53 protein-coding genes, 1 tRNA gene and 1 pseudogene (1 of these 55 running past the window's edge) are annotated in these 57,671 nt (G+C 46.8%); 19 read left to right on the forward strand and 36 right to left on the reverse strand.

The features are described from left to right. Positions 1-126: 126 nt before the first annotated feature. Positions 127-1,713 (forward strand): ATP-binding protein, encoded by a 1,587-nt coding sequence (locus BACSA_RS12270; RefSeq protein WP_013618408.1) that lies wholly within the window; start codon positions 127-129, stop codon positions 1,711-1,713. Between the two features lie 250 nt (positions 1,714-1,963). Here BACSA_RS12270 and BACSA_RS12275 read toward each other — a convergent pair whose 3' ends face one another. From BACSA_RS12275 to xerD, 6 genes are all read right to left on the reverse strand, one after another. Then, a complete protein-coding gene (locus BACSA_RS12275; protein ID WP_013618409.1) occupies positions 1,964-4,924 on the reverse strand; it encodes a hypothetical protein in 2,961 nt (986 codons plus the stop codon). Positions 4,925-5,612: 688 nt separating this feature from the next. Then, positions 5,613-6,668 carry a hypothetical protein gene (locus BACSA_RS12280; RefSeq protein ID WP_013618410.1) on the reverse strand — a complete coding sequence of 352 codons (1,056 nt, stop codon included), beginning with the start codon at positions 6,666-6,668 and terminating at the stop codon, positions 5,613-5,615. Between the two features lie 88 nt (positions 6,669-6,756). Next, on the reverse strand, positions 6,757-8,295 hold the full coding sequence (locus BACSA_RS12285; protein ID WP_013618411.1) for a YifB family Mg chelatase-like AAA ATPase: 1,539 nt from the start codon (positions 8,293-8,295) through the stop codon (positions 6,757-6,759). A 20-nt stretch (positions 8,296-8,315) separates the two neighbouring features. Then, positions 8,316-9,323, reverse strand: coding sequence for a thioredoxin-like domain-containing protein (locus BACSA_RS12290; protein ID WP_013618412.1), 1,008 nt, complete (start codon positions 9,321-9,323; stop codon positions 8,316-8,318). Between the two features lie 128 nt (positions 9,324-9,451). Then, positions 9,452-11,128: a tetratricopeptide repeat protein gene (locus tag BACSA_RS12295; RefSeq protein WP_013618413.1), complete on the reverse strand. Its 1,677-nt coding sequence runs from the start codon at positions 11,126-11,128 to the stop codon at positions 9,452-9,454. Between the two features lie 147 nt (positions 11,129-11,275). Continuing rightward, positions 11,276-12,187, reverse strand: coding sequence for a site-specific tyrosine recombinase XerD (gene xerD, locus BACSA_RS12300; protein WP_041584026.1), 912 nt, complete (start codon positions 12,185-12,187; stop codon positions 11,276-11,278). Positions 12,188-12,256: 69 nt separating this feature from the next. On the opposite strand from xerD, the gene aroQ reads away from it, so the two are divergent. The 5 genes from aroQ (at position 12,257) to BACSA_RS12325 (ending at position 16,466) form a co-directional block, all read left to right on the forward strand. Then, on the forward strand, positions 12,257-12,679 hold the full coding sequence (gene aroQ / locus BACSA_RS12305; protein ID WP_013618415.1) for a type II 3-dehydroquinate dehydratase: 423 nt from the start codon (positions 12,257-12,259) through the stop codon (positions 12,677-12,679). Positions 12,680-12,693: 14 nt separating this feature from the next. Beyond that, on the forward strand, positions 12,694-14,154 hold the full coding sequence (gene pyk, locus BACSA_RS12310; protein WP_013618416.1) for a pyruvate kinase: 1,461 nt from the start codon (positions 12,694-12,696) through the stop codon (positions 14,152-14,154). Further along, complete coding sequence (locus BACSA_RS12315; RefSeq protein ID WP_013618417.1) at positions 14,154-14,792, forward strand: O-methyltransferase; 639 nt, start codon at positions 14,154-14,156, stop codon at positions 14,790-14,792. The genes pyk and BACSA_RS12315 overlap by 1 nt, the downstream gene beginning before the upstream one ends. Before the next feature lie 118 nt (positions 14,793-14,910). Next, positions 14,911-15,246, forward strand: a complete 336-nt coding sequence (rbfA, locus tag BACSA_RS12320; protein ID WP_013618418.1) for a 30S ribosome-binding factor RbfA — start codon at positions 14,911-14,913, stop codon at positions 15,244-15,246. Further along, positions 15,243-16,466 (forward strand): FtsX-like permease family protein, encoded by a 1,224-nt coding sequence (locus BACSA_RS12325; protein ID WP_013618419.1) that lies wholly within the window; start codon positions 15,243-15,245, stop codon positions 16,464-16,466. The genes rbfA and BACSA_RS12325 overlap by 4 nt, the downstream gene beginning before the upstream one ends. Here the strand turns inward: BACSA_RS12325 and BACSA_RS20860 are convergent. The 3 genes from BACSA_RS20860 to rnr all read right to left on the reverse strand — a co-directional run bounded on the left by BACSA_RS20860 (position 16,463) and on the right by rnr (position 19,378). After that, positions 16,463-16,774, reverse strand: coding sequence for a type II toxin-antitoxin system VapC family toxin (locus BACSA_RS20860; protein ID WP_052305995.1), 312 nt, complete (start codon positions 16,772-16,774; stop codon positions 16,463-16,465). The two genes, BACSA_RS12325 and BACSA_RS20860, sit on opposite strands and share 4 nt — an antisense overlap. A gap of 106 nt (positions 16,775-16,880) precedes the next feature. Next, entirely contained in the window at positions 16,881-17,126 is a 246-nt protein-coding gene (locus BACSA_RS12335) for a DUF6364 family protein (RefSeq protein ID WP_013618420.1), read from the reverse strand. A 104-nt stretch (positions 17,127-17,230) separates the two neighbouring features. Beyond that, a complete protein-coding gene (gene rnr, locus BACSA_RS12340) occupies positions 17,231-19,378 on the reverse strand; it encodes a ribonuclease R (protein WP_013618421.1) in 2,148 nt (715 codons plus the stop codon). Positions 19,379-20,378: 1,000 nt separating this feature from the next. Here rnr and BACSA_RS12345 point away from each other — a divergent pair. From BACSA_RS12345 to BACSA_RS12370, 6 genes and pseudogenes are all read left to right on the forward strand, one after another. Next, positions 20,379-21,281: a cation diffusion facilitator family transporter gene (locus BACSA_RS12345; protein ID WP_013618422.1), complete on the forward strand. Its 903-nt coding sequence runs from the start codon at positions 20,379-20,381 to the stop codon at positions 21,279-21,281. A gap of 204 nt (positions 21,282-21,485) precedes the next feature. Next, on the forward strand, positions 21,486-22,499 hold the full coding sequence (locus BACSA_RS12350) for an NAD-dependent epimerase/dehydratase family protein (RefSeq protein ID WP_013618423.1): 1,014 nt from the start codon (positions 21,486-21,488) through the stop codon (positions 22,497-22,499). Further along, positions 22,490-23,464, forward strand: a complete 975-nt coding sequence (locus BACSA_RS12355) for a phosphatase PAP2 family protein (protein ID WP_013618424.1) — start codon at positions 22,490-22,492, stop codon at positions 23,462-23,464. The genes BACSA_RS12350 and BACSA_RS12355 overlap by 10 nt, the downstream gene beginning before the upstream one ends. A gap of 201 nt (positions 23,465-23,665) precedes the next feature. Then, the gene (locus BACSA_RS12360) at positions 23,666-24,580 is read left to right on the forward strand and encodes a GIN domain-containing protein (protein WP_013618425.1); all 915 of its coding nucleotides are present in this window, start codon (positions 23,666-23,668) and stop codon (positions 24,578-24,580) included. A 307-nt stretch (positions 24,581-24,887) separates the two neighbouring features. Then, positions 24,888-26,111, forward strand: coding sequence for a site-specific integrase (locus tag BACSA_RS12365; protein WP_013618427.1), 1,224 nt, complete (start codon positions 24,888-24,890; stop codon positions 26,109-26,111). A 25-nt stretch (positions 26,112-26,136) separates the two neighbouring features. After that, positions 26,137-27,260: pseudogene (locus BACSA_RS12370) on the forward strand (PDDEXK nuclease domain-containing protein). A 263-nt stretch (positions 27,261-27,523) separates the two neighbouring features. Here BACSA_RS12370 and BACSA_RS12375 read toward each other — a convergent pair. The 21 genes from BACSA_RS12375 to BACSA_RS12485 all read right to left on the reverse strand — a co-directional run bounded on the left by BACSA_RS12375 (position 27,524) and on the right by BACSA_RS12485 (position 44,162). Continuing rightward, positions 27,524-27,886, reverse strand: a complete 363-nt coding sequence (locus BACSA_RS12375; protein ID WP_085929108.1) for a hypothetical protein — start codon at positions 27,884-27,886, stop codon at positions 27,524-27,526. A 558-nt stretch (positions 27,887-28,444) separates the two neighbouring features. After that, positions 28,445-28,903, reverse strand: a complete 459-nt coding sequence (locus BACSA_RS12385) for a hypothetical protein (protein ID WP_013618430.1) — start codon at positions 28,901-28,903, stop codon at positions 28,445-28,447. A gap of 259 nt (positions 28,904-29,162) precedes the next feature. Then, entirely contained in the window at positions 29,163-29,354 is a 192-nt protein-coding gene (locus tag BACSA_RS20865; RefSeq protein ID WP_013618432.1) for a hypothetical protein, read from the reverse strand. Further along, positions 29,347-30,285 (reverse strand): LysM peptidoglycan-binding domain-containing protein, encoded by a 939-nt coding sequence (locus tag BACSA_RS12400; RefSeq protein WP_013618433.1) that lies wholly within the window; start codon positions 30,283-30,285, stop codon positions 29,347-29,349. The genes BACSA_RS20865 and BACSA_RS12400 overlap by 8 nt, the downstream gene beginning before the upstream one ends. A gap of 89 nt (positions 30,286-30,374) precedes the next feature. After that, a complete protein-coding gene (locus BACSA_RS12405) occupies positions 30,375-30,980 on the reverse strand; it encodes a hypothetical protein (RefSeq protein ID WP_245546548.1) in 606 nt (201 codons plus the stop codon). A gap of 195 nt (positions 30,981-31,175) precedes the next feature. Continuing rightward, positions 31,176-31,667 (reverse strand): hypothetical protein, encoded by a 492-nt coding sequence (locus BACSA_RS12410; RefSeq protein ID WP_013618435.1) that lies wholly within the window; start codon positions 31,665-31,667, stop codon positions 31,176-31,178. Positions 31,668-31,673: 6 nt separating this feature from the next. After that, a complete protein-coding gene (locus BACSA_RS12415; RefSeq protein WP_013618436.1) occupies positions 31,674-32,150 on the reverse strand; it encodes a hypothetical protein in 477 nt (158 codons plus the stop codon). 11 nt (positions 32,151-32,161) lie between these two features. Beyond that, the gene (locus tag BACSA_RS20470; RefSeq protein WP_013618437.1) at positions 32,162-33,037 is read right to left on the reverse strand and encodes a TIGR02594 family protein; all 876 of its coding nucleotides are present in this window, start codon (positions 33,035-33,037) and stop codon (positions 32,162-32,164) included. A 15-nt stretch (positions 33,038-33,052) separates the two neighbouring features. After that, positions 33,053-33,778 carry a type VI secretion system tube protein TssD gene (gene tssD / locus BACSA_RS12425; RefSeq protein WP_013618438.1) on the reverse strand — a complete coding sequence of 242 codons (726 nt, stop codon included), beginning with the start codon at positions 33,776-33,778 and terminating at the stop codon, positions 33,053-33,055. A gap of 133 nt (positions 33,779-33,911) precedes the next feature. Next, positions 33,912-34,631, reverse strand: coding sequence for a hypothetical protein (locus tag BACSA_RS12430; RefSeq protein ID WP_013618439.1), 720 nt, complete (start codon positions 34,629-34,631; stop codon positions 33,912-33,914). A 5-nt stretch (positions 34,632-34,636) separates the two neighbouring features. Then, entirely contained in the window at positions 34,637-35,557 is a 921-nt protein-coding gene (locus BACSA_RS12435) for a relaxase/mobilization nuclease domain-containing protein (RefSeq protein ID WP_013618440.1), read from the reverse strand. Beyond that, positions 35,523-35,906, reverse strand: a complete 384-nt coding sequence (locus tag BACSA_RS12440; RefSeq protein WP_013618441.1) for a MobC family plasmid mobilization relaxosome protein — start codon at positions 35,904-35,906, stop codon at positions 35,523-35,525. The genes BACSA_RS12435 and BACSA_RS12440 overlap by 35 nt, the downstream gene beginning before the upstream one ends. A gap of 155 nt (positions 35,907-36,061) precedes the next feature. Continuing rightward, entirely contained in the window at positions 36,062-36,991 is a 930-nt protein-coding gene (locus tag BACSA_RS12445) for a toprim domain-containing protein (protein WP_013618442.1), read from the reverse strand. A 162-nt stretch (positions 36,992-37,153) separates the two neighbouring features. Beyond that, positions 37,154-38,227 carry an AAA family ATPase gene (locus BACSA_RS12450; RefSeq protein WP_013618443.1) on the reverse strand — a complete coding sequence of 358 codons (1,074 nt, stop codon included), beginning with the start codon at positions 38,225-38,227 and terminating at the stop codon, positions 37,154-37,156. Between the two features lie 5 nt (positions 38,228-38,232). Beyond that, entirely contained in the window at positions 38,233-38,520 is a 288-nt protein-coding gene (locus BACSA_RS12455) for a helix-turn-helix domain-containing protein (RefSeq protein ID WP_013618444.1), read from the reverse strand. A 232-nt stretch (positions 38,521-38,752) separates the two neighbouring features. Continuing rightward, a complete protein-coding gene (locus tag BACSA_RS12460) occupies positions 38,753-39,661 on the reverse strand; it encodes a hypothetical protein (protein WP_013618445.1) in 909 nt (302 codons plus the stop codon). Between the two features lie 240 nt (positions 39,662-39,901). Then, positions 39,902-39,985 (reverse strand) — tRNA-Leu (locus tag BACSA_RS12465). 219 nt (positions 39,986-40,204) lie between these two features. Further along, complete coding sequence (locus BACSA_RS12470) at positions 40,205-41,407, reverse strand: multidrug effflux MFS transporter (protein ID WP_013618446.1); 1,203 nt, start codon at positions 41,405-41,407, stop codon at positions 40,205-40,207. 207 nt (positions 41,408-41,614) lie between these two features. After that, positions 41,615-42,979 carry an ammonium transporter gene (locus tag BACSA_RS12475; RefSeq protein ID WP_013618447.1) on the reverse strand — a complete coding sequence of 455 codons (1,365 nt, stop codon included), beginning with the start codon at positions 42,977-42,979 and terminating at the stop codon, positions 41,615-41,617. A 44-nt stretch (positions 42,980-43,023) separates the two neighbouring features. Continuing rightward, entirely contained in the window at positions 43,024-43,380 is a 357-nt protein-coding gene (locus BACSA_RS12480; RefSeq protein WP_013618448.1) for a P-II family nitrogen regulator, read from the reverse strand. A gap of 74 nt (positions 43,381-43,454) precedes the next feature. Then, complete coding sequence (locus BACSA_RS12485) at positions 43,455-44,162, reverse strand: hypothetical protein (RefSeq protein WP_013618449.1); 708 nt, start codon at positions 44,160-44,162, stop codon at positions 43,455-43,457. A 516-nt stretch (positions 44,163-44,678) separates the two neighbouring features. Between BACSA_RS12485 and BACSA_RS12490 the strand changes: the two genes are divergently transcribed. The 5 genes from BACSA_RS12490 (at position 44,679) to folE (ending at position 48,457) form a co-directional block, all read left to right on the forward strand. After that, positions 44,679-45,221 carry a DUF1599 domain-containing protein gene (locus BACSA_RS12490; protein ID WP_013618450.1) on the forward strand — a complete coding sequence of 181 codons (543 nt, stop codon included), beginning with the start codon at positions 44,679-44,681 and terminating at the stop codon, positions 45,219-45,221. Continuing rightward, entirely contained in the window at positions 45,211-46,515 is a 1,305-nt protein-coding gene (locus tag BACSA_RS12495) for a BT_3928 family protein (RefSeq protein WP_013618451.1), read from the forward strand. Before BACSA_RS12490 ends, BACSA_RS12495 begins: the two co-directional genes overlap by 11 nt. Before the next feature lie 20 nt (positions 46,516-46,535). Further along, on the forward strand, positions 46,536-47,291 hold the full coding sequence (gene tpiA, locus BACSA_RS12500; protein ID WP_013618452.1) for a triose-phosphate isomerase: 756 nt from the start codon (positions 46,536-46,538) through the stop codon (positions 47,289-47,291). A gap of 126 nt (positions 47,292-47,417) precedes the next feature. Continuing rightward, positions 47,418-47,870 carry an SPOR domain-containing protein gene (locus BACSA_RS12505; protein WP_013618453.1) on the forward strand — a complete coding sequence of 151 codons (453 nt, stop codon included), beginning with the start codon at positions 47,418-47,420 and terminating at the stop codon, positions 47,868-47,870. After that, complete coding sequence (gene folE, locus BACSA_RS12510; RefSeq protein WP_013618454.1) at positions 47,870-48,457, forward strand: GTP cyclohydrolase I FolE; 588 nt, start codon at positions 47,870-47,872, stop codon at positions 48,455-48,457. Before BACSA_RS12505 ends, folE begins: the two co-directional genes overlap by 1 nt. A 9-nt stretch (positions 48,458-48,466) precedes the next feature. Here folE and BACSA_RS12515 read toward each other — a convergent pair whose 3' ends face one another. Genes BACSA_RS12515 through dusB form a run of 3 tightly spaced genes read right to left on the reverse strand, consistent with a single transcriptional unit; the run spans position 48,467 to position 51,291 of the window. Then, positions 48,467-49,438 carry a DUF3089 domain-containing protein gene (locus BACSA_RS12515; RefSeq protein WP_013618455.1) on the reverse strand — a complete coding sequence of 324 codons (972 nt, stop codon included), beginning with the start codon at positions 49,436-49,438 and terminating at the stop codon, positions 48,467-48,469. Between the two features lie 10 nt (positions 49,439-49,448). Further along, positions 49,449-50,282, reverse strand: coding sequence for a virulence RhuM family protein (locus tag BACSA_RS12520; protein WP_013618456.1), 834 nt, complete (start codon positions 50,280-50,282; stop codon positions 49,449-49,451). Beyond that, positions 50,275-51,291: a tRNA dihydrouridine synthase DusB gene (gene dusB, locus BACSA_RS12525; protein WP_013618457.1), complete on the reverse strand. Its 1,017-nt coding sequence runs from the start codon at positions 51,289-51,291 to the stop codon at positions 50,275-50,277. Before dusB ends, BACSA_RS12520 begins: the two co-directional genes overlap by 8 nt. An 80-nt stretch (positions 51,292-51,371) precedes the next feature. On the opposite strand from dusB, the gene BACSA_RS12530 reads away from it, so the two are divergent. Continuing rightward, positions 51,372-52,634 carry a peptidase U32 family protein gene (locus tag BACSA_RS12530; protein ID WP_013618458.1) on the forward strand — a complete coding sequence of 421 codons (1,263 nt, stop codon included), beginning with the start codon at positions 51,372-51,374 and terminating at the stop codon, positions 52,632-52,634. Between the two features lie 423 nt (positions 52,635-53,057). Here the strand turns inward: BACSA_RS12530 and pckA are convergent, their stop codons facing one another. Next, complete coding sequence (gene pckA, locus BACSA_RS12535; RefSeq protein ID WP_013618459.1) at positions 53,058-54,665, reverse strand: phosphoenolpyruvate carboxykinase (ATP); 1,608 nt, start codon at positions 54,663-54,665, stop codon at positions 53,058-53,060. Between the two features lie 366 nt (positions 54,666-55,031). Between pckA and upp the strand changes: the two genes are divergently transcribed. Then, on the forward strand, positions 55,032-55,685 hold the full coding sequence (upp, locus tag BACSA_RS12540) for a uracil phosphoribosyltransferase (RefSeq protein WP_013618460.1): 654 nt from the start codon (positions 55,032-55,034) through the stop codon (positions 55,683-55,685). 94 nt (positions 55,686-55,779) lie between these two features. On the opposite strand, the gene BACSA_RS12545 is transcribed toward upp, so the two are convergent. Together BACSA_RS12545 and BACSA_RS12550 are read right to left on the reverse strand one after the other, a co-directional pair. Beyond that, the gene (locus tag BACSA_RS12545; protein WP_013618461.1) at positions 55,780-56,790 is read right to left on the reverse strand and encodes a 2-oxoacid:ferredoxin oxidoreductase subunit beta; all 1,011 of its coding nucleotides are present in this window, start codon (positions 56,788-56,790) and stop codon (positions 55,780-55,782) included. A gap of 18 nt (positions 56,791-56,808) precedes the next feature. Further along, a protein-coding gene (locus BACSA_RS12550; RefSeq protein ID WP_013618462.1) for a 2-oxoacid:acceptor oxidoreductase subunit alpha crosses the window boundary here: on the reverse strand, positions 56,809-57,671 show its end. It continues 991 nt past the right edge of the window; only the last 863 of its 1,854 coding nucleotides appear in the window; its start codon lies off the right edge, out of view; it ends in the stop codon at positions 56,809-56,811.

Raw genomic sequence — 57,671 nt, forward strand, 5'->3', positions numbered from 1 at the left:
CTTGAATCTGTTTTCAATGATTCCCAGAGTTTACATATTCCGAAACATGCTGCGACGGTCTTTTTTATTTGTCCGTTTCAGAATAATTTCGTTCCTTTGCATAAACCCTTAAAAACGTAATTCACAATGAAGTACCCGATAGGAATCCAAAGCTTTAATCAGATTATAGAAGACGGTTATGTCTATGTCGACAAGACTGGTTTGATTTACCGGTTGGTAAAAGAAGGGAAAATCTATTTTCTGAGCCGTCCGCGCCGGTTCGGCAAGAGCCTGCTGGTGTCTACCCTGAAATGCTATTTCCAGGGGCGGAAAGAACTGTTCAAGGGGCTTGCCATTGATAAGCTAGAGACCGAGTGGGCGGAATATCCCGTGTTCCATATCGACTTCAACGTGGGCGACTTTACCCTGTCGGGCAATTTGGAAGCGAGAATAGAAGAGACCTTGGCAGCCTGGGAGAAGCTGTATGGCAGGAGCGATACGGCGCAAACGACAGGCGCACGCTTCATCCACGTGCTGCATCAGGCGCGCAAACGGTACGGCAGGCGGTGCGTGGTATTGATAGACGAATACGACAAGCCTGTCCTTGACGTGCTGGATACGGGATATGGCACTACGATAGACGGTGAAAGGCGCCTGCTGGAAGACCGCAACCGGGAAATATTGAAGAACTTCTATTCGGTATTTAAAACCGCTGACGAAGACCTGCAGTTTGTCCTGCTGACGGGCGTGACCAAGTTCTCGCAGGTAAGCGTGTTCAGCGGATTCAACCAGCCAAGCGACATCAGCATGGACGACCAGTACGAGACGCTGTGCGGCATCACGCAGGAAGAACTGGAGCATTACTTCGCCGAACCGATCGGGGTATTGGCAAAGAAATACGGTACTACAGTGGAAGGGATGCTGAATATATTGAAACACCGGTACGACGGGTATCATTTCAGCAGCAACCTGACGGATGTGTACAATCCGTTCAGCCTGTTGAACGCGTTTGCTAAAAGAGAGCTGCGTGACTACTGGTTCTCCAGCGGCACGCCTACCTACCTGATCCGCCTGATGAACCATACGCAGGAGGACCTGAACGAAATGACCGGCAAGTATTACGCCCCCAAAGAGTTCGTAGATTATAAGGCAGACGTAGAGAAACCCCTCCCGATGATTTACCAGAGCGGTTGTCTGACCATCAAGGACTACGATAGGGATTTCGGCATGTTCCTGCTCGACTTCCCGAACAATGAGGTGAAAGGCGGTTTCGTGTCTCTGATCGCTTCCAGCTACTTGAAGCCTCAGGAGAATTTGGATAACTGGATAAGGAGTGTGGTTGTTTCCATGCGCAAAGGCGATGTGGAACAGCTCCGCAAGCTGTTCACATCCTTTCTCGCCAGTATCCCCTATTCAATGCGCAGCAAGAAAGACGAGGCGGAAAAGGAACGCTTCTTCCACTATACGCTTTGCCTCATCTTCCGCCTGATAAGCGTCTACACGGTCTATACCGAGAAGGAGCAAAGCCAGGGACGTGCCGACTGCATCGTAGAGACGGACAATTACATCTACATCTTCGAGTTCAAACGAGACGGCACGGCGGACGAAGCCCTGGCACAGATAGAGGCGAAAGGCTATGCCCAGCCCTACGAAGCCGACCCACGCATCTTATATAAAATAGGTGTGAACTTCTCTTCCGAAACGGGAACGGTGGAGGACTGGAAAACCGTCTGATTTACGATTTGACTATTTATGGTTTACTATTTGTGAATTTCGTAAACAGTCCATGTAGGGGCGTATCGCATACGCCCTAAAAACATCCGCATGGATAAGTAGACGTATTCGGGCGTATACGATACGCCCCTACAGTTCATTGAGTGAAATGCGGAATCCAGTGTGACAGGGAAGTCTAGTATCGCAGGTAGACACAAAAAAAGCGGCTCTTTCGAGTCGCTTTTTTTATTTATAGAGTAATCGGTTAAGATTATTTGTTCGCTTGAATAGTTACTGATACTTCTTCTTGCAATTCGTATCCCCAAACGTCTTTTACAGTTACAGGCATTTGAACTTCTGTCGTATTAGTAATATTTTCACCATATACAACAAATGCGCCATTATACTGCTTCTTAGCTTCAGAATCATAAGTTGCAGGAGCAAGTTCAATTCTCTTAATCAAGTTTTCTTTATCACGACCCGGAGTTACTTTGTCGATTTGTTCATTGTCCCATGCAATAACATATGAACCACTCTCGGTAACTACCTTGTCAGGAACAACATTGTAATCATTTCCGTTGTAATCTTCACCCTTGATCATTGCGTCTGTAATGCGTGCACCCTTAGACCAGTCATTAGCACTGATGTTGATTGTGCTTCCAGAAACAGGAGTTACAGTACCTTCATAAATCGGGCTCATCAGACGAATCTTGAATGTGTATTCCTTATCGCTGTTTTCTGCATAGTTCCAACCTGCAATAGCTGCTTCATCAGTATTGAAGTAACCCTTAGTAGCCTTGATAGTTACAACTTCGTTATAACCGTTAGCACCTTGGTTCTTGTCATTGATACCTGCTTTATCTGCATCGAAGTCAAGAGTTGTGTAAACTTCTTCGTCAGAGTCTTCTACAGAATTGTCTTTACCGAAGTAAACAATTGCATCCTCTGCACTGCTCTTAACTGTGTTAGTACCATTAGTCCACTGCAATTCAAACAATGTTTCGCCAGTTTCGCCAGTTTCACCTACCTTGTCATTAGTGAAGGTTACTTGAGCATTGCTTACAAAGTCGTTGAAGTATCTTGCCAAAGTTACAGCAGTCGGAGCTGTTTCGTTATTACCCTTATTAGTCTGATAGAAGTAAGCATTGATTACATCGTTGGTCTTATCCAAATATGCATCTTTCTTAGAGAACAATTCAGATAATGCAGGTGCATGGAATTCAACCGGAACTACGATGCTGTTCAATACATTGCCACCGTTTTCTTTCGTAGCCTTGAATGTTGCCTTGATGTAATAAGTCTTATCAAGTTCAAGACCAGCATCATCACTGTTAATCTTGCTATTATCAATATCAACTTGGATATAGTTAGCCTTGTTTCTATCGGTTACAGCTGCGTGGTCCTTACTATCTTTCTTCGACAGTTTTTCTACAACCATAGCCGTGATACCATCAGGCATAGCCTTAAAGTCTTTGTCTGCTTTTGTAGACCATTGGAATGTGATTGCATCCTTATTAATGTCCACATTTTGCATCCATTGGTTGAGGTTGTCACCCAAAGCAGTCTTCATTGTAGCCAAATCGATGCCGAAGTAGTTGTTGTTATAATCTTCGATATTAACATCATGTTCGTGTAAGCCATATTCAGCAGGAGTAGTGATTTCGCTATTCAATACGATAGTAACAACTGTTTTCTTAACTTCACCATTGTTAGCTACGCTGTAGATAATCAAGTCAAATTCAGCAGGAATAGAAGATACATCCGGATTCTTGCCAATCGTAAAGGTGTGTTTGTCTTGATTGAAGCTCAAACCATAAACTTCACGGTCTGAATCATCTGCAGTCAAGTACATATCATACAAGGCTGATGCTTGCACAGCATTTACAGTGTATTCTACATTTGTCTTGAAAGAAATATTTTGGTCACTACCTGTTTGGTCACCTAACAGATAATCAGATTTCAAAGGTGAATCTTGTCCATTGTATTCAACATAAGCTTCTTCTACCTTGAAGTTGAATGTTTTATTTTCTTGACCTTCTTCAGTTGGTATTCCTTCAATATAGAAACCTGTTAATTCTTCAGGATTGATTCGCTGTACTGTCAACTGATATTTGCTGCGGAATCCATGGTTTGCATTCAATGCATATACTACAGCAGCTTCTTTCGTATTTCCTTCAGATTTTTTGATAGCATCCCAAACATCTTCATTATCGTCTTTAGCAACCACCTGATTAGCCATTGACAATGCCCACAAACCATTACCGGTAGTAGCGGCACGACCGTTGATTTCGCTTCCAGTCATTGCACTGCCATCCGTTTGTGAAGGGCTTGCAGTGAATACAACCGGTTCTACATCTTTATTTAACGTATTTGTCAAGTAGAAGTTGATGTTTTCAGCCGGAACATCTACCGGATCCATACGCAAATCGATTTGGGTAGGAGATGCATAAATGAAATCACCATTATTCGGCAATTTCTTATTTCCTAACCATTTCGATGCAGATGTAATACCATCAGTCTTTACATCGTCACTCGGATTGAAGTTAAAGTCCTGATGAGAAATCAAAACGCCTCTTGGTTGAACCGAAACTGCACTACCTTCCGTCCCATCAGTCAAATAGTCATCGCTATAGTTGTATGTTTCCTTAGACTGAATTGTTTTAGTACCCAATGTCATTTCAGTAATAGAAGATACAGCAGAAGGCAATTTCACGGTTTGCGGGGTCCCGTCCGAAGCATAGATAGTGAAGGTATAACCGTCAGCTTCGCTACCCGATACAGTTACGCCCGATACAGGGATGCCGGTAGATTTATATGTACCATCCTCCTGCAGAACAGACCACATGTTGTTTTCAATGATAATCTGGTCTTTGTGTTCTTCGCCCGGAGTCGGATCAGCAGCAGCCTTAATGTCTGTCGGTTCGCCGTCGATGCACAAAACACCGTCAGCGTTTACAGTAACCACGCTACCCACTTCGTCTTCCAAAGTGATTTCTGTAGTCGTACCGTCCGTGTAAGTAAAGGTGATGGTGTTGCCATTGTTTGAAACGGCGCTTACGTATTTGCCGTTTTCCACAGCGTTCTGCAATGTAGTCACAGCACTCTGCAAGCTGGTAACATCTTCGCGCAGACCGTTGATGTCATCATCATAGTCTTTACAAGAGGTAAAAGTTCCTGCCGAAGCGAACAGAAGCGCTCCGAACAGCAGTGCACTTAAATACTTTTTTCTCATAACAAAATAAATTTAATTTATAAATTAAAAAACCCAAATCGTTCTAACTCAAGCCGTTACACGTACCGCCGAATCCGCCCGAAACCCCTGATTTTCAGCCCCGTCAGTAAACGCGCCGATAACAGACATAAGAATATGAAAGTGTTGATAATGAATGATATACATCCCACGAATTAAAGTTTTATAACAAAACGGCGCAAATCTGTGCCGGTTTCGTAATCTGAAATTGAGTAAAAAGCGTGAAATAAGTGACTGATATAGTAGGATTTACATGAAAGAATGCAATAAAAACGATGAAAACATATCTTCGGGAATAGATTGCAAAACCGGGATATTACCTGTTTTTTCTCTTAATGAAAGCCTGCATCTCCTCGAAATTGTTGTTTCCGCATTTGGGTTACATTGCCGTTGCAGCCAGCTTCCATTTATGGTTTCCATATGAAAACCGTACGGTTTCCATATCAAGAACGTACGGTTTCCAATGCAAAACCATACGGTTTTGATATCAAGAACGTAAAAGTATGCCTTTTGAAAAAACGATATGACTTATGCTTTGCGCAATATGAAATTGTGCATTTTTGTTGATGTTATCATAGAATACACACGGCACAGAATACAACAAATCTATGCCGTGTATAGTATGAAATATCTGCCTCTTTACCTGGCAAATTATATGGGAAGTAGATGTTTAGTTTGCGATTGTGTTTGGAACAAGTACAATGCACCACGACATCCAGTCGGACAAATCCTCTACATCGTATAATACTTGGCTGAACATTTCCATTTCCTGTTTTTCTTCTTCGGTCAAGCCTTCCATGCCTTTTCCTTGCATGAACATGTCCAGTGCGGTATATCGGTTGGGATTGGCGATGGTCCAAGCGAATCCATTGCTGGTATTCCAATAGGTAATGGGCAATTCATAATAATCTCCCCATTTCTGGAAGGGGGATTTGCCGTAAGGGTCTAACGGAGAGCCTAACCATTGGGCGCAGAATTGTTCGCATTGTTCGGGCGTGAAGAGCCACGACATGGAGTTTGTGTATTGCGGGTCTATCCAATAACGGGCGGTCATCCATAATTCGTAGTCTGTCTGGCCTGCTTGTTTCAGCCATGTCTCGAAGGTGAAGTCTTCATGGAGCACCAGTTTCATGTCGGTTATTTTTTCGGCAATGCGCAGACTGATTTTATCTAATACCTCTTGTACGAAATCCCATCGGCTTATTTCTTTTCCTTGCCATTCTATCGTACCAGCTTTAGCTGCAGTGCGGAATAGGCATTTTGAGAGAAAATGATATTCGTTTGAGCCTGTTCCCCAATAGGCAGAGAGGGTACAGTCCGCTTGTATTCGCCTGCTTGACCCGTCAGCTTTGTCTGTATCAGCATAATAGGTCCCTTTGATTTGCCTTTCGTATATGAAGCCACCGGGAACAGCCTCGAATGTCACTACTCCTTCGCCCGGAGTGGTTTTTATCAAGATTTTTACCGGTTGGGGGACATAGTTCATGATATACATCATCATTTGCGTAGAGTCCTCTTCCACCGGCTCGAAATATACAGAACAGTCTGTAACGGTCGTGCCGTTTATCTGCAAAGAGAGTGCATCGCCTCTGAAAGTAAGATCGGGTTCATACATTTCCGCAGGGTCGGTCAATGCCGGGGTATCATTTTCCGAACAGCTTGCAAGCAGGCATACGCTCATTATCAAGAATATGCCCCACATTTGTGTTAACACATTCGTTTTCATATTGACTTTGGTTTTTAGGTTTCAATAAAGATATGTCTTTTTATTTTAGGGCAGATTGTTTTCTTGTTTTCTTAACATTTTTAAGCGGTTATCCTGCCCAGTTTTCCCGGTCTAAGTTCCGGTAGCTGATGGCTTCGGCAAGGTGTTTGGGGAGGATGGCTTCGCTTCCGTCCAAATCGGCTATGGTGCGCGAGACCTTCAGGATGCGGTCGTAGGCACGGGCGGAGAGGTTGAAACGCTCCATGGCGGTGCGAAGAAGAACCATGCCGTGGGAGTCGGGCTGGGCGTACTGGTGCAGGAGGCGCGAAGTCATCTGGGCATTGCAATGGATGCCCGGAAGGCCGGCAAAGCGTTTGGCTTGTATCTGGCGGGCACGGATGACCCGTTCGCGGATGGCGGCGCTGGGCTCGCCTGCCTTGCGTTCGGCAAGCTTCTCGAAGGGTACCGGAACGATTTCCACTTGGATGTCAATCCGGTCGAGGAGGGGACCGGAGATACGGTTCAGGTACTTTTGCACTTGGCCGGGCGTACATACACAATGGCGGGTGGGGTGGTTGTAATATCCGCAGGGGCAGGGGTTCATCGAGGCTATCAGGGTGAAGCTGGCGGGATAATCCAAGGTATATTTGGCGCGCGAAATGGTGATGTGCCGGTCTTCGAGGGGCTGGCGGAGGACTTCGAGGACGCTTCGGTTGAACTCGGGAAGCTCGTCGAGGAAGAGGACGCCATTGTGTGCCAGGCTGATTTCACCCGGTTGGGGATTGGTGCCCCCGCCCACCATGGCGACTTGCGAAATGGTGTGGTGCGGGCTTCGGAACGGGCGGACGGCGATGAGGGACGAGTCTTTCCCCAGTTTTCCGGCTACGGAATGTATCTTGGTGGTTTCCAGGCTCTCGGCGAGCGAAAGGGGCGGAAGGATGCTGGGAAGGCATTTTGCCATCATCGACTTGCCGCTTCCCGGCGCGCCTATCATAATCAGGTTGTGTCCGCCTGCCGCTGCAACCTCCAAGGCACGTTTCACGCTTTCCTGACCCTTGACATCGGCAAAGTCGAAAGGGAAATTGGTCTGGCTCCGGTAAAATTCCTCGCGCGTATTGACGATAGTAGGTTCCAGTTCGCGCTTGCCGTTGAAGAAATCGATGACTTCGGTGATGTTTTCCACGCCGTACACGTTCAGGTTATTGACCACGGCGGCTTCACGCGCGTTTTGCTTGGGGAGGATGAATCCTTCGAATCCTTGCTGGCGGGCGCAGATGGCTATGGGCAAGGCGCCTTTGATGGGCTGTAGGCTTCCGTCCAGGCTCAATTCGCCTATGAGGAGGTAACGGTCGAGCTTTTCGGGAGATACGGCTCCCGATACCGCTAAGATGCCTATCGCCAGCGGAAGGTCGTACGAGGAACCTTCCTTGCGGATATCCGCGGGTGCCATGTTGATGACGATTTGGCAGGTGGGGAACTTGTATCCGTTGACCTGAAGGGCGGCTACGATGCGTTCGTGGCTCTCTTTTACGGCTGAATCGGGCAAGCCTACGAGGAAAAACTTAATGCCCCGCGAGCTGTTGACTTCGATTGTGACGATGGTTGCATCTATTCCTTGAACGGCTGCACCGAATAGTTTGATTAGCATTTAAGGTTGGGTTTACAGGTTTATTCTTTCAGTTGTTCTTTTACCTTTTCATATAACGCTTGTCCGTATAATTGGGTTGCTATGATTTTCCGGCTATTGTTTATCAGGATGTTGGCAGGGAGCGCATGGATTTGGTTCTGTTTTACCACCGGATTGTTCCAGCCCTTGAAATCGCATGTCTCTATCCATTTCCCGGTGTCTTTCTTGCATTTTTCCAGCCACTTGTCTTTTTCGTAATCGAGGGAGATGTTCAAGACCTTGAATTTCTTTTCGGGGAATTTCCCGACAAGTTTTTCCAGCGAGTCGCGCCGGACAAGGCTTTCCTTGTCCCAGCTTGCCCAGAAGTTGAGCAGGGTATAGCTTCCCTTTTCCCCTGTCCACGAAATGTATTTGCCTTCGCGGTCTTTGCACGAGAAATAATTGACGTATTCCTTGTTTTGCCGGGCATTGTCCTCTTGTGCGGGCAAAGCCTTGAGGATTACGCTCAGGATGCGGCTGTCTTTGATATTTCCTGTAAGGGGAGCGATTAGTTGCTCGATTTTCTTCGTATCGGGCGAAGGGGTTTGGATGAAGTATTTGTTAATCAGGTATGCCGATGCGAAAGAAGAAGGATGGGCTTGGATGAATTTTTCCGCGGCTTGTGCGGCGGATGCCGAGTCCTTCAACGCTTGGATTTCTTTCAATAGCGCGCCGTATTCCCCGTTCATCCCGTCTCCTGTGATGCCGGGGGCTTGGAACGTTCCGCTTAGTGTCATTTCCTGTCCCTTGTCGGCGAATACAGGAATCATCTCTCCCGTTTCGGGCAGAACCAGGCGGAAGAGCGTGATGGTATCGGGAACGAACGTATAATTGAATTTCCCTTCTTTCGGGAAAATCGTGTCGAGTTTCGAGATGGGGTCATCGTAGACCACCAGTATGGGCTTGTCCGCAAGCCCGTCCATTTCTGCCTGAAGCGTGAACGTCGAATCCCCCTTGCAGGAAAGGAGGAAAAGCATGCTAAGTGCGGTAAGCGTTGGAAGTAACTTCATGGCTCGTTGAATATATATGAATTGACCTGCGAATATACGTAATTTATTTGAAATAAAAAAGCCGGAATGCAATTTGCACTCCGGCTTTTCCTAAAAAAATATACAATTTATGAGTAAACCAGATTCAATTACTGAATCTCATTTGCATATTTAGCAAATTCACGGTCGTTTTGAGCGCTTGCTTTCAAGCTTGCGTCTTTCTGGCCTACCTTAGCCATGCTTGACTTAACCAGGTCGGCATTGTTGGTGCGTGCACCTACGATAGCCATCAGGTAATCAGTATAAGCGTCCGGATTCTTGACTGCTTCCAATGTGCTCTTTGCCTTGTTGTAGTCTTTAGCCAAGATTTGAGCCAAAGCGGCAGAGTTGGTCTTGGTGTCGCCGAAGGCTTGTACGGCACGGTCGTACTGGCCTTGTTTGATATACAGGTTACCCAGCGCTTCGTTAGCGGTGTTAGCGCCTGTAGACTTGCTCAGGTAAGTTTCAGCTTCTGCTACATTGCCTTTGCACAATTCGCACAAACCGAGGTTGGTGTTAACTTCAGCTGCGCTTGCGCTCTTGCTTGCGGCTTGCTTGAAGTAGTTTTCAGCTGCGTTCAGGTCGCCTGCTGCGTATGACATCATACCCAAGTTGTTGTATGCGCGGAAGTCGTTCGGATATTTTTCGATAGCTCTCTTGTAGATAGCTTCCTTGCGTGCATTGTCTTGAGTCAGGGTAGCTGCATACAGCAATTCGTCAACGCTGATAGAGTCTTCTTTCGCGTCGAATGCGGCGTTGATTTCTTCATCGCTACGTCCGATAACGTCGTAGTTAGCGGTCAGGCGTGCACGGCGCAATTGCGGAAGGATTTCATCTGCCAAGGTCTTGTAAACTGAAGAGATGTTCTTGATTTCAGTTTCACGTTGTTCCGGATCTTGGTACATAGACAAGACGCGCAAGATGAGGTCTTTGTCTTGGATGTTTGATTTAGAAACCAGTTCCTGGAAGCCTTCCCAGTCTTGTGCAGTATATTTAGCGTCAACCTGAGTTTCGATTTCGCCTTTCTTCAATTGCTTGTTCAGGTACTTTTCAGTGTTTTCCTGACGGTCTTCAGCCAAACCGGTGTTCAGTTTCACGCCACCATCCGGAGATGCGTAAGCAGAGATTTCGATGTTGTTCAACTTGAAGTTTTTCTTGTCGCCGTTTACAGCAACCACTTTCTTGTTGAAATCCTTGATGCCTTCTGACTTCAATTCGCTTGCGCGGATGTTAGCCTGTTGGATCAAGAACATGATTTGAGCTTCCTGAGCCTGCTTGATGATGCGTTGGAACGCGTCAGCTGCGTATGCGGCGTTAGCCGACTTAACGGTAGGCAATTCAGAAGTAGCGATAACACCGTCGGCAATCTTTACAGAAGGGATGGTGTATTCTTTCTTTCCTTTCTTGATTTTGAAATCAAGATACAGTTCAGACTTAGCCATTTCGGGTACATAGTCGAAAGAGGCTTTCATCGTATAGGTACCGCCCATCTTATAAGAGATAGTCTGGTCGTTACCTTGCACTTTTTCACCTTGGAACATAGCCGGCTGGCCTTTGGCTTCGCCTCCGTCCCATCTCAAAACCGGAGTAACTTCAACGGTTGCTGTTTTCTTGAAATACTTTTCAGGGAACTTACCTGTGATAGTAACAGGCACTTTGCCGCCGATAGCTTCCAATACTTCAGGATCAGTTGTGAAATAGCTCGGGTCCAATTCACCCATCTTGCTACATGAAGAGAAAGCAAGAACTAACAATGCCACTAAGGGCAAATACAACTTCTTAATCATGGTTTTTTATTATTTGGTTTGTTAAAAATATAATCTAGTCGGTTTTTAATATTTGGGGCAAAGATAAGAAAAACTCCAATAGCTGTTCGTTTTTTGCGCTCTTTTTTTAAAGAAATATTAAAAAAAAGATTAAAATCACCCGTACGGTTAGTTAAAACGCTTTTTTTTGTTCCGTGGATGATGTTCGATAATCTCTTGCCGGAGCATGCTTCGGTCGATGTGTGTATAGATTTCGGTCGTTCCGATGCTTTCGTGCCCCAGCATGGCTTGGATGGCACGCAGGTTGGCTCCGCCTTCCAGCAGGTGGGTGGCGAACGAGTGGCGGAAGGTGTGCGGGCTGATGGTCTTTTTCAATCCGATGCGCTCTGCCAGTTCCTTTATTATATGGAAAACCATGATGCGCGAGATGTTCTTCCCGAACCGGCTTATGAATACAAAGTCTTCGTATCCGGGTTTGATTTTGGCGTATCCGCGTTCCGTGAAATAATTTTTCAGCTCGTTGACGGCACGGGGGGAGATGGGCACCAGGCGTTGCTTGCTTCCCTTGCCTTCTACCTTGATGAAGCCTTCGTCCAGATAGAGGTCGGATAATTTGAGGTTGCAGAGCTCGGATACGCGCAAGCCGCAGCTATACAGGGTTTCCAGTATCGCCCGGTTGCGTTGCCCTTCGGGGGTGGTCTCGTCGATAGCGCCGATAAGGGCGTCTATCTCTTCTACGGTCAGCACATCGGGCAGGTGTTTGCCTATCTGGGGCGATTCGAGCAGTTCGCTCGGGTCTTGGCGGATGTAGTCGTCGAGGGTGAGGAAGCGGAAGAACGAGCGGATACCCGAAAGGATGCGGGCTTGCGAGCGGGGATGGATGCCGATGTCGTGAAGTCCGGCGGAGAAGTTTTCCAGGTCTTGCAGGGTCACGTCGGTAATGCCGATGCCTTCCAGGGTGAGGTATGCGAGCAGTTTGTCCAGGTCGGTCAGATAGGCGTCGATTGTGTTTCCCGATAAAGAACGTTCTAATTTCAGGTATTGGCGGTACTTTAACAGTATCTTCTCGTAGGTTTTCATTTCTTTTTCGTATCTTTGTGCCGAGTTTTTTCTCGGCAAAGTTATTAAAAAGTTTTATTCGGCATAAATATGAGGATACAAATAATCAATGGCCCTAACATCAATCTGCTGGGCAAACGCGAACCGGGCATTTACGGTTCGACTTCGTTCGAAGATTATCTGCAAATATTGAAAGAACGTTATCCGGAGGTGGAAATAGCGTATTTCCAGTCGAATGTGGAGGGAGAGATGATTGACAAGATTCACGAGACGGGTTTCACTTGTGACGGGATTATCCTGAATGCCGGAGCCTATACCCATACTTCCATTGCCTTGCAGGATGCCATCCGTGCGGTGTCCGCTCCTGTTATCGAGGTGCATATATCTAATGTACACGCACGCGAGGAGTTCCGCCACAAGTCGATGATAGCTTGCGCGTGCCGCGGGGTGATTTGCGGTTTCGGGCTTGATTCGTACCGGCTGGCAATGGAGGCTTTATTAGCGAAACACTAAAAACTTAAAACTATATGATGCTCAAACAAACAAAAATCGTGGCGTCTATATCTGACTTGCGTTGCGATGTTGATTTTATCAGAGACTTGTTTAATGCAGGAATGAACGTGGTGCGCATGAATACCGCTCATGCCAGCCGCGAGGGATTCGAGAAATTGATTAACAACGTGCGTCAGGTATCGAACCGGATTGGCATCTTGATGGATACCAAGGGACCGGAGGTGCGTACTACGGCGAGTGCCGAAGGGCATATAGACTTCAAGACGGGCGAAAAGGTGTGCATCGTGGGAAATCCCGACCGGGAGACTACGCATGAGTGCATTGCGGTCAGCTATCCGGGATTCGTACACGATCTTTCGGTTGGGGCGGATGTGCTGATTGATGACGGTGATTTGGAACTGAGGGTGGTGGATAAGAACGAAGATACCTTGTTCTGTGAAGTATGCAACGATGCCACGCTGGGCAACCGTAAGAGCGTGAACGTGCCGGGCGTACGCATCAATCTTCCTTCGCTTACCGAGAAAGACCGCAACAACATCCTGTATGCCATTGAGAAAGACATCGACTTCATTGCCCACTCGTTTGTGCGCAACAAGCAGGACGTGCTGGATATCCGCGAGATACTCGACGCGCACAATAGCGACATTCAGATTATCGCGAAGATTGAGAACCAGGAAGGCGTAGACAATATTGACGAAATCCTGGAGGTGGCAGACGGGGTTATGGTGGCTCGTGGAGACTTGGGAATCGAAGTGCCCCAAGAGCGCATCCCGGGCATTCAGCGCAAGCTCATCAAGAAATGTATCTTGGCGCGCAAGCCGGTGATTGTAGCTACCCAGATGCTTCATACGATGATTAACAACCCGCGCCCGACCCGTGCGGAGGTGACCGATATCGCGAATGCCATTTACTATCGTACGGATGCGTTGATGCTGAGCGGCGAGACGGCATACGGGAAATATCCGGTGGAAGCCGTGAAGACCATGACGAAAGTGGCTGCGCAAGCCGAGAAAGACAAGATGGAGGAAAACGACATTCCTATCCCCTTGACTCCCGAGAATACCGATGTGACCAGCTTCCTGGCAAAACAGGCGGTACGCGCTACGACCCTCATGCCTATCCGCGCCATCATCACCGACAGTTTCAGCGGGCGTACGGCACGCAGCCTGGCTGCATTCCGCGGGAAATATCCGGTACTGGCCATTTGCTATAAGGAGAAGACCATGCGCCATCTTGCCTTGTCGTACGGGGTGGAAGCCATCTATATGCCCGAAAAGGCAAACGGGCAGGAATATTATTTCACGGCATTGCGCAAATTGCTCAATGACGGTGTCCTGACCCGCAAGGAGATGGTGGCATACCTGAGCGGAGGAAAGAAAGGCACGCACACTTCGTTCCTCGAAATCAATCAGGTAGATGATGTGCTGGAAGCCGGCGACGATTATGTATTGCCTAACCGGAACAGGTATTTATAATGAAAGAAACCGACGCGCTGGATGCGTATATACTTGCGCACATTGATCCGGAAAGCGATTACCTGAAAGCGCTTTACCGGGCTACGCATGTCAAGCTTTTGCGCCCCCGCATGGCTTCGGGGCATTTGCAAGGGCGGATGCTGAAGATGTTTGTCGAGATGATCCGCCCCCGTCAGGTGCTGGAGATAGGCACGTATAGCGGGTATTCTGCCTTGTGCCTTGCCGAAGGGCTGGAAGAGGGCGCCATGCTTCATACGTTCGAAATCAATGACGAGCAGGAAGATTTCACCCGCCCGTGGCTGGAAGGCTCGCCCTACGCCGATAAAATCAGGTTCTACATTGGCGATGCCCTGCAGATGGTCCCTGCGATGGACATCACCTTCGACCTTGCTTTCGTCGACGGCAACAAGCGGGTGTATATGGATTATTATGAGATGATATTGCCCAAGCTCCGTGCCGGGGGCTATATCATTGCCGATAACACCTTATGGGACGGGCATGTGCTGGAAGAACCCCGCAGTGCAGATGCGCAGACCATCGGCATCAAGAAGTTCAATGATTATGTGGCATCCGACAAGCGTGTGGAAAAAGTAATCCTTCCTTTGCGGGACGGACTGACGATAATTCGAAAGAAATAGTTGGCAAGGATACAAGTTGACGGGTTGACAAGGTCCTGAATGGTATAAGGTATTTAAAACCTTGCCAGCTTGTCATCGGGTACCTTGTTGCCTGAAAACATAAAACCCAAAGAAATATATGGAAACAACCAGACAAAACAAAATTGCGCGGCTTCTTCAAAAAGAGTTGAGCGAGATGTTCCAGCAGCAGACGCGGGCGATGCATGGCGTACTGGTGTCGGTGAGCGTGGTGCGCATCAGCCCCGATATGAGCTATGCGCGCGGATATTTGAGCGTATTCCCCTCTGAACGTGCCGAGGAGATTGTGAAGAACATCAACGACAATGTGAAGTCCATCCGTTACGAGCTGGGCAAGCGCGTGCGCTTCCAGCTTCGCATCATTCCCGAGCTGAAGTTTTTTGTAGACGATTCGCTGGACTATGCGGCGCATATCGATGAGTTGCTGAAAAAATGAATTTTCCCTTCTACATAGCCCGCCGGTATCTGTTTTCGAAGAAGTCGCACAATGCGATTAATGTCATTTCGGCTATCTCCGTATGCGGGGTGGCGTTGGCTACGTTAGCGCTGGTGTGCACGCTTTCCGTCTTCAACGGGTTCCAGGACCTTGTGGCATCTTTCTTCACCGCCTTTGACCCCGAATTAAAGATTACGGCGGTGCGCGGAAAGGTGTTCGACGGGCAAGACCCGCGTGTGCTTGCCTTGAAGCAGATGCCCGAGGTGGCGGTCTATTCCGAGTCGCTCGAAGACAATGCCATGGTGCAATACCAGGGGAGGCAGGCGATGGCGGTCATCAAGGGAGTGGAAGACAATTTCGACCGCCTTACCCCGATAGACAGCATCCTGTTCGGGCGGGGCAGCCTGACGTTGCATGACGAGGTGGCGGATTATGCCATTCCCGGCATCCAGTTGCTTTCGGCTTTGGGGAGCGGCATCCGTTTCCTCGACCCGTTGGAAATATATGCGCCCAAGCGTGGGGCGAAAGTGAACGTGGCGAATCCTTCCGCGGCTTTTGTGAGCGGGAATCTGTTCTCGTCGGGCTTGGTCTTTGCGGTCAACCAGGAGAAATACGACGCTTCGTATATCCTGACGTCATTGGCTTTTGCGCGGCGGTTGTTCCAATACGATACCGAGGTCAGTTCGGTCAATCTGCGCCTGAAGCCGGATGCGGACATAGACGCGGTAAAGCGCAAGCTCCAAGACCGTCTGGGCGAAGAGTTCCGTGTGCAAGACCGCTACGAGCAGCAGGCGGATACATACCGCATCATGCGTGTCGAAAAGCTGATTTCTTATCTTTTCCTTACCTTTATTTTAGTGATAGCCTGTTTCAATGTCATCGGTTCGCTCTCGATGCTCATCATCGACAAGCGCGAAGACGTGGTGACTTTGCGTAATTTGGGTGCGGATGATAACCAGATTGTGCGCATATTCTTGTTCGAGGGGCGGATGATTTCGTTTTTCGGGGCTTTTATCGGGGTGGTGTCGGGCTTGTTGCTCTGCTGGCTCCAGCAGACGTTCGGGCTAATCCGTCTGGGCAGTTCCGGAAGCTTTGTGGTCGATGCCTATCCGGTCAGCGTAGAGGCTATGGATGTGATAATAGTCTTCGTCACGGTGCTTCTTGTGGGCTTCCTTTCGGTATGGTATCCCGTAAGGTATCTCAGCAAGCGGCTGCTTTAATTTCTTTTGTTCAAGAATTCATCCGGTGTGTATACAGGAATATCGGATTGCGTAAAATCTTTAACGTTCCGTGTAATGATAAAGTCACATCCGGATTGAGTCGCGGCATAATGTTGCATAGCGTCTTCTATATCATTGAACCGGGATGTCGTAGAAAGGCTTTTCCTTACTACTCGTTCATCTACAGAAGCGATTTCTACAATAGAAGCAAATTGACGTAAGATAGTGGATAATTCATCATACGTCAATTTACGCTCTAATAAATAGGCGGTTGTTGAAAAAGAAAGCGCAGCTATCACATGGTGCATTTATCTGTATCCGCTAAAGAAAATAAACGTTTAGCGGATTCGTAAAATGGCTCCCGATGTGCTAAAAGGTCAACCATTACATTTGTATCAACAAAAATTTTAGGCTTCATCTGTATTTCTCTTCTAAATGTTTGCGATATGCTTCCTTTTCGTCAAAATCGGCGGGTAGCTGGAGGTCAATTCCTAAGCTCTCAACAAAAGGTGTAACCTGCTCTTTCGGTTCTTTTTTATTCATTTGTTCTATATAGTGGCGAATGAAGGATTCCACCATGTGAGTTAGGTCTGTATGGTGGCGTTTTGCCAATTGTTCGGCTTCATGCCACAAGGCTGGGTTTATTTGTATGGTGTCCATAAGTAATCATTTAAATGCTTGAAGAATGAATGAAGAATGAAGAATTTCTTTGCCCGAATGGAAATCCTTCATTCTCAAACCTTTATTTTCAATTTCCACAACGTTCATTCCGCCAGCGTGAAGTCGAGCTGCTTCTTCTCCAGGTTGGCGCGTGCCACCTTGATTTTCACCGGGTCGCCCAGGCTGAACTTGCGGTGATGGCGGCGTCCGATGAGGCAGTAGTTTTTCTCGTCGAACTCGTAGTAATCATCGCCCAGGTCGCGCATCGGCACCATGCCCTCGCACTTGTTCTCGTTGATTTCCACGTAGATGCCCCATTCGGTGACGCCCGAGATGACACCGTCGTACACGTTGCCGATGCGTTCGCCCATAAACTCTACTTGCTTGTACTTCACGGAGGCGCGTTCGGCGCTTGCCGCGGTCTGCTCCATGGCAGAGCTGTGCTCGCACAATTCCTCGTACTTGTCGGCTTGGGCGGTGCGCCCTCCGGCTTCGTAGCGGGTGAGAAGGCGGTGCACCATCAGGTCGGGATAGCGGCGGATGGGCGAGGTGAAGTGGGTGTAATAGTCGAACGCCAGCCCGTAGTGCCCGATGTTATGGATGGAGTAGCGGGCTTTCTGCATGGCGCGGAGCGATACCGTCTCGATGAGGTTCTGCTCTTTCTTGCCCGACACGTCGCTGAGCAGGCGGTTGAGCGAGCGCGACACTTCGGTCTTGCTTCCCCCCGTGCGTATCTTGTAGCCGAAGCGGGCGATGAACTGGTTCAGGTTTTCCAGCTTCATCGGGTCGGGCAGGTCGTGGATACGGTAGGGGAATACTTTCGGCTTCTTGTTTTTGGGCACTTTGCCGATGTGTTCCGCCACGGTGCGGTTTGCCAGCAGCATGAATTCCTCTATCAGCTTGTTGGCTTCTTTCGATTGTTTGAAGTACACGCTCAGCGGCTTGCCTTTTTCGTCGATTTCGAATTTCACTTCCACGCGGTCGAAGTCGATGGAGCCTGCTGCCATGCGCCGTGCGCGGAGCTGCTGGGCGAGGCGGTTCAGTTCCAGTATTTCGTAGGTATAGTCGCCCGTTCCGGTCTCGATGATGGCTTGCGCCTCTTCGTAGGTGAAGCGGCGGTCCGACTTGATGACCGTGTGGCGGATGCGGTAATCCTTCACTTCGGCGTTGTCGTTGAGGGTGAAGATGACCGAGTAGGCGAGCTTTTCTTCATTGGGGCGGAGCGAGCAGATGAAGTTGCACAGGCGTTCGGGAAGCATCGGGATGGTGCGGTCGACCAGGTATACCGAGGTGGCGCGCTTCACGGCCTCCTTGTCGATGGCGCCGCCTTCCTTCACGTAGTGCGACACGTCGGCGATATGCACGCCCACTTCCCACAGCCCCGGCTTTAGCGGGCGGATGGAGAGGGCGTCGTCGAAGTCTTTCGCGTCCTTGGGGTCGATGGTGAAGGTAGTCACGGTGCGGAAGTCCTCACGCTCGGCATAGTCCTCGGGGGTGATTTCTGCCGAGAGCTTCTCCGCCGCGGCTTCCACCGATGCCGGATAGGTATAGGGCAGCCCGTATTCCGCCAGGATGGCATGCATCTCGGTATTGTTGTCGCCTGCCTTGCCCAGCACGTCCACTACTTCGCCGAAAGGATTCTTCGCCTCGTCGGGCCACTCGGTGATGCGCACCACCGCCTTGTCGCCGTCCTTTCCGCCTTTCAGCTTTTCCTTCGGGATGAAGATGTCGTTTGCCAGCGTGCTCGATTCGGTGAGCAGGAAAGCGTAGTTCTTGGTCACTTTCAGCGTGCCTACGAAGGTGGTCTTGGCGCGTTCCAATATTTCGATTACTTCCCCTTCCGGTTCTTTGCGCTTGCGCCGCGCGCAGAGTGCCACACGCACCCGGTCGCCGTTCATGGCGTGCGCCGCGTTGCGTTCGGCGATGAAGATAGGGGCGCCGCCTTCATCGGGCGTGAACGAGTTCTTTCCGTTGCTCTTGCGCTGGAATATGCCGGTCAGTATCTGCCCCTTTCCGTTCAGCTTGAATTCTCCTTTCTCAGGCTCGACGAGGAAGCCGTCTTCTATCATTTCGTTTAAAACGTCTACACAAAGCATTTTCAGCGGATGCGTGGTGAGCTTCAGTCCCCTGAAGAGTTGTTTCAGGCCGAATGTCTGTTCGGCGTGGAGCTGGAAGTGGCTGGCAATCAGCTCGGCAAGGTCGCGCTTTTTCATGCGCTTGATGCCTTTTTTTTCTTTTTTCTTCTTAGCCATAGTCGTATGTTTTAGTTTGTCGGAGGCAAAAGCGTTGCCCTTCGTCTTGTTTCCTCCTACAAAGTAAAGAAAATAAATGGAATCTTCTTCATCCTTGCCACAGGTTTTTCATTCCATGTCAAAGATACGGATTTTCCGCCGATTGGCAATGGATTTGGAACGGGGTAGGTGTAAAAATCTGTTAATAAAAGGGGCTTTTTGTGTTAAATCGAATTTGTATGTTGGTTATCAGTCGTTTACGGACATATCCCTGCCTCCCTTTATCCTTGCCGCAAGATGAAAGGCGTTTTGTGACAGTGTGACAATTGTGACAAATGACAATAACTGAAAATGGTTTTTCGTCCTCCGGAGAAGGTGTGTGTGACTATATTTATATTATATATTATATATATTTATATATATAATATATAATATAAATATCTATCTTTTCTTCTTGCTTCTTCCGTTTTTGGAAAAACATTATTGTCATTTGTCACAATTGTCACACTGTCACATGCTGCCATGCTGTTTTTGTTTCTTAAAATACTGTATGCCATATATTTACAACACCACGCACGCTTTATGTTGCGCACATATAGCACAAAAAACTTCCGTAACAACTGTAACGTAACGCTTCTTGTCTTTCGTGATGCAGCTATAATGAATACATCACGCATCTATATTCATAAACGGATGGATGTCGTTGCGCCGGGTATTGCATAATTCAACGATTTTTTATATCTTTGTAAGGTAATCCATTGCCACAGATTATATAGTAAAAAGAGCGGTTGCCTGTGCGGGGATGAGGTGGTTTCAAACCACCTCATGTCGGAGACGATGTGCTTGCAAGGCATCCCGTCGCAGGGGGGGTAAGCCCGATTTGCACCTCTTCGGGGGATAGCCTCGTTTCAAGCGAGGTCATCTTTTGCGGCGTATCTGCCATAAATTCTTCATTCCCCGTTCTTCATTCTTCATTTATTTGCGTATCTTTGCCCGCGTTTAGTAAAAACGATGATGCGTTATGGATAAGACAGATGTTGCCCTTCGCCAAAGGGAAATCTACAAGGTGACCTTGGCGGGCAGCGTAGTGAACATTGTGCTGACGCTGTGCAAGTTTGCCGCGGGCATACTGGGGCGCAGCGCGGCGATGGTGGCGGATGCGGTACATTCGTTGTCCGACCTTGCCACCGATGTGATAGTGCTGGTGTTCGTGCGTATTTCCGGCAAGCCGGAAGACAAGGGGCACGACTACGGGCACGGGAAGTATGAGACTTTTGCCACGTTGCTTATCGGGGTGGCGTTGCTCGTGGTGGGCATCGGCATCCTGTGGAGCGGAGGCGAGCGGATTTACGCGTTCTTCCGGGGCGAGACGCTGGACCAGCCGGGCTGGATTGCGCTGGCGGCGGCGTTGGTCTCGATAGTGTCGAAAGAAGTGCTGTTCCAGTACACGCGGCGGATAGGAAGGAAATACGACAGCCCTTCGGTCATCGCCAACGCCTGGCACCACCGGAGCGACGCGTTCTCTTCCATTGGTACCGCGGCGGGAATCGGCGGAGCTATCCTGCTGGGCGAAGACTGGCGGGTGCTCGACCCCTTGGCGGCGGTCATCGTGAGCTTCTTCATCATCCATGTGGCGGTGAAGCAATTGGGTCCGTGCCTGGATGAATTGTTAGAGCGTTCGCTCCCCGACGATGTGGAGCAGCGCATCACCGACCTGGTGCTCTCGGTAGACGGGGTGTCGCAGCCGCATCACCTGCGCACGCGGCGTGTGGGAAACCGTTATGCCATCGATTTGCATATCCGCATGGACGGGGACATGCCCTTGCGCGAGGCGCACGAGCGTGCCACCCGCATCGAGCAGAAGCTCCGGGACGAGTACGGGAGCGGCACGTACATCAATGTGCACGTGGAGCCGGTGAAATGAATTTATATGATATAGTAAAAACAAAATTGGTTTGCGAAAATAGAATAGAACACAGAGACACAAAGGCACAGAGTTTTTTAATTTCTCCGTGTCTTTAATTACGCCGGATTACAAATCCGGCGTGACAAGGGGCGTGACAAGGTTGGCTCTGATAAGGTAAATTTATTCTCTGTGCCTCTGTGTCTCTGTGTTCAAAAAAACGATATGGAAGGAAAAAAGATATTAGTGACGGGCGCGAGCGGCTTTATCGGGAGTTTTCTTGTGGAAGGCGGACTGGAGCGCGGGATGCAGGTATGGGCAGGCGTGCGGCGCAGCAGCAGCCGGAAGTACTTGCAGGACGGGCGCATCCGGTTTGCGGAGCTGGACTTTACCGATTCCGACCGCCTGGAGGCTCAGCTGAGGCGGCACAAGGAGGAACACGGCGGATGGGACTGCATCGTGCATTGCGCGGGCGTGACCAAATGCCTCGACAAGGCGGACTTCGAGATAGGGAACTATTGGGCTACGCGCCATTTCATCGAGGTGCTGTCGAGGCTCGGCATGGTGCCGCGCCAGTTCGTCTACCTCAGTTCGCTGAGCGTGTTCGGAGCCATACACGAGGCGGATTATGCGCCTATCCGTGAGGAAGACACGCCCTGTCCCAACACGGCATACGGAGTGAGCAAGCTCCATGCCGAGGAGTATATCCGTTCCTTGCAGGGTTTCCCTTACGTGATATTCCGCCCCACGGGCGTGTACGGTCCGCGTGAGAAGGATTATTACCTGATGGCGCAATCCATCGCGCGGCACGTGGACATCGCCGCGGGCTTCCGCAGGCAAGACCTTACGTTCGTGTATGTAAAGGACCTGGTGCAGGCCGTCTGTCTGGCGGTAGAGCGGGAGGTGACGGGACGCGCCTATTTCGTGAGCGACGGGCAGGTGTACAGCAGCCGTACGTTCTCGGACTTGATTTGGAACGAATTGGGCAAGCCCTGGCTGGTGCGCTTTACGTGTCCCCTGTGGCTTTTGAAAACGATATCGTATGTGGCGGGAAACGGGGCGAAGCTCGCGCGCAAGACCTCGACGCTCAATCCCGACAAGTACCGCATCATGAAGCAACGCAACTGGCGGTGCGACATCTCGCCGCTGGAGCGGGAACTGGGGTACCGTCCCCGTTATCTGCTGGAAGAAGGAGTAAAAGAAACAATCGAGTGGTATAAGAAAGAAGGATGGCTATAAAATTATTCGAACGGGTAGAGAGTGGGAAGGGGCTGTTTGCGGTAGAGACCATCAGCCTGATATATAATGCGCTGACCAGCTTTTTGATATTGTTGCTGTATGCGCGCATGGACCATCCGGGCACGATGCTGCTGGAACGGGCGGGCATCGTGGCGCTGACCTTTACGCTGATTTATCTTTATCAGGCGTTTCCGTGCCGCCTGACGGCGTTTATCCGTATGGTGGTGCAGATGAGCCTTTTGGCATACTGGTATCCCGACACGTTCGAGTTCAACCGCCTTTTCCCGAACCTCGACCATATCTTCGCCAGCAACGAGCAGGCGATGTTCGGGTGCCAGCCCTCGGTGGAGTTCAGCAAGCATTGCCCTTCGATATGGTTCAGCGAGCCTTTCAACATGGGGTACTTCTTCTATTATCCGATGATGCTCATCGTGGTGGTGTATTATTTCGTGAAGCGTTTCGAGTGGTTCGAGAAGATTTGCTTCGTATTGGTCACCTCGTTCTTCATCTATTACTTTATCTACATCATGCTGCCCGTGGCGGGCCCTCAGTTCTATTTCCCCGCTATCGGCATGGATAAGGTGAACGCGTGCGATTTCCCCGCCATCGGCGATTATTTCAATACGAACGACTATCTGATACCCGGCCCGGGTTTCGACCAGGGTTTCTTCTTCAATCTGGTTGAGGCTTCGCAAGAGGTGGGCGAGCGCCCTACGGCGGCCTTCCCCAGCTCGCACGTGGGCATATCCACCATTGTGATGATTATGGCGTGGCGCGTAAGCAAGCGGCTGGCGTACATCTTGTTGCCGTTTTACGTCCTGTTGTGTTGCGCTACGGTCTATATCCAGGCGCATTACCTCATCGATTCCCTCGTAGGCTTTTTCTCGGCGTTCTTCGTCTACCAGCTTGCCACGCTGATGTACAAGCGCTGGTTCATCACGCCGGCGTTCAAGCTGATGGGATAATTTGATTGAACACAGAGACTCAGAGACACGGAGAAATAATTATATAACCGGTGCTTTGCTTCGTGAACGCTGTTCTCTTAAATAAATAAAACTTTGTGCCTTTGTGTCTCTGTGTTCAATAAAAAAACAATTTATCTGTAACCTTTTCCATACATTTGCGTCTAAAGGGTAAAGAATAACATTAAAAACGAATCAGAACGTATGAAAACATTGAGTATGACATGGGCATCGTGCGCCGTGGCATTGATGCTTACCGTATCCGGATGCTATGCCGGAGGAAGAAACGCGGTGAAACCCAGCAAGAATTATGTGACCGAAAAGGTTTCGATATCCGATATCGAGGCTATCCGTTCCTCTTCATCGGTCGATGTAGTCTATACCCAGGCTTCGGGCACGCCGTATGCCGAGATTTACGCGCCCGACAATATCGTGCCGCTCGTCAAGGTGGAACAGGACGGGAAAAGCCTGAAGATAGGCTTCAAGGGCAACACGTCCATTCAGGGAAGGTATAAGTGCGAGGTGCGGGTATTTGCCCCCGAGGTGACTTCGTTCTCCACTTCCAGCGCTTCGGACATCACCTTGGCAAACGGCTTGAAGACCTCGAAACCCGTTACCCTGAAGGCTTCGAGCAGCGGGGACATCGACGCTTCGTCCGTCCAGTGCGGCGACCTGAGCATGACCACTTCGAGCAGCGGGGATATCAAGGTGGGCACCATCGCTTGCGGCATGCTTGCCCTGGATACACAGAGCAGCGGAGATATCAAAGTGACCTCGGCTACCTGTACGGGAGCCGATATCGAGTCCAGTTCAGCGGGAGATTGCATCGTGTCGGAAATGGTTTGCTCGGGCGATGTGAAGGCTTCTACCAGCTCTTCGAGCGACATCAAGCTGGCGGGCACGTGCCGCAACGCTTCGTTCATTGCCAGCTCGGCGGGAAGTATCTATGCCAAAGACCTGCTTGCCAAGGACGTAGAGGCGCGGGCTTCTTCGGCAGGCGATATCGAATGCAACGCGAGCGGTGTGCTCTCCACTTCGGTATCGAGCGCGGGAGGCGTGCGCTATAAAGGCGAGCCGGCACGTGTAGAAGGTAAGATTAAAGGTGTATCGAAGCTTTGATTGGAAAATAAAAAAGAGTTAAGCTTTTGAAGCTTAACTCTTTTTTTCGTACCCAGACCCGGTACAAGGCATAGAAATCATAGGAAAACAAAAGAATTTATCTTCCTTATTATCAGCAATTTGCATATTTCCTATTTTCTCTATTTTTGCCATATTTTGCCTGTTTTTCGTTATTCAGTACACTTTTAGTACACTTTGAAATTTCATTTTCTTTTGTACCTTTGCAATATCGGAAAACAAAAGAAAATCAACTATTTAGTAATTTTACCCGGTTACGGTACCTAAATCGGGATAAAACCTCTAAACAATGGCAAAGTTAGAAAATAAAACGAAAGAAAATCCGAAACTGGAACAAAATAAACTTTCGGATGGCAGAATCAGCCTTTACTTGGAGTATTATTTAGGTAGAGAGGAAAAGCCCGTATTGGATGAAAACGGCAATCAGGTATATTACGAAAGTGGCAAGATGCAAGGAAAGCCAAAGTTCGCTGTCAAACATCACAGGCGAAAAGAAAACCTTAGCCTGTATCTGATAGACAAGCCACGTACTCCTGTGGAACGGCAACAGAACAAGGAAACGTTGGAACTCGCTTCAAAAATACGTGCAGAGCGTGAGCAAGAGTTTAAGGAAAGTATGCTTGGCTACCGCTTGAAGAAAGACAGGACGGTTAATTTCTTGGATTATTATCAAGCATACATAAACAGCTACACGAAGAAAGACATTCGCATGGTACAAATTGCGCTTAATCGCTTCAAGGACTTTTTGAAAGAACAATACCCTGCGAATGAATTTAGCATCAAGCCCGAACTCATAACCAAAGAAATGATGGAACAATTTGTTGCTTACCTGCAATCACGAAGTGTGGGTGAGGGAGCAAAAAGCATTTTCCAACGATTCAAGAAAGTTGTTCGATATGCCATAGACCATGATGTCATGCTGAAAGACCCATGTAAGGGTGTTACATGCAAAGTAGATAGCCAAATACTCCGGAAAGATGTACTTTCCCCCGAAGAAATACAGAAACTGATAGCTTGCCATTACGACAATGAAAATCCGACAGTCAGACGGGCTTTCATCTTCTGTCTGTACTGCGGCTTACGCTTCTGTGATGTGAAAGACCTTACTTATAAAAATGTGGACTATGCCAACCGACTATTGAAATTCGAGCAAAGCAAGACAAAAGGACATTCAGCCAGCAGCGGTGTAGTTATTCCACTGAACGATGGTTTGCTGTCTATCATTGGCGAAGCTCCGGCAGACAAGAATTGTCTGATATTCGATTTGCCCTCATACGAAAGTTGCTGTAAATCAGTAAAGCGTTGGGTTAAAAGAGCCGGAATAGACAAGCACATAAGCTGGCATTGTGCAAGACACTCCTTTGCCGTGAATATTTTGAACAATGGTGCGAATATCAAGACAGTAGCCAGTCTTTTAGGGCATAGCGGATTGAAGCATACGGAGAAATACACTCGTGCGGTGGATAAATTGAAAGAGGAAGCAATAAACAGCTTACCCGAATTAAAGTTTTAACCATAAAAGACTTATCTTTGTAACTATGGACTTTGAATCATTAGTAGAACATATCAGTACGATACAGAACACGTTGCAGGCACAAGCCGCACACGCAGTAAACCTCGCCCTTACCGCCCGTAACTGGCTTATGGGGTGCTATATCGTGGAGTTTGAGCAGAACGGAGAAGACCGTGCCGCATACGGCGAGCAACTGTTGAAGAAACTGGAACAGCGGTTGAATGTCAAAGGACTGAACGAGCGCAGGTTTCGTGAGTTCCGGCGGTTGTACCTCGTTTATCCGCAACTGAAAGAGCCTATCGCACAATACATATTGGCAGGAAGCGAAATTCGGCACACACTGTCCGCCGAATTTGCAGACCCAATTCGGCGGTTGCCAACCGCCGAATCCTCTCAACGCATTCAATCCGCTCAAAACAAATGGATTACCCCACCCGAAAAGTTGTTTAGCCCCTATCTTCCACCCATTTGAATGTGATTTCTCCCATTGATAACCCCGTAAAACGTGCTTTCTACGAAATGGAAGCCATTCGGGGCTGTTGGTCAGTAAAGGAGTTGGAGCGGCAAATCAATTCCCTCTATTACGAGCGCAGCGGATTATCCCAAAATAAGGAAGCCTTGTCTGCCTTGGTGCAGCGGCAAGCCATGCAATTACAGCCCAAAGACATTATTAACACGCCCGTTACGTTGGAGTTTTTGGGATTGAACGACCGTACTTTGGTAACGGAAAACGACTTGGAGCAATCCATTCTCGACAACCTGCAGCACTTTCTGTTGGAAATGGGGCATGGATTCTGCTTTGAAGCCCGGCAAAAACGTATCCTGATTGATGAGGATTATTTCTTTGCTGACCTTGTATTCTATCACCGCATTTTGAAGTGCCATGTCATTGTGGAATTGAAGATAGACAAGTTTCGCCATGAGTATGCTTCACAACTCAATATGTACCTTAACCACTTTAAAGCGGAAGTGATGCAGCCGGACGATAATCCACCTATCGGAATCTTGCTTTGTACCGAAAAGGGAGATACATTAGTAAAATATGCCACTGCCGGATTAGACCCGAACATCTTCGTGCAGAAGTACATGATAGAACTTCCAAGTGAGGAAGAAATAAAGGAGTTTATCACTTCTGCAAACTGCCAATAATTCAACCAAACAAATACTGGCGAAAAGAAAAAGACTATTTCTCTTTTCGCCAGCATAAATATTTTGCTGCTAATAGAAATAGGTTTAGTTTGTTTTGGATATATACAAAGCCATAAACTAACCTTATTATAAAAAGCTAAAAGACATTCCGTATAGAAATTGACTTTAAGTAAATACATATTCACACTGAATAGTGTAAAGAAGAATATAATTCTTGCTGATTAGCCTATTGGTTTCAATTTATTTCACAGCATGAACATTATTTATGGTATTTCCAGATTCATTTTCTTCATATAGGCAGTATCAAGCTCCGCGCCTTTCCAGTTTATGTCAGGAGGAAACTGTTTCCATCCGTCTTTGGGTGGCGCAAGTACCCATTTGGGAACAATGGTACTTAAGACATTCGCATTGCCCGGAAATACCACAGAGAACATTATCAATGCGTATTTATGAGACACATCTGTATTATTAAATTTACTTGTTGTTGCGACATGTCTAATACTATCAACATAATAAATGAATCCTTTTTCTTGACTTGAACTTGAATTGATAACAAATCCATCTTTATAGTAAGTTCCAATTGTATAACGAATATTATTGTCATTAAAATAATAGAACTTATCCATAAAGTAGAATATAGGCAATTGCAATAAAACACAAATGCAAATAATCCTAAATATCCATTTCTTTTTTTGTGAGAGATTTATTTCCATAAATTTGATGAATAGCTTTGCCAAGTTAATGTTAATGAATTGTAAAAGAATGCCATTTAAGGATAGACCTCCCTTGCTAATAATGTTTTTTTACAAGATGCGAAATGACCATTGACAAAAACAAATAAATGAACACACAGCCTTGCATTAATATAAAGATGTCCAATGCTATGGGTTTGCTGTTTGTGTAATATATGTATCCGAAACTGAATAAACAGGTCGCTACCAACATAATTACAGCCATTATACGAATTGCGTTGCAGTGCAACCATAAATCAGTTATGATAAACAAAAAAGAAACAAACAATTGCAAAATAAAGACACCAAGGAACATGCCAGAGATATATTCCGATTTTGGTATTGACTTTAAATAAAAACATGATAAATATATGTTTACACTAAATGCTGTAAAGAACAATATAATTGTTACTAATTGTCCTATTTGTTTTAACTTATTTCGCAACATGAACATTATTTAGGTATTTCCAGATTCATTTTCTTCATATAGGCGGTATCAAGCTCCGCGCCTTTCCAGTTTATGTCGGGAGGGAACTGTTTCCATCCGTCTTTGGGTGGAGCCAGAACCCATTTAGGAACAACTGTTTTTACAACAACTCCTGCTCCATGCATCTTTGTTGAATATTTAATAAGTAGTCTGTCTTCCTCAAGATTGTAATTGCTAAGAGTTGCTCTTGTGTAAGTATTATAGCTATTTCCATTCACTTCATAAGAAAAATCATATTGTGTTTTTGGACTTTTTCCTACCAAAAAACTGGTATCCTTATACTTGGCTATGGTATAGCGTACATTTTCGGAATTATAAAAGTAATATTTATCAGAGAAATAGACGTAAATAATATTCATAGCCAGCAAGATACCAACAATTTCCCAACCGTTCTCTTTTATCCAATGTATGAATTTGCCTGTCATATCACTTGAAGCTTTTATTGATTACCTGATAGTTTGAGGATAGTACAATTTTTCTTCCTTATTTAATTGAAAAATAAGTAACTGCTATGACTAAAAAAATGGCAACTACAAGACATCCCAGTGCTATAAAGAGATAGTTGGGATAATAAAATTCAAGGTCAATGTAAGGTATATATCTTTTCTTTATATACTTATTCCAAAACCAAATGATGAATTTCCCTATTCGTTTTAATGTGATGATATTAGCCATTCTGTTTCCCTATTTAATTGAAAAATAGGTAATTGCTATTCCCAAGATAATAGCACAGACAAGACTCCCCAATGCTATAAAGAGATAGTTGGGATAATGAAACTCAAGGTCCATATAAGGTATATGTTTTCGTTTTACATATTTACTCCATAGCCAAATAATATATTTGCCTAAACATTTCAGTCCTACAATATCAATCATTATTTTCGTCTTTTAAATATTCATTCCATATACTGGCTCCATAGTTCATATCGTTCCAAAATTCTTGACTTTCGACATGCATTATGTAATGTTCTCTTGCCTGCTTGAATTTTTTACTTGCTTCTTTTTGCCAACCTTTGCCTGAAGGTTTATACATCTTATATTGTTTTGTTTTTAGAAATGGATTATATCCATTTATCAACCCTTTTTCAACTTTGCCACAAAAACCTATGGCTTTAACTCCTTCAAAAAGAGGAAGCGGTATTATATCCAAAAAAGCTTCAAACCGTTCTTCCGGTAATTGACTTGCTCCTGCTAAAGTACGCCCCGTAAAAAAAACTAATGGTGAGTTTATTTTACTATAAGCTGTATTGACAAGAATTTTACCTATGCCTTCAAGAAAAGTGTCGGATGGTGAATCCAACCAAAATTCAAGAGAAGTCAAAGCTCCAGCTTCTTTAATTTCTCCATTATCTACTGTGTGGGGTATATCTATAATCCTTCTTTCCGTTATGTCAATTATTAATAATCTTTGTCCTGTGGATATAGAATACTCACTTGATAGGTCATTCCATCTTTTTAATTCCTCAACAGTAACGTCAAACATTTCTGCAATATATGCTAAGGTATCTCCTTCACAAACGACATACCTTGCGCATCCGTTTTTGTCAAACAGTCCTCTAAGACTTTTTTTTATCATTTCCTTTGACGTATCAATGCATTGGATTTGAACAATGTTAGGTATGCATATTTGGTATGGCAGTATATTGTCATTCATATCTATGACTGTTCCATCTGTATCCTCGTAATAATCCTGATATTGAACAAAAGCATACCCTTCTCCTATAACAAATCCAGTATATGGGATTCCCTTTGTTCTATAATCCAAAAAATCTTCTCTGCTTATAAAAATATTATTGTATTGGCTCATAGATGGATATAATTAGAATTATGGTGTATTATTTCAAACGAATCTAATAAATTATTCGCAAATATCAAATAATTTTAGGTATTTTCTTACTATTTATTGTTATCAACCAAATGCAAGCTAAAACATTCCCCCCAGTCCATATATGACACTTCTAAGCACTTTCCCTTTGTATTGCAAAACTTATATAGAAAATTGTTATGTTTTTTTTCAAATTTCTCCGACTCTATTTTATTCAGAGAGCATCTTAATACATTAACACTTAATTCATCAAAAGTACCAAGATAAACAGCACAACTGTCTGTATAAAATTTCATCTGCAAATCACAGTTGTTTCTTTCTAACAAAAACAAACTGACAAATAAGAACTTATCTGTTTTATCATGGTGCTTTTTAAAATACAATAAATCACTTGTCCCATTAGTATAAACTAATCCATCTGAATAACTTGCAGATTCTTCGTTCGTTATAAAAGAATTGACAGGATATTTACTATTATTCAATTCTTCTAATATCGAATGCAAGAGCATTTCATTATCAACAAAATTATTTATCAAGTAGGTGCAGCAACTATCTACACCTACATTATATATCTTAATATTATTGGTCGTTTGGATATTTTTTTCAATGACAACAAATCCAATAAGCACAATTGCAATTATAATAAATAATCGTTTTCGCATTTTACCTTGTTTCATAATATACATTCTATACACAATTCAACTCAGTATCAAGTCATTATGGAATTATATATTTATTAAAAAACAATTGGTCTGAATCTCTACTGTGTTTATCAAACATTGGAACAGGAACAGATAGTGTACCATAAATAGGAGCTAAATAACCAAGAAAAAACAGCCTAAAATAAAGTATATTATAATGTTGTAGCCTCTCTATGGATTCATTATCATTTTGGAATAAAGCAATATAATCATATCTATTAGTTTTTTACTTGGATATATATAAATACTCTCAAGAACAGAATCTTTTCCTATTTCTAAAATAGACTGATAGCCTTTTCTTTCTATAAAAGGAGATAAAAAAGCTATTTTTGGAGCACGAGAAAAATCCTCCAATTTTTTATCTGAATTAAATTCCAATACATATACTGGATAATTTTTGTTATATGGTATTATACTATGAATTTCATCAGCATTAACTTGTCTAAATGAAAGCGGGATAATACGTGGTATTTGACATGTTCGATAATAGTTGTAAAGTTCATTTGCTGAATACAATAAAACTATCAAAACAACAATAATCCATAAGAAATGATATTTTCTTGTTTTAACTACATACCCAATAATACAAATAGAAGTAATACCAACAATCAAAAGACTAAATATAAGATATAAAATGCCCATATCCTTGACTAAATTTGCCAAAGCACATCACCTACTTTTACATTTTGATAATGCTTTGATTGAATGTAATGGACAATATTTATTTGGAAACACCTCATCAGCTACCTCTACATTAACCTTAGTGTACTCTTTATTAAATCTGAAAGAAAGAAAAATTTCTTCACTTTCATATAAATACTCTATAACAAGGTACATCTCACCATCTTCATTGAAATCCATTTCTGAGCCATAATCAGATGAGTATTTATTTTCAGCTACACCATTTACTCTCTTAATTTCATTTTTTAACTTATTATACGAGGTTAGTTCAAAATCAATTTTTATATCGTCTATTCGCTGAAAAACAAGAGTTTGACTTAATGTATCACAATTATAACAAAAAACTAATGTGTCTTTTGTTTTAGATTTTATATTCGTACTATCAATATTCAGGCAATTAGCATAAAATGGCATGAATATAAAGCCTAATATTGTCATGCTTATGTATAAAATAAATTTGCTCATAAAAATGATTATTATCGCGTTGATGAAACATCCAAACTTCTTCCTTTAAGATGATATTTAGGAAGATTATAATCAGGTGTAAACCCAATTGGATATCTATATGACTTCACTAATTTTGAAGAATTTGGAGATAAAGTAACAGCATCCCCTTGATTCCCTCCTAATAAGATAATTCGATGGTCGTCATTGATTCCTGCCACAAATCCAACATGAGAATAATTCATAATTGCTATTGCCCCATAAGCTGGTTTATTTAATTCTATTCCATAATGCAACCAAGAATATGCTAATGCGTTATTTGTCCCCACAATTCCAACTTGATATAAACACCAATTAACAAAACTGGAACACCAAGGTATCTCATCTTTATCAAAATTTGAATTAGTAACACTATGATATTCTATAATTCTTTCATTATGTTTCTTCCCTCTTACTTCTTGAACACCTAATTCTCCGATAGCAATATCCATCCAAGGAATTTTGTTGATTATTGGCATAGAAGCGATTATAGGAGTTTCTTGAAAATACCCAAATCCATTCGAAATGCCACAACATAGTTTTATTTCTTTTTGGGACAATAAACTCTTATAATCATAAGACTGTTTTAAACAAACTTCTAAATAATTTTGCATTTGGAAAAAATAAGCAGGAATTATATTTTTCAACATATCTAAGAATATTACCTCTTCAAAGTCCTCCTGTTTTAAAAATATCTTTAATAGGACATTGTAAGCCCAATATTCTTCAATATATAATCTTACCGTAGAGCCAAAATACCCTTTGTCTATTTTATTACCATCCTCATCTGCCCAATATGCTTTTAAATGAACTTTATTTAAAGTAGCACTTTTTTCTGAGTCTTTATAAAGACCAATAACCTTAACCATATAAAAATCCTCCAATTATAACAATTTTACATTTTTCACTTCTACTATACCTCTTGAATCAACGACACCTGAAAACCGTTTGAAAGTGCCATCATCAAATTCAAGTATAAAATTAACCTTATCACCTTCAGTTGCATGTTTTACTACAGCACATAAGGTAGCTATACCATTATGAGGAAATTCATTTATTCTTTGATGAGAATTTGCATCTTTCCAATAAACTTCAACAATTTCACCTACTGAACCCTCTTCTAAAACACGAGTAATTACTTTAAAGTTTTCTTCCTCCTTATATTCCTCCCACCAAAAGCCGTAAGTCGTGCTGACTCTCCTGTCCATTCTAACGGTTCTGTTTATATCCAACCGTGTAGGAGATATGAGGAAACGAGTAATCATAGGAGCATTTCCCTCCGCACTCATACTCTCCTCGTGAAAATAAAGGTACGCTTCATCAAAAGCGATTTCACGAAACATCATGTCATCCTTGGTATGAATTATCCGTCCGAACACAGGTATGGGTTCAGACCTTAAAAAGAAACTTTGAAGCGGTCTGTCCATATCGGCAAGCAGCATTTCCAATACAGCATTACTGCTATCAGATTCCATCTCTACATAGATGTCTCCACCCAATATCCCAGTAGTAGGTCTACCTTTCCAATCAATGTTACGATAAAAGCCATATTCATACCTTAATATATTATGCTTGTAACTATTTATTTCTAAGGTTATTTCAGAATTCATACTCTTTACTTTTATATGTTTAACATCATCAATCCCAAATATATAAAAAATCAGGAAGAATGATATTATCTGAGCGGATTATCTCTGTTTATCTGTTCAAGAACATAAATATCTTTCTTCCTGATTATCAGTATTAACGGTTCTTCATCTTGTCAGCTTCCTTTTTCAACTGCTCGGCTTGTTCGTTGAGCAGTCTTGCACGCTCCAACGCTTCCGCCTGTTTCCGCAAGCGGTATTCAAAATCAATCACCGAATCCGTCAGGCTTCGGATAAAACGCTCATTTCTCTGCCATTTGAAATTGTTCTCCAGCAAATCAAGGGTCGTTCCATCTGCCTGTCCCTGCATCAGTAAATAGCGATATTTTATATCGTTGTCCTGTAACTGTTGTATTCGTGTAACCAAACGAATGTTCAACCATATGGAAGCGGAACAGAGAACCAGCACTGCCGAAAAGATAAACAATCCCGGACGAATCCAAGAAGTAACCTTGTTGTAAATCCGTTGATAAAACGGTAAGGGAATTACACTTTCTTTCTCTGTCCTGTAAGCGTTCAATGTATCAACCATTGTTTTGAAACAACGATAGGTTTCCAATGATATTTTCTTGGTGTCCTCAATATGCTGCTGCTGACCTTGCATCCTGTTCCGTACATCGTCAAGCTGACTTTGAATAGTCTGCAACTTCTCCACAGGAACAGCCGGGTTATTGTGCAGCCTCGACAATGCCTGTTCAATCGCTCCAAACCGTTCGAGAGTTTCCTCCCGACTGGCTGGGGTTATTTGTGCTTCCTGCTTCTCTTTCAGTTCAGTAACCATTGAGAGAAGCCCCTCTAAAATCAGATTATCGTCCATTCCGTTTACAATTTAAGTTGTCTTTTCTTTTTCTTCTTCTTTTTTAAGTAAGGATTATAAGGGTCTTCATTTGTCGGATTCGGAGAAAACAAGCCCCCACAACCTGAAAACAAAGATGTACCGCCGTTCTCCCGGACTGGAGCCTGTTCCCGGACTAGTGCACCAACTTGTTGCCCATTATGTTCAGCGACGGTTACCAACCCCGTATCTCCGAAAAATCCGTCCAATTTGGAGAAACTGAAACTGCGGTCTATCTCTGAACCCTTGAACGTATATTCTCCTTTGGTAAAGGATATGCCCTGTATCTCATCACTCTTTCCCTTATGCTTGAATTGGATGGTGATGTCCTTTTCCGCCAACCGCTTTTGTAGCTGCTGCCAGTTCCGGGATTTTCCGATTTCATTCTTCACAGCCGTGTAAATCTCGTATTTCGACTTGTCCGGCTCTTTCAATCGGTGTTGCTTTACCTGCTCCTTGCCACCTGCGAAATAAAGCCCGTGCTTGGCTTTTAGCTTCTTGCATACCTGCTCATTGCGGTACATATCGTTTCTGTCCGATATGGTCTTGCCGTTGTTGTCTATGCGGTTAAACACGATATGCACATGAGGGTGTTCCCTGTCCTGATGGCGCACGATGATGTACTGCGTATCGGTGATTTTCATTTCACGCATATACTCCTGTGCAAGCTGTACCATTTTCTCATCCGTCAGATTGGGCGCATCCACTACCGAATAGCTTAGCGCAATATGTCCGACCGGCTTTTTCAGACCGGGATTCATCCCTGCCTGTGTGCAGAAACTGCGGATTATATCTCCCCGGCTTTCCGTCAGTACCCCGTCCGCATGAAGCAAAGCCGCCTGTTCCTTGCCCAGCACATAGTTTACACACCCCTTAAAACCGCTTCCCTTTTTTATTTTTCCAATCATCGGACAACTGGTTTATGATTTCGACAATCCCATTTTTGAGTTTTACCAACTCCACCGCTACAAGCGCAAACCCTCCTGCGTTTGCCCGATGTGCCAACTGGTTGAGGTTGTTGGCTTCTCCTGCCAGCTTGCGGATGGTGTCCGCATCCTGCCTGTTCAGACGTGGAACGACCTCTGCCGTAATAATAGCCTGCCGGACATATTCGCTGACCTTTACTCCGGCTTCTCCGGCTCGCCTTTTGACTGCGTAGTATTGCAGTTTTGTCAGCTTCGTACTGACTACCCTGTTCTGTCTTTCCAGTGTCTTTTTTACCGGGCGCCCCCCCGGCTTATCCTTTATCTCTGTCATACTTTTTCGTTTTAGATGATGTCTTAAAAATTGCGACCAACGGGAGAAATCTTCTTTGCGGTGAGCAAAGCAAGGTGGTTTCGGTCTACCGAAACATAACCTTGCTTCCCCTAAGAAACATCTGCCCGTTGGTCACGGTGTCTGTCTCCACAGGGTTAGATTCCCCTGCCTTTCTTCTGCCTTAGCACCGGATTCTGTCCGTTTTTCTGTTCCTGCTTCCTGCCGCACAGGTAATCGTTCAGGTCGGAATATTCCCGGTAATTGTGCGAGAAATCCCGTACCCGATAGGAGTATTCCGCTGTGATGGCTTGCGTCGCCCGGAAGCCTGCCTCGTCATTGTCGAGCAAGCAGTGGATGCGTTCATACTGCCCCAATGCGTCAATGGCTTTCGGAACATTGGCGGTGGAGTTGAGTATGACGTAATCCTGCCCGTTCAGATTGGGCAAGGCGGGACAGTTCTTTGTCCTTAGCGTGAGGAATGAAAGATAGTCCATAAAGCCCTCGAACACCAGGCATTTCTCCCTCGGTTCGCCCTGTTGCCGGATATGGATGATGTCTTTCGGTGCGATGCAGCCTTTGAAAAAGGAGTTGCGCACCTCGTAGCCGCCAGCCACATTCGGGAAACCGATGGCAAAGTAGGGCTTGCCGTCATGGGTGAAACGTAGTTCCCTACATTCTCTTTTTGCCAGTTCGGTATTGATGTACCGTTCTTGCAAGTAACGGAGCAATGCCGGATGGGTGAGGTCACGGACTTCCAAATGTTGAAAACTCGGTGCCGACCTTTGCTGCCGAAAAGAAAAACTGACCGGGCGGACATGCTGTGCCTGTTCTGCTATCCGGTTTAAGAGGTACGGCAGATGGTCGGAACAGTAAAGTTCCTGTGCCAGTGCGATGATGTTGCCGCCTTTGCCAGCCCCGAAGTCATACCATTGTTCCCGTTCTGTGTTTACTTTAAAGGATGCTTCATGTTCCTCCCTCAGTGGCGATTTGTACCATAGATTCGCTCCCTGCTGCTTGACGGGTGAATATCCCAGACTGTGCAGGTAATCGGTGATGGGTATTTTCTTTGCTTCTTCAATGTTCATAATGCAAACTTTTTAGTGGATGATGAATAATTGGGAAGTGTACCAGTCCGGTTTAGACCTTCATATATACGCCCGTACTGTACCGGACTTGATTGCCGGGAGTGACGGGAAACGGGAAGTCTGTTCCCCTTATATATATGTCCGAACTAAACCAAACCTGTTTTAGTAGTGAAAATCGGGATTGTAACGGTATCCCTTTCCTTCCTTTACAATCATACACTTGTTCACGAGGAACGTGTTCAATGCCACGAGGACATTGCGTCCCCGCTCGTAGCCGATGCTTGCATAGCCCTGCTTCAACGCCTGTATGACGTTGAAATAGCCCTGCACGGTGCGCTTGCCGAAACCGTTTTCCAACGCCGTGCGGTGCTGCTGTTCAGTCAGTTCCGTAAGCGGGAAACTTTTTTCCTGCTTGGGCTGCTGGAATACATAGCCGTCCACGACTTCGGGCAATGCGCTGTCGTTGATGCGGAAGGCGAAAGGTTCGAAGTCCCGGTCACGTATGTGCATCGCCTTTACCTCGCTGATGTTCCCGTCCTGCGTGCTCTTGGTTATTTGCAGGACGGTTTCCGCCTTGTTGTTCAGTTCCGTACCGATATGTCCCCTCGTATTGTCATCCCCCTTGTTCAGATGCAGCACGGTATGAATGTGCAGGTTGTATCCGCTTGACCAGCGCATGAGCAGGTTAATCAGGCCGGTCGATTCGCTGGGGCTGTTGATGTCATACATCAGGTCGCGGATGCCGTCAATGATGAGCAGCCCCACATCGGGCATGTTCTCCAGCATATACTCGATAATCCGCTTCCGCATGTCAGGGGTCTGTTCCCGAAGTACGATGAAAACAAAGTCGTCCCTGTCTTGGTCGGTCGGCAGCCCGGCAAGCCGCAGGATGCGTTCCATCACCTTGTGGCAATGGTATCTGCTCTGTTCGGTGTCCACATAAAGGATTTTCCGTTTGTCCGGAGGCAGGCACGCCGAATAGTGCAGCACCTCGTCATTGGTCAGTGCCGCTGCAACGATGGCGGAGATGTTGAACGTCTTCTTGCTTTTCGCCTTGCCTGTGGAGGCGCTGAAGTTGCCCAGCGTCCCGATGGTGGAGCCGTTCACCCAAAGGATTTCAGGCGGCACATCGTAAGTGTCCGTCACTTTCAGGCGGATGCTTTTCCAAAGGGCAGCAAAATCTTCCTTATTCATAATGGTGTCCCCTTTAGCCTCCGTGCTTTTCTTGTTTTCCATGGGCTTTACTTCTTTAAGGGATGGTTGAGAACATACTTCTGCGCTTCCTGCTCTATCTGCGTTTTGGTCTTTACCGGATTCTGGCGGAGCCATGCTTCCAGTTCGGACTTCTCAAAATAAAGCATCTTCCCCTGCGGCTTGTAATGGGGAATCAGATTGCCCGAAGTCAGCTTGTAAAGGTAACTTTTGGACAGGTTGAGGAATGTGCTCGCTTCATCAAAGCTAAGCACGTTCTTGGTTAGGAACAACATTCTTTCGAGTTCTTCCACTCGCATTTCCAAAGTTTTTTCCATATTGCTTGAAACTTTTTGGTGAAACAATATGAAGGTGCGCACCCTCGTTTTATTTTTGATGGAGCAAAAATCGGCATCCTCCAAAACATCAACACATAAGTTACGGGTAACTCACGTGAAATATTTTTGTTTTGACCTATGCCGACATGCCGCATCGTTTTGTTAACGGGGGCAAAGTTAAAGGCTTGGAAATGAAGTCTAATTGAGCTTTGTTTGACCGCTCAGACTATGCTCAACCTTTTTGCAGTTGCTTGATGTATTTGTCTATGATTTCGTATCCTTTCGGGTAGATGCACTTCACGTTGTCTGTCGCGCTCGACAAGTCGCTGCGTGTGAGGTATTTGTCTTTTATCTTGGCAAGTACCAGCTTGTTGTTGGCTATGACGGACTGCCACTCATAAGCGATATAGTTGTAGCAGCTAAGCTGCATCATCAGATAAGCCAGCAAGCGGTTGTTGTTGGACTTCAATACCCCGTTCAGTTTGCAGGCGAAGAAGTCCGAAAGGATTTTCGGGGTGATTGTCGTGGTGAATATGTGCGCTTCGTTGATACATTCGACCAACAGTTTGATTTGTTGCGAGGTAAGGACTGATTTGAATGGATTGGATTTCCCGACTATCTTGGTTGGCTCAGGCTGTGCCTTCTCTTCTTCTTTTGGCTGTTCTTCTGATTTCTCATCCAAAGGAACAGGGGCATGACTGGCGTTCTCCAGTTGTTGGAGGTATTCCAGATATTGGGTCTGCATGACAAGGCGCACAATGGAAGAAAAGAACGGAAGCTGCTCATCATAGCAAGTGGAAGATTGCAGGTATTTGTCCATATCAAAAGAAGAACATTGGAACGAAATATATTTTTTCCGCTCGTCAAGAGAGAGATTTTCGAAGAAACCGCTTTCCCAAAGGAAGTCCGGCATCAGTATGTCAAAACGTATATTGTGCAAGGCACGGTTCTTTTGGCATAGGGATACAAGGTTCTCGGTTACGTTGAAAATTTCTTCCCGGATGTAGTCTTTCATTTGTGCTTCCGTTAGGTATTCACGCTTTAAGGCAAGCGCATTAGTTTTCATCCCGTATTCATGGGCAACACATTTATCAAGTAACTGCTGTATCTTTTTGAAGTTGGTTTCTCTGAAATCTTCCATATACGTTGTGCATTAAAATCGGTTTGGGTTACAAAGATAAGTGATGGATACCGTTTTCAAAGCAAACAAAAGCAGGAGAAAGGAAGAAATATGCAGCATCTTCGTTAATAAAGCATAAATATAAGGTTGCTAAAATGGCGAAAGTACTCTTTCTTTTTCTTTTCGTCAGGAAGTACACTTTTAGTACGCCCGATAAAAAGAAAAACCCTTGATAATCAGTTGATTACCAAGGGTTTGAAGTACCCAGACCCGGGGTCGAACCGGGATGGATGTTACTCCACTGGTGTTTGAGACCAGCGCGTCTACCGATTCCGCCATCTGGGCATTCCGTTGAATTGCGGTGCAAAGGTAGAGGTTTTATGTCAAACTTCCAAATATTTAATGCGATTTTTTCATTTTCCCAGTGAAATTAACTCTGTTGGCAGGGTAGGGAAGGGCTTCTTGTTTGCGCGTATGGACATGTGCATCAACACGAATGCCCGTGTAAGCCGGCGCGGGAGGTCGCGGAGGCTTGCACGGGCAGCCGTGCTTTTAACTTTTGCTTTATGCTTGTTTACAGGCGATTACGGCTGTTTTCCGCTTCATCACTCTGCTCAGGGAGATGCGGGCGCATAGAAAGGCGCCCAATGAGCCGATGACGAACATGCCGCCCGTAGAAAGCATGATGTCGCCGATACCCACCAACGGAGAAACAATGCCGCCAAAAGCAAAGCCTAACGCACCCAATACCGCGGATGCCGTTCCGGCATGTTGGCGTTCGGCGTTCATGGCTAAGGTGTTGGACGATGTGAATGTCAGCCCCAGCATCACCAACAGGCAGAGCAACAATGTTTCGTAAATCCAAAAGCTGCACGAGGAACCCATCGCTGCCAGCAGGAGGATGGAAACGGCCAGCATGCCCTGGCTTCCGCGATAGAGTACCAGTTCCGGATGGCGGAACCTGACAGATAATGCCGCCGAGAAGACAATTGCCAGCGCATTGGCGCCGAAGCATACGCTGAACGTCATCGGCGAGAAGCCATAATGTTCTTGCATGATAAACGGGGCGGACGATATGTTGGCGAATAACACGCCCTGGGCAAACCCGAACTGCAGGATGTAGCATAAGTACTGGCGGTTACGCAAGACCGCACCGAAACCGCGGAACACATCTGCCCAGTCTGTTTTTCTCCGGTTAGCTGCCGGAAGTGACTCGGTCAGGTGGAAGCTGCCTGCCAGAAGCAGGATGCCTATGCAGAACAAGCACCAGAAAATGCCTTGCCAGCCGATGCTTTCCGCCAGCATCCCTCCTCCCATCGGAGCAGCTACCGGAGCCACTCCGTTGATGGTGCCTATGATGCCTAACATCTTTGCCAGTTCGCGTCCGGCATATTTGTCGGCGGCTATCGAGCGCGATATCACAATCCCGCTTGCCCCGGCTATCCCCTGCACCAGCCGCCAGCCTACAAACTGCAGGGCGGTCTGCGAATATACGCATCCCAGCGTAGAAACCAGGAACAGAAACATGCCGGCAATCAGCAACGGGCGTCTCCCGTACTTGTCGCTCAGCGGTCCGAAGAACAATTGCCCCGCCGCCAGGCCTATCATGCTGTCGGTCAAGCCCAGTTGGACCATCGAAGAAGATGTGTGAAAAAAATCTGCCATCTCGGGGAAAGTAGGCAGATACATATCGGTGACAAACGGCCCGAAGGCGGTAAGCATACCCAAAAAGATTAAAATAAATACACGTGAGTTTTGTCTAGCCATAAATTATCCTTTCTTTTACCGCTGCAAAAGTACCAAAAATGTCGCGTGTACCTCTCTTGTTTGTCACACCCTTTGGCATAAAAAAACATTCTATAACAATATGAGGGGAACGGGCTTTCCCAAGCATGCAGAGGACACAGAACTCCGAGGCCTGTGCAAAGCCTTGGAATTCTGTGTGCCCTTAAAACCAATTCTCCTTGTCAGCTATCAATGATTGTAAGCCGACTCGCCGTGTTCGTAGATGTCAAGCCCTTCTTCTTCTACGCGCTTGTCTACGCGGAGCCCGATGGTAGAGTCTACTATCTTGAACAGGATGAAGGTAATGACCGCGCTGAACACGATAGATACCACGGTTGCTACAATCTGAACCCAAAGCTGGTGCCAGTCGCCGTAGAGAGCGCCTTGAACGCCGTCTTCGCCCGAAATGAAGCGGGTAGCGAATACACCGGTCAGGATAGAACCGATGATACCGCCTATGCCGTGTACGCCGAACGCATCGAGTGCATCGTCATACTTGAATTTCGGCTTGACCGCAGCTACCATGAAGAAGCATACTATCGGCGTGATGATACCGATGCAGAACGCGCCCAGCAGGTCTACCGTGCCTGCCGCCGGAGTGATTGCCACCAGTCCGGCTACGGCTCCCGTACAGGCGCCGATGGTGGTGGGTTTCTTGTTGCAGAGCCAGTCGATGACCATCCACGTGATAGCCGCCATAGCCGTTGCCACATGGGTTACGAGGAAGGCGTTTGCGGCAAGCCCGTCGGCGGCAAGCCCGCTTCCGGCATTGAAGCCGAACCATCCCAGCCACAGGAACGAAGTGCCCATGAAGACGAAGGTCACGTTATGCGGCGTAATGGGATGCCCTACCTTATAGTCCATGCGCTTGCCCAGCATAATCGCCATGATTAATGCCGAAATCCCGGCATTGATGTGCACCACCGTACCTCCGGCAAAGTCGATGGCTCCCATTTGCTGCAGGAAGCCTCCGCCCCACACCCAGTGTGCCATCGGGAAGTAGGCAAGGATTACCCACAACGTGATGAACACGATATAGCCCGAAAACTTGATACGTTCGGCAAAGGCACCCAATATCAGCGCGGGGGTGATGATGGCAAACATGCATTGGAACATCACGAATACCAGTTCGGGAATGTTGCCCGCGGTCAGCGTATCCAGGGTGATGCCGTGGAGGAACGCCTTGTCGAATCCGCCTATCACACACGCCAGCGGGTTTCCTGACTCGGCAAAGCTGGTATCGAACGCCCAGCTATACCCGAAGGCTATCCATAAGATGCTGACCACGCCTACGATGAAGAGGGTTTGCATAATGACACTCAATACATTCTTCTGGCGCACCAAGCCGCCATAGAACAGGGCAATGCCCGGAATGCTCATCAATAACACTAAGATGGAAGAGGTCAGAATCCACGCTGTATTGCCCGAATCGAGCGCGGGCATATCCGCTCCGCTTGCCTCCTGTGCCAGCAGGGAAGGCGTGGAAATCAAAAGCATAAGAATCGCCGCGGCATACCTCATCCAGCATCTGCCGCCTTTTGTATATGTATCCATAATAAAATCTCGTTTAGATATTGTATTTGTATGACTTATGTGGCTTATTTCTCTTGTTCGGCGTTATAGAGCGCAATGTCCCCCCGTTCGCCGGTACGGATGCGGATGGCGTCCTCTACCGGGATGACGAAGATGCGCCCGTCGCCTATCTCGCCCGTCTGGGCGGCTTTCAGTATCGCCTGGATGGTTTTCTCTACATTCTTTTCGCGCACCACGATGGAGAGCAGGATGCGCTCTATCGAGCTTGTGTCGTACACCACGCCGCGGTAAATGCGGCCTTCGCGGGTCTTTCCTACGCCCCGCACGTCGTAATAGGAGAACCACTCGATGTCGGCATCCAGCAATGCTTGTTTCACATCGTCGAACCGTGTTCTCCGGATAATCGCTTCAATCTTTTTCATCTTGTATTTGTATTTTGTAGTTAGTACTTTGCCAGAAATGTTATCCCTCAATCTTTTACCTCTCGTTTATCCTATCAAAAACTTAAGCCTGCCACGAAATAGGCGCCTTCTGTTGCCGGGTTCCATATCGCCTGCGCAAAGACGGGCAGGGTCCACGAATCGGTGATTTTCAGTTCCTTGGTGGCTTTAATGCCTACCTCGCTCACGGCAAATCCGTTCTTGCCTCCGTTATAGAAATCGTTCTCCCAGGGCGTGGCGCCTACCGTGGCTTCCCAGTCAAGCCCGCCCAGACGGAAAGGAGCCGAAAGGGCGATGTATGAGGCATACGTGCGGTCGCCGTCCGAATTATACCCTACATTGCCGGCGAAATTGGTGTACCAGTTTACGGCAAGCACGCCGAAGTCATATCCCACTTGCGCCTCGAACGTGTGGTTCGTGTCGTGTGCTCCGTAATGGAAATACGCCGGTCCGTTGTTGAACCAATAGTCCGTTACAGATACGCTGAACCCGCCGATGCCATACCCCAGCGTAAGGTCGAACTCTTTCGTATCTGACTTCTCGAACCCTACCGACCCCCAAGCCGAGAGCGAGAACCCTTTGTAGGCGATGGAGAGCGAGGGTTGGATGCTGACATTCCCCAAATCTTGCCCGCGCCAGATATATCCGCTTACCAGGTCGGCTCCCACACTTGCTTCCACTTTGTCTTGTGCCGGAAGCATCGCCGGAGATGCTATCGCTATCGCCAATAGCATCCAGCTTTTTCCTTTAAACAATCTTTTCATTGCTCTTCTGTTTTTAATGCTACAATCTAATGAAAACTCTCTCATTCTATTTACCTTAAAACAATTTCTTTTCCCTTTTTCTGAGAGCAAAGGTAGAGCTTTTGGGCTTATCCTCGCACCGGGAATGCGCACTTCTTTATTGTTTTGTTAATAGAAGTTACGATTTGTAATGAGACGAGAATGTTTTGATTTCGATTTGAAACTAATATCTCTATATATGAAGACAAATGAAAGCGAATGATTTTGCGCATTATGCAAAAAGGAAGATGAATTGCGTGTGCGCTTTCTTTTTGATATGATAAAAGCCGTTTCTCCGTACGCTTTGCAATCCGTTTGAGCGGTTCGTTTCCGGTGTGCAGGCAGGTGCGTGTGCTTCTTCATATAGGTGCGGCGCCGGCGGCATATAGGTGCATGGGGCGTCGCATATACGTGTCCGGGCTTAACAAAGTTGGCATTTTATTGCGTGCTTTTAAAGGAAAATCGTAACTTTGCGACATGAATTCATGACACGAGTGTATGAAAGATACGAAACAGCAATTTGAACATGTCATTGCCATTTGCCGGGACTTGTTCGTCAAGAAGCTGCACGATTACGGCGCGGCGTGGCGCATCATGCGCCCCTCTTCGGTCACCGACCAGCTTCTTATCAAGGCGAACCGTATCCGGAGCCTGGAAGTGAAGGGAGTCAGCCTGGTGGGCGAGGGCATCCGTCCCGAGTTTATGGCAATCGTTAATTATGGGATTATCGGGCTTATCCAGCTCGAACTGGGCTATGCCGAGAAAGAAGACCTGGCGGAAGCCGATGCGCTTGCCCTCTACGATAAATATGCCAAGCAGACGCTGGAGCTGATGTTGAAGAAGAACCACGATTATGACGAGGCGTGGCGCAGCATGCGCATCACGTCGTACACCGACCTGATTCTGATGAAAATCTACCGCACGAAGCAGATAGAAGCCTTGAGCGGGAACACGCTGGTATCGGAAGGTGTGGACGCCAACTATATGGATATGATTAACTATTCGGTATTTGCATTAATTAAGCTGGAATTTGGAGAATAAGCGCCTACATACGATTCTTGCCGTGTGGATAAACCTCTGCCGCTTCCTGCTTGCCGCGGTGTTTATCTTTTCCGGATTCGTGAAGACGAACGACCCGTACGGCTTTGCCTACAAGATACAGGATTACCTGGAAGCATGGGGCTTGCTTCAAATCACGCCCGAGTTTGCTCCCTATATCGGTTCGATGGCGATGGGAATCCTCGAATTCACGTTGGGCGTTTACCTGCTCTTCGGCATTCACCGGAAGGCGGCATGCACGTTGATTCTGCTTCTTGTGGCGTTTATGACACCGCTCACGCTCTGGCTTGCCATCGCGAATCCGATATCCGATTGCGGGTGTTTCGGCGATGCCGTTATCTTGACCAATTGGGAGACGTTCGGCAAGAATGTGGTGCTGCTCATAGCCGCCATTACCGTGTTCCGCTGGAGGGATACCGGTATCAAGAAGCTGGTGACCGAGAAGGTGGACTGGCTCATCGCGCTTTATACGGTGGTTTTCGCCTTGCTTTTCTCCATTTATTGCGTGCGCGAACTGCCTCTCTTCGATTTCCGTCCGTATTATATAGGTATGAATATCAGGCAGGGCATGGAAATTCCCGAGGGAGAGAAGCCGACCGTGTACGAAACAACGTTCATTTATGAGAAGGACGGGCAGGAAAAGGAGTTTACCATCGACAATTTCCCTTCCGATTCTACGTGGACGTTCGTTGATGCCGTGACGCGGGTGAAAGAGAAAGGCTACGAGCCTCCGGTTCAGGATTTTTCCATCGTGTTGCAGGAAGACGGCACCGATGTGACGGAGGAAATCCTTGCCGATGATAACTATACGTTCCTGCTGGTGTCTCCCCAGTTGCGGAACGCGGACGAGAGCGGCATGGACCTTATCAATGAGGTGTACGATTACAGTATGGAATACGGGTACCGTTTCCTGTGTGTGACGGCTTCGCCCGACGAGGACATCGCCGTATGGCAGGACAATACGGGTGCCGAGTACCCCTTTGCCTTGGCGGATGAAATCACGTTGAAGACCATAATCCGTTCCAATCCGGGGCTGCTCTTGCTGAAGGACGGAGTCATCCTGAATAAATGGAGCGTGAACAACATCCCCGATGAATACCAGTTGCATGCGGCTTTGGCGGATTTGCCTATCGGCACGCTGGCGGTGCCCCGCACCTTGCATAAGGTGGCGAGTATCATCGGATGGTTCTTCGGGCCGCTTTTGTTCCTCACCCTGTGCGATTTGCTTTGGCTGGAATGGGGCAAGAAGAAAAGGAAGAAACAAATTATACATTAACCCTTTAAAACTTAAACAAAATGAGAAAGAACATTGTAGCAGGAAACTGGAAAATGAACAAGAACCTGCAAGAAGGTATTGCTTTGGCAAAAGAACTGAACGAAGTGTTGAGCGCAGACAAACCCAATTGTGATGTCATCATCTGTACTCCGTTCATCCACTTGGCTTCTGTAACTCCGATAGTTGACAAGAGCATCATCGGTGTAGGTGCCGAGAACTGTGCCGACAAGGCTTCGGGCGCGTATACAGGCGAAGTATCAGCCGAAATGGTCGCTTCTACCGGTGCTCAATACGTTATCTTGGGCCACTCGGAACGCCGCGCTTATTATCATGAAACCGTTGATATCCTGACCGAAAAGGTTAAATTGGCTTTGGCTAATAACCTGAAGCCTATCTTCTGCATCGGTGAAGTATTGGAAGAACGCGAAGCAAACAAGCAGAACGAAGTGGTAGAGGCTCAGCTGGCTTCTGTATTCTCGCTCTCTGCCGAAGACTTCGGCAAGGTTATCTTGGCTTACGAACCGGTTTGGGCTATCGGTACGGGCAAGACCGCTACTCCGGAACAAGCAGAAGAAATCCACGCGCACATCCGTTCGCTGGTAGCTGCTAAGTACGGTCAGGAAGTGGCAGAAAACACTTCTATCCTGTACGGAGGAAGCTGCAAGCCGTCGAATGCGAAAGAACTGTTCGCTAAACCCGATGTAGACGGTGGCTTGATTGGCGGTGCCGCATTGAAAGCCGCTGACTTCAAGGGCATTATTGATGCGTTCAAATAATCTTTTATAGGCAACGAGGTATCAGTTGACAAGTTAACAAGGTTTTTAGATACATCGCATAAGGAAATGTATTTAAAGCCTTGTCAGCTTGTCAACTCGTTAACTTGTCAACTAAATACACACATCATGAAATACGTAGTATCCTTTCTTTTACTCTTTTCGGTATCGGCAATGTATGCCCAGCGCACCATTGTAGAGAGCCTTGAGGCACGCCGGGCAGGCGAAGGCACGGTGTCGGTACACGAAGAGCCTTATATCGCCTCGCTCATCGGCTTGCGCTATACGGGCAACGCCTCGTCTCCCCAGACCTTGAAGGCAAGAGGTTTCCGGGTGCAGGTTTATGCGGGAAACAATTCGCGTGTAGCGCGGAACGAAGCCCAACGGGTGGCGGACAAAGTAAAAGAAACATTCCCCGAAATGCCGGTATATACCTATTTCCAGCCCCCCCGCTGGTTATGCCGCGTAGGTGATTTCAAGAGCATCGAGGAAGCCCATGTCGCCATGCGCAAGCTGAAGGGAAGCGGTGAATTTAAAGAAGTGGCGATTGTACGTGAACAAATTAACATACCTATTGAATAATGATTGATACAGACTTGTTGAAGTTCCCGGAAGAGAAAGTGCAGAAGCTGATGGCGCATTACAAAGAGATTCTTGCGCTTTTGGGCGAAGACACCGGACGGGAAGGATTGTTGAAGACTCCGGAGCGTGTGGCAAAAGCCATGCTCACGCTTACAAGGGGATATGATGTAGACCCGAAAGAGATTTTATTGGGTGCTAAATTCAAGGAAGAATATAGCCAGATGGTCGTAGTAAAGGATATCGATTTCTTCTCGATGTGCGAGCATCACATGTTGCCCTTTTATGGGAAAGCGCACGTGGCGTATATCCCGAACGGATACATCACGGGGCTGAGCAAGATAGCCCGTGTGGTGGATGTATTCTCGCACCGCCTTCAGGTGCAGGAGCGCATGACCTTGCAAATCAAAGAATGCATTCAGGAAACGCTGCACCCATTAGGCGTAATGGTCGTAGTAGAAGCCAAACACATGTGCATGCAGATGCGGGGCGTGGAGAAGCAGAACTCCATCACCACTACTTCCGACTTTACCGGAGCTTTCAATCAAGCCAAGACAAGAGAGGAATTCATGAACCTGATTCGGAAATAAGGCATCCTCTTAGTGTGACTTCCGGTATGCCCGTATGCGTTGCCATACGTTCTTCCGTAAGTCTTCCTTGTAAAGGTTGAATTCCTGCACGTGCAGGTTGCCTTTAGGAAGCAGGGCTTCTACGCTGGGAATAAAGTACAGGTCTTCGTCTATCCCCGTTACGATAAGTGTATGGATGGTAGTGTCGAGCGATACGGTAAAGCCTTGGTAAGAAGGGGCAGGTGTCGCATCGGTGCGCCAGTTGACGGGATTGATGCACACCACATTGTCCCGGAACAAAGGCGATACGGCATCGGGGCGTGTCACGCTGTTGAAGCCTACGAGCACACCGGTATCTATGGAGTCTTGCGCGGGGCGCAGGATGGGATAGCTTGCCAGCTCTTCCGGTGTCACGGTATAGCCGATGGCATAGGTGGCGATGAGCTTCCGGCTGATGTCAGGTGTGATTTCCCGTTTCAGAAGTTCGATAACCGCCTTGGCTCCTTGGCTGTGTCCGGCAAGGATGAACGGTTTTCCTTGGTTGTCGTGTTCCATATAATAATGAAAGGCATCCGCCACGTCCTGATAAGCCAACTTGAACCGTTCTTCGATGAGTGCCGTGTCCAAGGTCAGCCAACTGTCCATCGAAATCTGGCGGTAATAGGGAGAGAAGAAATTGCAACTGTCCGCCAATACGCTTTTAGCCAATTGGATGGAAGGATCTGTCAAGGCACGTTGTTCCGCATCGAAGATGTCCATGTGATGCCGGGTCTGCCCCAATGAGTCGGTATAGTCCCAAATGCAGGTCGGGACTACGTAAAACAAGTCTACGTCTTTCCCCGCAGCGTCTTGCTTATTCTCGAACCAGCACCAGTTGTCCGAATAGTCTATGGTATCGCTTGCGGGGGCGGATGCGTCTTTCTCGCAGGAAGCGAGAGGGAGGAGTATGCAAGCGAGGTATATCAGTTGCTTGATAAAGCGTAAGGGTGATTGGGTATTCATGGGTATATGGTTATAATAAGTTTGTAATCGTGGAGGCTGGAATATTCAGTTTAGAGAAAGCGAACATTTTCTTGCCTAAATCTTTTAATGAAGCTCCGATATGGTATACTTTCATACCATCTATAATCAAGAAACGGTCATGGCTTTCTTTATATACATGAATTTGTATAGGTGGATATTGATTGTTGTGCTTATCAAGGTCGAGTTGGAGTTGTGCGTTTATTTTTCTTGTATAGATTGTTGCTTTTACTCTTTCATTCCGTTTGCTTAACATTAACAATACCGATTTATCCACGTAATTGTCTATTAGTAAAAGCGATTCCTTGGCGGATCGGATTAAATCGGTGGCGAATTTATAAGCATCAAATAATTGTCCGTTATAGAAGATGCCTTCTACGGGAGGCAGGGAAGTGCGGACAAAGAAGTCAATCTTTTTGGAGTGCTCTGCCACTGTATGTTCTAAATCCAATAATCGCCGGTTGATGGAATAACCGTTTAGCAGATATTCTTTTAGTACTTTATTCGCCCATTGGCGGAATTGGGTTCCTCGTTTGCTTTTTACTCGATAACCGACTGAGATGATGACATCAAGATTGTAGTAATCTATTTGATATACTTTACCGTCAGAAGCAGTATAGGCAAATTTTGCCCAAACTGATTCTTTAATTAATTCTCCTTCTTTGAAGATATTACGTATATGTTTGCCTATTACACTTATATCACGGTCGAATAGTTGTGACATTTCATTTATTGAAAGCCATACCGTTTCGTCCTCTAACCGTACTTCCAACTTGATGGTTTCATCGGGTTGGTATAAGATGATTTCTCCTTGATTCTTATTCATGATGATTGAGTGGTTGAAGGTTCGCTTGTTCTTCCAATATCGTTCCGATGCGGTCCAGTATCGCGTAAAGCTCTTCTTGCGTTTCGGCACGGAGCATGGCGATGCGGGTGTCGCGGAAATTGGGGATGCCTTTGAATAAAGGAGAAGCCGCTAAGTGGCGCCTCACGTGAAGGATGCCCCGGCGCTCGTTGAGCAAGTTGATGCTGTCCTGTATCTCCCGGCGCAATACGTCCAGTTTCCACCGGAAAGAGAGGGGAGGAAGCTCTTCGCCCGTTTCCAGGTAATGTTTTACTTCCTTGAATATCCACGGCCGTCCGAAACTGGCGCGGCCTATCATGATGGAGTCTACTCCATAGCGGTCGAAACATTCCTTGGCGCGCTGGGGCGTGGTGATGTCTCCGTTTCCGATAATGGGGATGCGCATCCGCGGGTTGTTTTTCACTTCGCCTATCAAGGTCCAGTCGGCTTCACCGGTGTACATTTGCGAACGGGTGCGCCCGTGGATGGTCAGTGCCTCGATGCCGCAATCCTGCAATTGCTCGGCAAGTTCTACGATGACTTTATGGTTCTCGTCCCATCCCAGACGGGTTTTTACCGTGACCGGAATCTGTACCGCATTCACCACGGCACGGGTGATTTCCAGCATCTTGGGGATATTCTGAAGCATGCCTGCTCCTGCTCCCTTGCCTGCCACCCGCTTTACCGGGCATCCGAAGTTCAGGTCGAGAATGTCGGGGCGGGCCTGTTCTACGATACGCGCCGCTTCTACCATGGTTTCGGTATCTTTCCCGTAGATTTGGATGGCAACGGGACGTTCGGCGGCACTGATGTTGAGTTTCATCATCGTCTTGTCTACCGAGCGTATCAGGGCGTCGCTCGATACGAATTCGGTATAGACCATATCGGCTCCGAATTCCTTGCAAAGCAGGCGGAACGCAGGGTCGGTCACGTCTTCCATGGGGGCCAGCACCACGGGTCTTTCTCCTAAGTCGATTGTACGTATCTTCATGCTGAAATGTGAATGTGTGAATAATCAAAATGCAAAATTAGGGAAAATTCATTACCTTTGCAGCCTAAATCAGCAAAAGAATGGATTATTCGATAAAAGACTTCGAGATTATGGCGCCTGTAGGCTCGCGCGAGTCGCTGGCTGCCGCCATCCATGCCGGGGCGGACTCTGTCTATTTCGGCATTGAGAGCCTGAACATGCGGGCGCGTTCGGCAAGTACGTTTACCATTGATGACTTGCGCGAGATAGCCCGTCTGTGCGACGAGAATGGGGTAAAGAGTTACCTTACGGTGAATACCATCATTTACGATGAGGATTTGGAACTGATGCGCAAGATTATCGATGCGGCAAAGCAGGCAGGCATCAGTGCGGTGATTGCATGTGATGTGGCGGTGATGGCGTATTGCAATCAAATCGGGCAGGAGGTGCATCTTTCCACTCAGTTGAACATCAGTAACGTGGAGGCTTTGAAGTTTTACGCCCGTTTTGCCGATGTGGTGGTGTTGGCGCGCGAGCTGAACCTGAAGCAGGTGCGCAAGATATACGATGCCATCCGCGAAGAACATATCATGGGACCGATGGGGAATCCCGTCCGCATCGAGATGTTCTGCCACGGAGCGTTGTGCATGGCGGTATCGGGCAAGTGTTACCTTAGCCTGAACGAACTGAACGCTTCTGCCAACCGCGGTGCCTGCATGCAGGTGTGCCGCCGGGCTTATATTGTGAAAGACAAGGAGAGTGACATCGAGCTGGAAGTGGATAACCAGTACATCATGTCGCCCAAAGACCTGAAGACCATCCGCTTTATGGATGAGATGATAGAGGCGGGCGTACGGGTGTTCAAGATAGAAGGCCGTGCCCGCGGGGCGGAATATGTGAAGACGGTGGTAGAGTGTTACAAAGAAGCCATCCGCTCGTACCTGGACGGCACGTTCACCGAAGAAAAGAAAGACGCGTGGGACGAACGCCTGAAGACGGTGTTCAACCGTGGATTCTGGAACGGGTATTATTTGGGGCAACGCTTGGGAGAGTGGAGCCGCAACTATGGCTCGGAAGCTACGGAACGCAAAGTCTATGCCGGGCGCGGCATCAAGTATTTCTCGAACATCGGTGTGGCGGAGTTCCTGATAGAGGCTTCCGAAATCAAGGTAGGCGACAAGCTGCTGATTACCGGACCTACTACGGGGGCAATGTTCGTTACGCTTGAAGAAGCGCGTGTCGACCTCAAGCCGGTGGACGTAGTGCCCAAGGGCGTACACGTATCCTTTAAGGTGCCCGGACGCATCCGTCCCAGCGACAAGCTCTACCGCATGGTTCCGTCTGATGAGTTGAAGAAGAAATAAATGAATATCCGCATTTGTTTGTCGAGTTTGTTACGCCGGATTTGCAATCCGGCGTAATTTTTGGAATCGGATTTGCAATCCGAAACCGTTGCTGATGCGGATTACAAATCCGGCGTGACAGGCATTTTTTGTATATGTAGGCAAATGTAGAGACGACCCAAAAGAAGTAACCATGGGCAAAAGTACACATCTTAGTGGACAGCCGCTCTATAGTCGGGTGATAAAATTTCTGTGTAAGGACAGAATCTTTCAATTGAGTCGTGAGCGGTGAACGCTAAGTGAAACGTTTCGACAGTTGGACACATTTAGCGGTAATGCTTTATGCCGTAATCATGAACAGCATTTAAACAGACAATAAACTGGCATTAAAAAAGCGGTCCTCTACGAAAGAGGACCGCTTTGCCATATAGGTTGAGATTGAAATTACAATTTCGGACCTGCAGCAACCAAAGCCTTACCAGCTTCGTTTCCTTCGAACTTAGCGAAGTTCTTGATGAAGCGGCCAGCCAAGTCTTTAGCTTTTTCTTCCCACTGAGCAGCTTCAGCGTAAGTGTCGCGAGGATCGAGGATCTTCGGATCTACGCCCGGCAATTCTGTCGGAACTACGAAGTCGAAGTACGGGATAGTCTTCGTCGGAGCCTTGTCGATAGAACCGTCCAGGATAGCGTCGATGATACCACGAGTATCGCGGATAGAGATACGCTTGCCAGTACCGTTCCAACCAGTGTTTACCAAGTAAGCCTTAGCACCCACTTTTTCCATCTTCTTAACCAGCTCTTCTGCATATTTAGTCGGATGCAAGCTCAAGAAAGCGGCACCGAAGCAAGCTGAGAATGTCGGAGTCGGTTCAGTGATACCACGTTCTGTACCAGCCAATTTAGCGGTAAATCCAGACAAGAAGTAATATTTAGCTTGTTCTGCGCTCAGGATAGATACAGGAGGCAATACGCCGAATGCATCAGCAGACAAGAAGATTACTTGATGAGCGTGAGGACCTTTAGATACCGGTTTCACGATGTTGTTGATGTGGTAGATAGGATAAGAAACACGAGTGTTTTCTGTTACGCTCTTATCAGCGAAGTCAATCTTACCAGCTGCGTCAACTGTAACGTTTTCCAACAAAGCGTCACGTTTGATAGCGTTGTAGATATCCGGCTCTGATTCTTTGTCCAAGTTGATAACCTTAGCGTAGCAACCGCCTTCGTAGTTGAATACGCCTTCGTCATCCCATCCGTGTTCGTCGTCACCGATCAACAGACGTTTCGGGTCGGTAGACAAGGTAGTCTTACCTGTACCAGACAAACCGAAGAAGATAGCAGTGTCAGTACCTTCCATGTTGGTGTTAGCCGAGCAGTGCATAGAAGCGATGCCGCGCAACGGGTTCAGGTAGTTCATGATTGAGAAGATACCCTTCTTCATTTCACCGCCGTACCAAGTGTTCAGGATAACTTGTTCGTTGGTCTTCAAGTTGAATACAGTAGCTGTTTCTGAGTTCAGGCCCAGTTCTTTGTAGTTGTCAACTTTAGCCTTGGCAGCGTTGAATGATACGAAGTCAGGTTCACCGTAGTTAGCCAGTTCTTCTTCTGTCGGACGGATGAACATGTTCTTTACGAAGTGAGCCTGCCAAGCTACTTCCATGATGAAACGAACTTTCAGGCGAGTAGCAGGGTTAGCACCGCAGAAAGTATCCATAACGAACAGACGCTTGCCGCTCAACTGCTTAACGGCTTTAGCCTTCAGGTCTGCCCAAGCTTCTTCCGAGCAAGGTTTGTTATCGTTTTTATATTCATCAGAAGTCCACCATACAGTGTCTTTGCTGGCTTCATTGTATACGAAGAATTTGTCTTTAGGTGAACGACCTGTATAGATACCGGTCATTACGTTTACAGCACCCAGTTCAGTTACCTGACCTTTTTCATAACCTTCAAGACTGTCTTTAGTCTCTTCAGCGAACAATACTTCATAAGAAGGGTTGTGGAGAATTTCCTTCACGTCGGTAATACCGTACTTGCTTAAATCTAAATTTGCCATTGTTCCAATGATTTAATTTGGTTGTTATATCAAATGTTTAGTATTTGCTCTGTTATCCTTCACGGCATAAAAGATGTTCTTTAACATCTATACCTTGTTTTTCGCGATACAAAAATAGTGGTTTCTTTTTAAACTAAAGAAGTAATTAGCGAAAAAAATCCGTAATTGATGAAGATTTATACTTGTGTAACAAATATGCCATTTCGAGTTTGCAATTCACGCGGGCGGTCGTGATGTCCGACACGGGCAGCCGTAATGGCTGGCACAGGCGTTCATGCCGGGCGATGCGGGCGTTCACGTTTCGTTCCTTCGGAATTTATCTTTTTTCTTCTTATCTTTGTCAGAAATTATCAAACGAATCCATATATGAAAATAACAGACTTTAGCACCCAACACACCATCTTGAACCAGTTCCTTTCTGAACTGCGCGATGTAACCATACAGCAAGACAGCTTGCGATTCCGGCGGAACATCGAACGCATCGGGGAAATCATGGCATACGAAATCAGCCGCGACCTGCCTTATGTAGAGAAAGCAATCCGCACGCCGCTTGCCGAAGCCACGGAAAATGTACCTGCCGTGCGTCCGGTGATAGCTACTATCCTGCGTGCGGGCTTGCCGCTCCACAGGGGCTTCATCAACTATTTCGACCATGCCGAAAACGCTTTCGTATCGGCTTACCGGAAGTATTTCGATGAAGACCATTTTGATATCCATATCGAATACATCGCCTCGCCCAAGCTGGACGGGAAAACGCTGATTCTTACCGACACGATGCTCGCTACGGGCGCCTCGATGGAATATGCTTACGAAGCGCTGCTGACGAAAGGCACGCCTGCCCATATCCACATCGCTTCGGTCATAGCCAGCCGCCAGGCTGTAGAGCATATCCGGCAAGTATTCCCGCAAGAAAAAACCAGCCTATGGTGCGGGACGATTGACCCCGAACTGAATGCGCATTCGTATATCGTGCCCGGGCTGGGTGATGCCGGAGACTTGTGTTACGGAGAGAAAGAATGATTCATTTATAAACACAGAGGCACAAAGACACAGAGATTTTTTTATATATGTCTCTGTGCCTTTGTGCCTCTGTGTTCAAAAAAAGAGAACTGTATTACTTAATTTCCCACGTATCGTTGGTGTCAAGCAATTCGGCAAAGTTATGGTAACGTTTTTTGGCAGACACTTCTTCTATCTGCTCTGCTACCGCCTCGTCATACGTAGGAGCCTTTACATCACGGATTACGCCCAAGGCAATCGGGAAATCAGGGCCTTCCATCAAGGCTAACTTCAATTGCAAGGTATTGTCTTCGCAATGGGCATCGTGTACCAGAATATCTTTTTCGCTGATGCCATTCTCGCCCAGTTTCACTACTTTCAGCCCGAAACCTTCCTGCATCAGGCCAAATTCATGATTCGGTCCGAACAGCATCGGTTTTCCGTGTTCCAAGTAAATGGCATTCCGTTCGCGGTCTTCTTTCTTGGCTACGGAGTTGTGCGTGCCGTCGTTGAAAATGACGCAGTTCTGCAACACTTCGATTACGGAAGTGCCTTTATGGTGCGCCGCCGCTTTAAGCACTTCTACAGTCGGACCTCCATCTACCGCAACGCAGCGGGCAAAGAAACGTCCGCGCGCTCCGAAGCAGAGCTCTGCCGGGCGGAACGGGTCTTCCACTGTTCCGTAAGGCGATGATTTGCTGACAAATCCGCGTGCCGACGTGGGCGAATATTGCCCTTTGGTCAGACCGTAAATGCGGTTATTCAGCAAGATAATATTAATGTCTATGTTCCGCCGGATGGCATGGATGAAATGATTGCCGCCAATGGCAAGCCCGTCACCGTCACCCGAAACTTGCCAGATGGTGAGATTCGGGTTGGCTACCTTTGCACCTGTCGCGATAGCCGCTGCACGCCCGTGAATGGTATGCATGCCATACGTATTCATATAATAAGGCAAGCGCGATGAACATCCGATGCCGGAAATAACGGCTATTTCGTGAGGCGGAACGCCCAATTCGGCAAGCGCTTTGTGGAATGAACTCAAGAAAGCATGGTCGCCACATCCGGGGCACCAGCGCGGCTGTCCTGCTTTATAATCGGCTGCTGTATATTTTGTTTCGCTCATGATTATTCCTCCTATATATTATGCATTTAAAATGCGGTTAAAAGCTTCTGTCAGTTCTTTTACGACAAAAGGCTGGCCCTTTACCTGATTGAACTGGTAAAAGTGAACGCCTTCTACCTTCATGCGCAAATAGCCTGCAAGCTGTCCCATGTTTTGCTCGGCTACAACGACTTTCTTGTACCGGCGAAGCACTTCGGCTGTATTCTTGGGCAATGGATTCAAGTATTTGAGATGAGCCAATGCCACTTTCTTGCCTTGCCCGTTCAAAACGTCCATTGCAGAATGCAAATGGCCGTATGTACCGCCGAAACCGACAATCAACAAATCAGCGTCCTCACATCCTTCTACTTCCAAATCTGGAATGCATGAAGCGATACGCGCTACCTTTTCGGCACGTAAGGTTGTCATCAGATGATGGTTTTCAGGGTCTGTAGAAATCGCACCGCTCTCACTGCTCTTTTCCAGACCGCCGATACGGTGCATGAATCCTTTTGTTCCCGGTATTGCCCAATAACGCACCAAGGTATTCGGGTCGCGTTGGAAAGGAGTCCATGTGCCTGCCATCTCCGGTTTCACGTAGGGCGGACGGATTTCCGGATACTTGCTCAAGTCGGGCAAATGCCAAGCGGCAGATCCATTGGCAATGTAGGCATCGGTAAGCAAAACAACGGGTGTCATGTGCTCCAGCGCAATCTTACAAGCCATGTAAGCCGCATCAAAACAATCAGTAGGCGAGTTGGCGGCAATAACCGGCATCGGGCTTTCGCCATTCCTTCCGAACAAGACTTGAAGCAAGTCTGTCTGTTCGGATTTCGTAGGCAAACCGGTAGACGGGCCTCCACGTTGCACATCCACAATGACTAACGGAAGTTCGGTGATTA

Origin of the sequence: Phocaeicola salanitronis DSM 18170 (assembly GCF_000190575.1) — a bacterium.
GTDB lineage: Bacteria > Bacteroidota > Bacteroidia > Bacteroidales > Bacteroidaceae > Phocaeicola > Phocaeicola salanitronis.

Excerpts from the sequence above, each read along its gene's own strand:
- BACSA_RS12415 (WP_013618436.1), bottom strand. The coding sequence starts at position 32,150 with ATGAGCAAATTTATTTTATACATAAGCATGACAATATTAGGCTTTATA.
- BACSA_RS12480 (WP_013618448.1), bottom strand. The coding sequence starts at position 43,380 with ATGAAAAAGATTGAAGCGATTATCCGGAGAACACGGTTCGACGATGTG.
- BACSA_RS12295 (WP_013618413.1), bottom strand. The coding sequence starts at position 11,128 with ATGATTAAGAAGTTGTATTTGCCCTTAGTGGCATTGTTAGTTCTTGCT.
- BACSA_RS12505 (WP_013618453.1), top strand. The coding sequence starts at position 47,418 with ATGAAATACGTAGTATCCTTTCTTTTACTCTTTTCGGTATCGGCAATG.
- BACSA_RS12335 (WP_013618420.1), bottom strand. The coding sequence starts at position 17,126 with ATGGACACCATACAAATAAACCCAGCCTTGTGGCATGAAGCCGAACAA.
- BACSA_RS12315 (WP_013618417.1), top strand. The coding sequence starts at position 14,154 with ATGAAAGAAACCGACGCGCTGGATGCGTATATACTTGCGCACATTGAT.
- BACSA_RS20470 (WP_013618437.1), bottom strand. The coding sequence starts at position 33,037 with ATGGTTAAGGTTATTGGTCTTTATAAAGACTCAGAAAAAAGTGCTACT.
- BACSA_RS20860 (WP_052305995.1), bottom strand. The coding sequence starts at position 16,774 with ATGCACCATGTGATAGCTGCGCTTTCTTTTTCAACAACCGCCTATTTA.
- BACSA_RS12545 (WP_013618461.1), bottom strand. The coding sequence starts at position 56,790 with ATGAGCGAAACAAAATATACAGCAGCCGATTATAAAGCAGGACAGCCG.
- BACSA_RS12360 (WP_013618425.1), top strand. The coding sequence starts at position 23,666 with ATGAAAACATTGAGTATGACATGGGCATCGTGCGCCGTGGCATTGATG.
- BACSA_RS12470 (WP_013618446.1), bottom strand. The coding sequence starts at position 41,407 with ATGGCTAGACAAAACTCACGTGTATTTATTTTAATCTTTTTGGGTATG.
- BACSA_RS12275 (WP_013618409.1), bottom strand. The coding sequence starts at position 4,924 with ATGAGAAAAAAGTATTTAAGTGCACTGCTGTTCGGAGCGCTTCTGTTC.
- BACSA_RS12405 (WP_245546548.1), bottom strand. The coding sequence starts at position 30,980 with ATGAAACAAGGTAAAATGCGAAAACGATTATTTATTATAATTGCAATT.
- BACSA_RS12270 (WP_013618408.1), top strand. The coding sequence starts at position 127 with ATGAAGTACCCGATAGGAATCCAAAGCTTTAATCAGATTATAGAAGAC.
- BACSA_RS12460 (WP_013618445.1), bottom strand. The coding sequence starts at position 39,661 with ATGGAAGATTTCAGAGAAACCAACTTCAAAAAGATACAGCAGTTACTT.
- BACSA_RS12325 (WP_013618419.1), top strand. The coding sequence starts at position 15,243 with ATGAATTTTCCCTTCTACATAGCCCGCCGGTATCTGTTTTCGAAGAAG.
- rnr (WP_013618421.1), bottom strand. The coding sequence starts at position 19,378 with ATGGCTAAGAAGAAAAAAGAAAAAAAAGGCATCAAGCGCATGAAAAAG.
- rbfA (WP_013618418.1), top strand. The coding sequence starts at position 14,911 with ATGGAAACAACCAGACAAAACAAAATTGCGCGGCTTCTTCAAAAAGAG.
- aroQ (WP_013618415.1), top strand. The coding sequence starts at position 12,257 with ATGAGGATACAAATAATCAATGGCCCTAACATCAATCTGCTGGGCAAA.
- xerD (WP_041584026.1), bottom strand. The coding sequence starts at position 12,187 with ATGAAAACCTACGAGAAGATACTGTTAAAGTACCGCCAATACCTGAAA.
- BACSA_RS20865 (WP_013618432.1), bottom strand. The coding sequence starts at position 29,354 with ATGATTGATATTGTAGGACTGAAATGTTTAGGCAAATATATTATTTGG.
- pyk (WP_013618416.1), top strand. The coding sequence starts at position 12,694 with ATGATGCTCAAACAAACAAAAATCGTGGCGTCTATATCTGACTTGCGT.
- upp (WP_013618460.1), top strand. The coding sequence starts at position 55,032 with ATGAAAATAACAGACTTTAGCACCCAACACACCATCTTGAACCAGTTC.
- tpiA (WP_013618452.1), top strand. The coding sequence starts at position 46,536 with ATGAGAAAGAACATTGTAGCAGGAAACTGGAAAATGAACAAGAACCTG.
- BACSA_RS12285 (WP_013618411.1), bottom strand. The coding sequence starts at position 8,295 with ATGCTAATCAAACTATTCGGTGCAGCCGTTCAAGGAATAGATGCAACC.
- BACSA_RS12475 (WP_013618447.1), bottom strand. The coding sequence starts at position 42,979 with ATGGATACATATACAAAAGGCGGCAGATGCTGGATGAGGTATGCCGCG.
- BACSA_RS12290 (WP_013618412.1), bottom strand. The coding sequence starts at position 9,323 with ATGAAGTTACTTCCAACGCTTACCGCACTTAGCATGCTTTTCCTCCTT.
- BACSA_RS12430 (WP_013618439.1), bottom strand. The coding sequence starts at position 34,631 with ATGGACGATAATCTGATTTTAGAGGGGCTTCTCTCAATGGTTACTGAA.
- BACSA_RS12365 (WP_013618427.1), top strand. The coding sequence starts at position 24,888 with ATGGCAAAGTTAGAAAATAAAACGAAAGAAAATCCGAAACTGGAACAA.
- BACSA_RS12520 (WP_013618456.1), bottom strand. The coding sequence starts at position 50,282 with ATGAATAAGAATCAAGGAGAAATCATCTTATACCAACCCGATGAAACC.
- BACSA_RS12400 (WP_013618433.1), bottom strand. The coding sequence starts at position 30,285 with ATGAGCCAATACAATAATATTTTTATAAGCAGAGAAGATTTTTTGGAT.
- BACSA_RS12530 (WP_013618458.1), top strand. The coding sequence starts at position 51,372 with ATGGATTATTCGATAAAAGACTTCGAGATTATGGCGCCTGTAGGCTCG.
- BACSA_RS12485 (WP_013618449.1), bottom strand. The coding sequence starts at position 44,162 with ATGAAAAGATTGTTTAAAGGAAAAAGCTGGATGCTATTGGCGATAGCG.
- BACSA_RS12435 (WP_013618440.1), bottom strand. The coding sequence starts at position 35,557 with ATGATTGGAAAAATAAAAAAGGGAAGCGGTTTTAAGGGGTGTGTAAAC.
- dusB (WP_013618457.1), bottom strand. The coding sequence starts at position 51,291 with ATGAAGATACGTACAATCGACTTAGGAGAAAGACCCGTGGTGCTGGCC.
- tssD (WP_013618438.1), bottom strand. The coding sequence starts at position 33,778 with ATGAATTCTGAAATAACCTTAGAAATAAATAGTTACAAGCATAATATA.
- folE (WP_013618454.1), top strand. The coding sequence starts at position 47,870 with ATGATTGATACAGACTTGTTGAAGTTCCCGGAAGAGAAAGTGCAGAAG.
- BACSA_RS12455 (WP_013618444.1), bottom strand. The coding sequence starts at position 38,520 with ATGGAAAAAACTTTGGAAATGCGAGTGGAAGAACTCGAAAGAATGTTG.
- BACSA_RS12445 (WP_013618442.1), bottom strand. The coding sequence starts at position 36,991 with ATGAACATTGAAGAAGCAAAGAAAATACCCATCACCGATTACCTGCAC.
- BACSA_RS12350 (WP_013618423.1), top strand. The coding sequence starts at position 21,486 with ATGGAAGGAAAAAAGATATTAGTGACGGGCGCGAGCGGCTTTATCGGG.
- BACSA_RS12375 (WP_085929108.1), bottom strand. The coding sequence starts at position 27,886 with ATGGATAAGTTCTATTATTTTAATGACAATAATATTCGTTATACAATT.
- BACSA_RS12345 (WP_013618422.1), top strand. The coding sequence starts at position 20,379 with ATGGATAAGACAGATGTTGCCCTTCGCCAAAGGGAAATCTACAAGGTG.
- BACSA_RS12440 (WP_013618441.1), bottom strand. The coding sequence starts at position 35,906 with ATGACAGAGATAAAGGATAAGCCGGGGGGGCGCCCGGTAAAAAAGACA.
- BACSA_RS12450 (WP_013618443.1), bottom strand. The coding sequence starts at position 38,227 with ATGGAAAACAAGAAAAGCACGGAGGCTAAAGGGGACACCATTATGAAT.
- pckA (WP_013618459.1), bottom strand. The coding sequence starts at position 54,665 with ATGGCAAATTTAGATTTAAGCAAGTACGGTATTACCGACGTGAAGGAA.
- BACSA_RS12355 (WP_013618424.1), top strand. The coding sequence starts at position 22,490 with ATGGCTATAAAATTATTCGAACGGGTAGAGAGTGGGAAGGGGCTGTTT.
- BACSA_RS12280 (WP_013618410.1), bottom strand. The coding sequence starts at position 6,668 with ATGAAAACGAATGTGTTAACACAAATGTGGGGCATATTCTTGATAATG.
- BACSA_RS12490 (WP_013618450.1), top strand. The coding sequence starts at position 44,679 with ATGAAAGATACGAAACAGCAATTTGAACATGTCATTGCCATTTGCCGG.
- BACSA_RS12385 (WP_013618430.1), bottom strand. The coding sequence starts at position 28,903 with ATGACAGGCAAATTCATACATTGGATAAAAGAGAACGGTTGGGAAATT.
- BACSA_RS12515 (WP_013618455.1), bottom strand. The coding sequence starts at position 49,438 with ATGAATACCCAATCACCCTTACGCTTTATCAAGCAACTGATATACCTC.